Genomic DNA, 55,459 nt, shown 5'->3' on the forward strand with positions numbered 1-55,459 from the left:
TTCCGAAGGAATTCATCCCCGCGATCGAAAAGGGCATGCGCGAACAGGCGGCCAGCGGCTTCCTGGTGGGCTTCCCGATCATCGATTTCGACGTCACTCTGTATGACGGTGCGTATCACGACGTCGACTCGTCGGCGATCGCGTTCGAAATCGCCGGTCGCGGTGCGATGCGCGAAGTTGCCAGCAAGGCCGGCATCAAGCTGCTCGAACCGATCATGAAAGTGGAAGTCGTGACGCCGGACGAATATCTCGGCGACGTCATCGGCGATCTCAACTCGCGTCGTGGCCAGATTCAGGGCACCGACACCCGCGGCAACGCCCAGGCTGTCGAAGCCAATGTGCCGCTGGCGAACATGTTCGGTTACGTGAACGAACTGCGTTCTTTCACGCAGGGCCGTGCGCAATACAGCATGCAGTTCTCGCACTATGATGAAGTGCCGGCGAATGTCGCTGCTGAAGTCAAGGAGAAGCTTGCCTAAAGGCGAGCGACCGTTTAGGGGCGGCGCCTGATTCACCGGGTGCCGCTTTTCTCCCGTGGAATTCTAAGTTCTAGGAATAGAGGTTAAGAGACAATGGCGAAGGAAAAATTTGAGCGGAACAAGCCGCACTGCAACATCGGCACCATCGGTCACGTCGACCACGGCAAGACCACGCTGACCGCGGCCATCACCAAGGTCATGGGTGCTCCCGTCGATTTCGCAAACATCGACAAGGCTCCGGAAGAGCGCGAGCGCGGCATCACGATCTCGACCGCTCACGTGGAATACGAAACCGACGCGCGCCACTACGCGCACGTCGACTGCCCGGGCCACGCCGACTACGTGAAGAACATGATCACCGGTGCCGCCCAGATGGACGGCGCGATCCTGGTGGTGAACGCTGCTGACGGCCCGATGCCGCAGACCCGCGAACACATCCTGCTCGCCCGCCAGGTCGGCGTGCCGGCTCTGGTCGTGTACATGAACAAGGTCGATCAGGTCGACGACGAAGAAATTCTCGAACTGGTTGAACTCGAAGTTCGCGAACTGCTTTCGAGCTACGATTTCCCGGGCGACGATATTCCGATCGTCAAGGGTTCGGCTCTGGCCGCTCTCGAAGGCCGTGACGAAGCGATCGGTGAAAACTCCATCAAGGAACTGATGGCTGCCGTCGACTCGTACATCCCGCAGCCGGAACGCCCGGTTGACAAGCCGTTCCTGATGCCGATCGAAGACGTGTTCTCGATCTCGGGTCGCGGTACGGTTGTGACCGGCCGTATCGAAACCGGCATTGTGAACGTGGGTGACGAAGTCGAAATCGTCGGCATCAAGGACACGCAGAAGACGACCGTTACGGGCGTTGAAATGTTCCGCAAGCTGCTCGATCGCGGTGAAGCCGGTGACAACGTCGGTGCCCTGATCCGTGGTATCGCTCGTGAAGCGGTTGAGCGCGGCCAGGTTCTCGCGAAGCCGGGTTCGGTTACGCCGCACACCGAATTCAGCGCCGAAGTCTACGTTCTGTCGAAGGACGAAGGTGGCCGTCACACGCCGTTCTTCGCCAACTACCGTCCGCAGTTCTACTTCCGCACGACCGACGTGACCGGTGAAGTGATCCTTCCCGAAGGCACCGAAATGGTCATGCCGGGCGACAACGTGACGATCGGCGTGAAGCTGATCGCTCCGATCGCGATGGATGAAGGTCTGCGCTTCGCAATCCGCGAAGGTGGCCGCACCGTCGGTTCGGGGGTTGTCAGCTCGATCACGAAGTAATATAGGCGCCGCTCCGGCCGGGTCCTGACGGATTCGGCCGGTCGGAATTCTGGGGGTCGCCCCGTTCCCGTGAACCTTCCTTGAAGGTCCGGTGATGTGGGGCGGTCTTCATTTTTATTTGGGGGTGGCCGATCGATGGTCGTTCCCTTGGCTCTTTCGCATCGGTAAGTGGACATGGAAGCTCAGAACATCCGCATTCGCCTCAAGGCGTTCGATCATCGCGTGCTCGACCAGGCAACTGGCGAAATTGCGGAAACCGCCCGCCGCACCGGCGCTCTTATTCGTGGGCCCATTCCGCTGCCGACGCGCATCGAGAAGTTCACCGTGAACCGCGGTCCGCACATCGACAAGAAGTCGCGCGAGCAGTTCGAGGTCCGCACCTACAAGCGGCTGCTGGATATCGTGCAGCCCAACGCCCAGACGGTCGATGCGCTGATGAAGCTGGATCTCGCCGCGGGCGTGAACGTCGAAATTAAGCTGGCCTAATCGCCGGTTTGCCCCTAAGGGCGGCAGCGACTCCCGCACGTCGTTAAAAGCGCGGGTTGGGTGGGCGAAATCGCCATCCGTGAAATCAGGGATACCTCCGGCCGAACCTGCGGGTTTCTGCCGGGCAAGCGTCCCCCGTCTCGCGACCTCTTTTTGGGGAAGCGGTGTTTCAGCCCGGACGGGGCTCGCTTCACATTTTGGGCTGAACACGCCTTCGCGGGATGGGCCCGCGTAGGCCTCTGTAGGAGTATGGATCATGCGCACTGGCGTGATCGCTAAGAAAGTCGGGATGACCCGCCTGTTCCAGGAGGATGGCCGCCACGTACCGGTCACCGTTCTGGCGCTGGAGGATTGTCAGGTCGTATCCGTTCGTACCGACGAGAAGGACGGTTACACCGCCCTCCAGGTTGGTTCGGGCGAGGCCAAGCAGAAGAACGTCAACAAGCCGCAGCGTGAGCACTTCGCCAAGGCGAGCGTGCCGCTCAAGCGCAAGGTTGCGGAATTCCGCGTCGCTGAAGATGCGGTTGTCGAAGTCGGTTCGACCATTGCGGCATCGCACTTCGTTGCCGGCCAGCTGGTCGACATCACCGGTCACACGCAGGGCAAGGGCTTTGCGGGCGCCATGAAGCGCTGGGGCTTCGGGGGTATGCGTGCGTCGCACGGCGTCTCCATCAGTCACCGTGCGCACGGTTCGACCGGTCAGCGCCAGGATCCGGGCCGCGTCTTCAAGAACAAGAAGATGGCCGGTCACATGGGTGATCGTCAGCGCACGCAGCAGAACCTCGAAGTCGTTCGCACGGACGATGAGCGTGGCCTGATCTTCGTGAAGGGTTCTGTCCCCGGTTCGAAGAACGGCTGGCTGCTCGTTCGCGATGCGGTGAAGGTCGCGCGTCACGCCGAAGCGCCGTACCCCGCTGGCCTCAAGGGCCTGAACAGCAATGATGCGGCGCCTGCCGACACGCCTGCCGATGCGGCACCGGCGGTCGAGGCGGCCGAAGGCCAGGAGGGCTAAGTCGTGAAGGTCAAGGTACAGACCCTGGAAGGCGGCAAGGCCTCCGGCGACATCGAACTTTCGGATGCCGTGTTCGGTCTCGAACCGCGCGCCGACATCCTGCACCGGGTTGTCACCTGGCAGCTCGAAAACCGTCGCGGTACGGCTCGTCCGACCCGCGAGCGTTCGGACGTTGCCCGCACCGGCAAGAAGTGGGGTCGCCAGAAGGGCGGCGGCACGGCTCGTCATGGCGACCGCAAGGCTCCGATCTTCATCGGCGGTGGTAAGGCTCACGGCGCCCGCGCTCGTGATTTCGGCCAGTCGCTGAACAAGAAGGTGCGCGCGCTGGGCCTCAAGATGGCTCTCTCGGCTCGCGCCAAGGAAGGTCTCGTCATCGTCGACAGCCTCGAGCTGAAGGATGCCAAGACCAAGGCGCTCGCCGGTCAGCTCGCCAATGCGGGCTGGGGCAAGAAGGTGCTGGTGATCGACGGTGAAGCGGTGAACGAAGGTTTCGCCCGCGCCGCCGGCAACCTGCCGAACATCAATGTGCTCCCGGCTGTCGGCGCGAATGTCTACGACATCCTGAAGCATGACACGCTGGTGCTGACCCGCGCGGCGGTCGAAAAACTGGAGGCGCGGTTCAATGGCTAAGAAGCAGGACGTGGATGTGCGTCACTACGACGTGATCCTTTCGCCCCACATCACCGAGAAGGCCACGCTGTTGTCGGAAAACAACGCGGTTGTCTTCAAGGTCGCCGATAGCGCCACCAAGCCGCAGATCAAGGAAGCGGTCGAGGCTCTGTTCGACGTGAAGGTCAAGGGTGTGAACACTCTTGTCCAGAAGGGCAAGACGAAGCGCTGGAAGGGCAAGCCCTACAAGCGCTCCGATGTGAAGAAGGCGGTTGTGACGCTGGCCGAAGGCCAGTCGATCGACGTCACCAGCGGTATCTGAGGCGCGGATCATGGCACTGAAGAACTACAAACCGACGAGCCCCGCGCGCCGCGGACTGGTCCTCGTCGACAAGTCCGGCCTGTGGAAGGGCAAGCCGGTCAAGGCGCTTACCGAAGGTAAGACCAAGACCGGTGGCCGTAACAACAAGGGCCACGTGACCTCGCGCGGTATCGCTGGCGGTCACAAGCAGAAGTATCGTTTCATCGACTTCAAGCGCCGCAAGTGGGACGTTCCTGCTACGGTTGAGCGTCTGGAATACGACCCCAACCGCACGGCGTTCATCGCGCTGATCAAGTACGAAGACGGGGAACTGGCTTACATCATCGCTCCGCAGCGCCTCGGCGTTGGTGATACGGTGGTGGCCGGCGAACGCGTCGACGTGAAGCCGGGCAATGCGATGCTCCTGTCGCAGATGCCGGTCGGCACGATCTGCCACAACGTTGAAATGAAGCCGGGCAAGGGCGGCCAGATCGCTCGCTCTGCCGGTGCGTACATCCAGATCGTTGGCCGTGACCGCGGCCTGGTGATCGTTCGCCTGAACTCGGGCGAACAGCGTTACCTGCGTGGCGATTGCATGGGTACGGTTGGCGCGGTGTCGAACCCCGACAACTCGAACCAGACGCTGGCGAAGGCCGGTCGTCGCCGCTGGATGGGCCGTCGTCCGCTGACGCGCGGTGTTGCGAAGAACCCGGTCGATCACCCGCACGGCGGTGGTGAAGGCCGCACCTCGGGTGGCCGTCATCCGGTGACCCCGTGGGGCAAGCCGACCAAGGGCGCCCGGACCCGCAACAACAAGCAGACGGACAAGATGATCATCCGTTCGCGTCACGCGAAGAAGAAGAGGTAAGCGATAATGGCTCGTTCCGTCTGGAAAGGTCCGTTTGTCGACCTGCACCTGCTGAAAAAAGCAGAAGACGCCCAGGAATCGGGTGGCCGTGCGCCGATCAAGACCTGGTCGCGTCGTTCCACCATCCTGCCGCAGTTCGTTGGTCTGACGTTCAGCGTCTACAATGGCCAGAAGTTCGTTCCCGTTGCGGTGAATGAGGAAATGGTCGGTCACAAGCTTGGTGAATTTGCGCCGACGCGCAATTTCCCCGGCCACGCCGCCGACAAGAAGGGTAAGCGCTGATGAGCAAGCAGAAAGCTCCCCGCCGCGTCGCCGATAACGAGGCGCTGGCTGTCGGCACGACCATTCGCGGTTCGGCTCAGAAGCTGAATCTGGTCGCTGGCCTGATCCGTGGCAAGAAGGCCGAGGATGCGTTGAACATCCTCACTTTCTCGAAGCGGGCGATGGCGCAGGATGCCAAGAAGGTTCTCGCTTCGGCGATCGCCAACGCGGAAAACAACCACAATCTGGATGTCGACTCGCTCGTCGTTGCGGAAGCAAGCGTCGGCAAGTCGGTCACCATGAAGCGTTTCCACACGCGGGGCCGTGGCAAGTCCACGCGCATCCTCAAGCCGTTCAGCCGGCTGCGCATTGTGGTCCGCGAAGTCGAGGAGGCCTGATCCATGGGTCAGAAGAGCAATCCGATCGGCCTGCGCCTGCAGATCAATCGCACCTGGGACAGCCGTTGGTACGCCGAAGGGCGTGACTATAGCCAGCTGCTCAAGGAAGATCTCGAAATCCGCAAGTTCATCGTCGAAAACCTGCCCCAGGCAGCGATTTCGAAGGTGGTGATCGAGCGCCCGGCCAAGCTGTGCCGCGTGTCGATCTATGCGGCCCGTCCCGGTGTCATCATCGGCAAGAAGGGCGCGGACATCGAGAAGCTGCGCGCCAAGCTGTCGAAGATGACCGCCAGCGAAGTGAAGCTGAACATCGTTGAAATCCGCAAGCCGGAAATCGATGCCAAGCTCGTCGCCCAGGGCGTCGCCGATCAGCTCATTCGCCGTGTGGCTTTCCGCCGCGCGATGAAGCGGGCCGTGCAGTCCGCTCTCCGCCTCGGCGCGGAAGGGATCAAGATCACGTGCGGCGGCCGTCTCGGCGGTGCTGAAATCGCTCGTGTGGAATGGTACCGCGAAGGCCGCGTGCCGCTGCACACGCTGCGCGCCAATGTCGATTATGCCGAAGCCGAAGCGCTGACCGCATACGGCATCATCGGGATCAAGTGCTGGATCTTCAAGGGTGAGATCCTCGGCCACGATCCGATGGCGCAGGACCGGTTGATGATGGAGGCCCAGACCTCCGGCGTGCGTCCGGCACGTGATGACCGCAGGAACTAAGAGTCATGCTGCAACCTAAGAAAACCAAGTTCCGCAAGGCATTCAAGGGCCGTATCCACGGTGATGCCAAGGGCGGTACGTCGCTGAACTTCGGCTCCTACGGTCTCAAGGCGCTTGAGCCCGAACGGATCACCGCTCGCCAGATCGAAGCGGCTCGCCGTGCGATCACGCGTCACATCAAGCGTCAGGGCCGTCTCTGGATCCGCGTTTTCCCCGACGTGCCGGTTTCGAAGAAGCCTGCCGAAGTCCGTCAGGGTAAGGGCAAGGGTTCGATCGAATACTGGGCAGCACGGGTGAAGCCGGGCCGCATCCTGTTCGAACTCGATGGCGTTCCGGGCCCGCTCGCCGCAGTGGCGTTCCAGCGCGCTGCGATGAAGCTGCCGATCAAGACCAAGGTCGTTGCCCGACTGGGCGACACGTCGCACCTGGGAGCTGAATGATGGCCAAGACTGAAGACTTCCGCGCGAAGACCGACGATCAGCTCACCGCTGATCTGGGCGAATTGAAGCGCGAGCAGTTCAATCTGCGCTTCCAGGCAGCGACCAACCAGATCGAGCGTCCCGCTCGCATCAAGGAAGTGCGCCGCCAGATCGCGCGTATCAAGACGCTGCAGGGCGAGCGCGCCCGCGCTGCGAAGGCTTAAGGAGCACACGATGCCGAAGCGTATCCTGATCGGGACCGTGGTCTCCGACAAGACCGACAAGACTGTGACGGTGCTTGTCGAGCGTAAGGTGAAGCACCCGCTGTACGGGAAGATCATCCGCCGCTCGAAGAAGTACCATGCCCATGACGCGGACAACGCCTACAAGACTGGCGAAACCGTCCGCATCGAGGAAACCCGTCCGATCTCCAAGACCAAGACCTGGCAGGTGATCGAGCGCGTTCAGGCGGGCAAGGGCCAGGCTGTCGAAGCCAACCTCGACGTTGAGGCCTGAGGCAGCAACAGACGTTTTTTGGAACTGCCGGACTGGTTCCGGCAAGCCGAGTGAGAAGGAACCGGATCTATGATCCAGATGCAATCCAATCTCGACGTCGCGGACAACAGCGGCGCGAAGCGCGTCCAGTGCATCAAGGTGCTGGGCGGGTCTAAGCGCCGTACCGCTGGCGTCGGCGACGTGATCGTCGTCTCCGTGAAGGAGGCGCAGCCGCGCGCCCGCGTAAAGAAGGGCGACGTTCATCGCGCCGTGATCGTGCGCACCAAGAAGGACGTTCGCCGTCCCGATGGCAGCGTGATCCGCTTCGACAGCAATGCCGCGGTGCTCGTGAACAAGAACGAGGAGCCGATCGGCACCCGTATCTTCGGCCCGGTGGTGCGCGAACTGCGCGGCCGCGGCTTCATGAAGATCATTTCGCTCGCTCCGGAGGTGTTGTAATGTCCGCTGCGAAGATCAAGAAGGGTGATAGCGTCGTTGTCCGTTCGGGCAAGGACAAGGGCCGCACCGGCACTGTCCTCCAGGTCATGCCGCAGGACGGCAAGGTCCTGGTGCAGGGCGTGAACATCGCTGCTCGCCACCGCAAGCCGACCCAGACGAACCCGCAGGGCGGCATCGACCGCCGCGAGGCGCCGCTGGCGATCTCGAAAGTTGCGCTCGCCGATCCGAAGGACGGCAAGCCGACCCGCGTTCGCTTCGAAGTCAAGGACGGCAAGAAGGTCCGCGTTGCCGTGAAGTCCGGGGAGACCATCGATGGCTGACAAGTACACCCCGCGTCTCCGCCAGCGTTACGACGCTGAAATCGTCAAGGCGATGACGGAGAAATTCGGCTACGAAAACCCGATGCAGGTGCCGAAGCTCGAAAAGATCACGCTCAACATGGGCGTGGGCGAAGCGAGCCAGGACAAGAAGAAGGTCCAGACGGCCGCTGAGGAAATGGAACTGATCGCCGGCCAGAAGCCGGTTATCACCAAGGCGAAGAAATCGATCGCGCAGTTCAAGCTGCGTGAAGGCATGCCGATCGGTTGCAAGGTCACCTTGCGCCGCGAACGCATGTACGAATTCCTCGACCGTCTGGTGACGATCGCCATGCCGCGTATCCGCGACTTCCGCGGGCTCAACCCGAAGAGCTTCGACGGGCGGGGCAATTACGCCATGGGCGTGAAGGAACAGATCATCTTCCCCGAGATCAGCTATGATCGGATCGAAAAGGTCCGGGGTCTGGATATCATCGTCACCACCACCGCGAAGACCGACGAAGAAGCACGCGAACTGCTGCGTCTGTTCGGTTTCCCGTTCCCGGCTGACGCCGAACAGAAGGAAGCGGCGTGAGCCGCCGCTGAGGAAGAGAGCTTAAGTCCATGGCGAAACTGAGTTCCGTGAACAAGAATGAGCGTCGCAAGAAGCTCGTTCAGAAGTATGCGGCGAAATATGCCAAGCTGAAGGCGATTGCCGACGACCAGTCGGCAGACGAAACCGATCGGCTGATGGCCCGTCTGAAAATGGCGGAAATCCCGCGTAATGCTAACCCGACCCGCGTGCGCAACCGTTGCGCAACCACGGGCCGTCCTCGCGGTTATTACCGCAAGTTCGGTCTCTGCCGCATCGAACTGCGGAATCTGGGCAACAAGGGCCTGATTCCCGGTATGACGAAGTCGAGCTGGTAAGGATCATCACATGGCATTGACCGATCCCCTGGGTGATATGCTCACCCGTATCCGCAACGGCCAGCGGGCGAAGAAGGACTCCGTCCTTTCGCCGGCTTCCAACCTGCGTGCGCGTGTTCTCGAAGTTCTTCAGCGCGAAGGCTACATCCGTGGCTTCAGCGAAGACGAAACCGGCAAGCACAAGCAGCTGCGGATCGAACTGAAGTATTTCGAGGGCGAACCCGCGATCAAGCACGTCGCCCGCGTGTCCAAGCCGGGCCGCCGGATCTATTCGGGCAGCAAGGAGCTGCCGATTGTCCGCAACGGTCTCGGCATCACCATCGTCTCGACGCCGCGCGGCGTGCTTTCGGATGCCGAAGCGCGCGCCCACAACGTCGGCGGCGAAGTGCTGGCGGAGGTGTTCTGATGAGCCGCATTGGCAAGAAGCCGGTTGCGATTCCGGGCGGCGTGACCGCCAATATCGCGGACGGCGTTCTCACTGTGAAGGGGCCGAAGGGCACTCTCACGCTGACGCTCGCTGACGAAGTCACCTATGCGCTCGAAGATGGCAGCATCTCGGTGCAGCCGGCGAACGATTCGAAGCGCGCCCGCTCTTTCTGGGGCATGCAGCGCACGCTGGTGTCGAACCTGGTGGAAGGCGTTACGGAAGGCTTTTCCAAGACGCTCACCATCACCGGTGTCGGCTATCGTGCGAACGCACAGGGCAAGAAGCTGAAGCTTCAGCTCGGCTACAGCCATGACGTCGATCTCGACGTGCCGGAAGGTCTGGACGTGAAGACGCCCGACCAGACGACCGTCGAAATCAGCGGCGTCGACAAGCAGCAGGTGGGGCAGTTCGCTGCTGAAATCCGTCGCTGGCGCAAGCCCGAACCCTACAAGGGCAAGGGTATCAAGTACCGCGGCGAGTTTATCTTCCGCAAGGAAGGGAAGAAGAAGTAAGATGGCCAAGCTTTCTCTTTTCGACCGTCGCCGCCGCCGCGTGCGGACGGCGCTCAAGGCCCGCGCTGGCGGTCGCCCGCGGCTGTCGGTGCATCGTTCGGGCAAGCACATCTATGCCCAGATCATCGATGACGCCGCTGGCCGCACGCTGGCTGCTGCTTCGACTCTCGGCGGCAAGGGCGGCAACATCGATGCCGCCGCCAAGGTCGGCGCGGACATCGCTGCCGCTGCCAAGCAGGCGGGCGTGACCACTGTCGTGTTCGATCGCGGTGGCTTCCTGTTCCATGGCCGCGTCAAGGCGCTGGCCGACGCTGCGCGCGAAGGCGGGCTGGAGTTCTGATGATGGCTGACGAGAACAACAACCAAGAAACCCCCGTGGTCGAAACCGCTGCTCCCGAAGCGGCGGCAGGCGAACAGGGCGGTCAGCAGCGCGAAGGTCGCGGCCGTGGCCGTGGCCGTGGCGGCGAACGTGGTGAAGGCCGCGGGCGTGGCCGTGGGCGCGACGATCGCCGTGGCGGCCGCAACCAGGAAGAAGAAGGCGAAGAGCTGATCGAAAAGCTCGTGCACATCAACCGCGTCTCGAAGACGGTGAAGGGCGGCAAGCGCTTCGGCTTCGCGGCTCTGGTTGTGGTGGGCGACGGCTCGGGCCGCGTCGGTTTCGGTCATGGCAAGGCGCGCGAAGTGCCGGAAGCCATCACCAAGGCGACCGCTTCCGCCAAGAAGAAGATGATCCGCGTTCCGCTCAAGGAAGGCCGCACGCTCCACCATGACGGCAAGGGCCGTTACGGCGCGGGCAAGGTCAATGTCCGCTCGGCTCCGGCCGGTACGGGCATCATCGCCGGCGGTCCGATGCGCGCCGTCTTCGAAAGCCTGGGCGTTGCCGACGTGGTGACCAAGTCGGTCGGTACGTCGAACCCCTACAACATGATCCGCGCCACGTTCGATGCGCTCGTCAACCAGACTTCGCCGAAGTCGGTGGCGCAGCGTCGCGGCAAGAAGGTCGCCGACCTTCTCGGCCGTGGTGGTGCGAACGAGGCCGAGGCGGAAGCCGAAGCCGCGGCCATCGTGGAGTAAGCGAACATGGCGAAGATCAAGATCAAGCAGATCGGTTCGCCGATCCGTCGTCCGGAAAATCAGAAGAAGATTCTGATCGGCCTGGGCCTGGGCAAGATGCACAGGGTCGTCGAGGTCGAGGATACCCCGGAAGTGCGTGGTGCGATCGCCAAGCTGCCGCACATGGTGGCTGTGGTCGACTGAACCGGCTTACAGTTGACGGAGGGGGCCCGGGCGAGTACCGGGCCTTCTCTATTTTTGGCGCGAACAAAGCGAAAGCGAGTGCAGAATCATGAAACTCAACGAACTCCGTGACAACAATGGCGCCCGCAAGGGGCGTATGCGCATCGGCCGTGGTATCGGTTCGGGCAAGGGCAAGACCGGCGGTCGTGGCCAGAAGGGTGCCAAGGCGCGCTCGGGCGTTTCGATCAACGGCTTCGAAGGCGGCCAGATGCCGCTGCACATGCGCATTCCGAAGCGCGGCTTCAACAACCCCTTCGCCAAGGACTATGCCGAAGTGAACCTGGGCATGATCCAGAAGTTCATCGACGCGGGCAAGCTCGACGCCAAGCAGGTCGTCGATCATGCGGCGCTGCAGGCGGCGGGTCTCGCCCGTGGCGGCAAGGACGGCGTGCGTCTGCTGGGCAAGGGCGAACTGACCGTCAAGGTCCAGTTCAAGGTTGCCGGCGCCTCGAAGGGCGCGGTTGCGGCGGTCGAAAAGGCGGGCGGTTCGGTGGAAGTCACCGCTCCGGCCAAAGCCAAGGCCGAAGCTTCCGAATAATTCGGATAATTGCGGCGGGCGGGGGTTATGAAATCTCCGCTCGCTCGCTATATGGGCGGCCACACCAGACAGGTCGTTTCCGCGCACAGGCGCGGCCCGGATAAGGTACAGTCACTCCATGGCATCACGCGCCGATAATCTCGCGAGCAACCTCAGCCTCGCCAATTTCTCCAAAGCCACGGAACTCAAGAAGCGGATTTGGTTCACGGTCGGTGCGCTGATCGTTTTCCGGTTTCTCAGCTTCGTGCCGCTGCCGGGCGTGAATCCGCTGATCCTGCAGGACCTCTACGCGCAGACGCGCGGGGGCATTCTCGACATTTTCAACACATTTTCGGGCGGCAGCCTTGAGCGCATGAGTCTTATCGCGCTCGGCGTCATGCCCTACATCACGGCCTCGATCGTGGTGCAGCTTGCCGCATCGCTCCATCCCGCGCTGATGGCGCTGAAGAAGGAAGGCGAAAGCGGCCGCAAGAAGCTCAACCAGTACACCCGGTACGGCGCGGTGCTGCTGACGGTGATTCAGGGCTGGTTCGTCGCCACCGGGCTCGAAGCCTACGGCGCGCAGAGCGGGCTCCAAGCGGTGGTCGATCCCGGCTATATGTTCCGCGTCGGCGCGGTGATCAGCCTTGTCGGCGGGACGATGTTCCTGCTGTGGCTGGGCGAACAGATCACCAGCCGCGGCATCGGCAACGGCGTGTCGCTGATCATCATGGCCGGCATCGTCGCCCAGTTCCCGACGTTCACTTCGAACCTCATGGGGCAGTACAGCTCGGGCTCGACCAGCAGCTTCACCATCGTGGCGATGATCCTGATGATCGTCGGCCTGATCATGATCATCTCGTTCATGGAACGCGCGCAGCGCCGGCTGCTGATCCAGTACCCCAAGCGGGCCAGCCAGCGCGGCATGATGCAGGCGGATCGTTCGCACCTGCCGCTCAAGCTCAACACCGCGGGTGTGATTCCGCCGATTTTCGCAAGCTCGCTGTTGCTGCTGCCGCTGACGATCAGCCAGTTCGCCGGGCAGTCGGTTTCGCCCGACACCACGATGGGCAGCATCATCGTGACGATGAACCAGTATCTCCAGCACGGGCAGCCGCTCTATATGACGCTCTACGCGCTGGGCATCGTGTTCTTCACCTTCTTCTATACCGCGGTGGTCTTCAATCCGGAGGAAACGGCGGAAAACCTGAAGAAGAATGGCGGCTTCATTCCGGGCATCCGTCCGGGCAAGAACACCGCCAGCTATCTCGATTATGTGCTCACGCGGATCACGGTCATCGGGGCGATCTATCTGACGCTGGTCTGCGTCGCGCCGGAATTCCTGCTGGCCGAAACGGGCGTTGCCCTGTTCTTCGGCGGCACCAGCCTGTTGATCGTGGTGAACGTCACGGTCGACACCATCACCCAGATCCAGTCGCATCTGCTCGCGCACCAATATGGCGATCTGATCAAGAAAGCCAAATTGAAAGGCCGGCTGCGCTGAGCGGCCCGGGGCGCTTTAGAACAACAGGGAGAGCAGCGTGAATATCATTCTTCTCGGGCCGCCAGGTGCGGGGAAGGGCACCCAGGCGCAACGTCTGGTCGAGCGTTTCGGCATGCGCCAGCTTTCGACCGGCGACATGTTGCGCGCCGCGGTGAAGGCCGGGACGCCGGTGGGCCTCAAAGCGAAAGCCGTGATGGAAGCGGGCGAACTGGTTTCGGACGATATCGTGTCCGCGCTGATTTCGGACGAACTGGCCGCGATGGGCCCGGAAACGGGCGCGATCTTCGACGGCTACCCCCGGACCGAAGCCCAGGCGGAATCGCTCGATGGTATTCTCGCCAGCCACGATCGCCAACTCGATCATGTCATCGAACTGGATGTGGACGAGGATGCGCTGGTCGAGCGGATCACCGGCCGCTTCACCTGCGCGCAGTGCGGGAAGGGCTATCATGACACGTTCGAACAGCCCAAGGTTGCCGGCGTGTGCGACAAGTGCGGTTCGACCGAGTTCAAGCGGCGGCCCGACGACAACGAGGAAACCGTGCGCACGCGCATGGCCGAATATCGCGCCAAGACCGCGCCGATCCTGCCGTTCTATGAGAAGCGCGGCATTGTCGCGCGGGTCGACGGCATGGCGCAGATGGACGATGTGACCGCTGCGATCGAAGCGATTCTCAAAGGCTGAACCCATCCGCTTTTGACGGATAGCCATGGGTTTGTTATAAATGGCCGTCGCTACCGCGTGAACAACGCGCGGTAGCGCTGCCGCATGGGAAGTCGCCTGTTGACCTCGGGCGCGAATCGCCCTAAGCGCCCCTTTCACTCGAAAGTTCGGATGAGTCCGGTCGGCTTCGCTATGGCAAGCTATCCGGGCTTTTTGCCATCCTGGCCGTCCGGAGATTGTCGCAGTGGCTTTAGCGTTGAGATAGAAGGCTGCGGCGTATCCGCTACCTTCTGTGGAGCAGGAGAATTAAGTGGCTCGTATTGCCGGGGTAAACATCCCCACCAACAAGCGCGTGATTATCGCGCTCACCTACATTCACGGTATCGGTCCCAAGGCCGCCAAGGATATCGCTGACAAGCTGGGCATTGATCATGCCCGCCGCGTGCAGGATCTGTCGGACGCCGAAGTGCTCCAGATCCGCGAAGCGATTGACGCCGAATACACCGTGGAAGGTGACCTTCGTCGCGAAACCGCGATGAACATCAAGCGCCTGATGGATCTCGCCTGCTATCGTGGCCTGCGCCATCGCAAGGGCCTGCCCGTTCGCGGTCAGCGCACTCACACCAACGCCCGCACCCGCAAGGGCAAGGCCAAGCCGATCGCTGGCAAGAAGAAGTAAGCACGGGCCGGGCAACCGGAACCGCTTTTCTTCCCTACTGAGGACAGGACACGAACTATGGCACGCGAACCCCAGCGCATTCGGCGCCGCGAGCGTAAGAACATCACCAGCGGCGTCGCGCACGTGAACGCCAGCTTCAACAACACCATGATCACCATCACCGATGCCCAGGGCAATGCGATCAGCTGGTCCAGCGCCGGTATGATGGGCTTCAAGGGCAGCCGCAAGTCGACCCCCTATGCCGCGCAGGTCGCTGCGGACGACGCCGGCAAGAAGGCGGCCGAACACGGCGTGCGTACCCTGGAAGTGGAAGTGAAGGGCCCGGGTTCGGGTCGCGAAAGCGCTCTGCGCGCGCTGCAGGCGGTGGGCTTCACCATCACCTCGATCCGCGATGTGACCCCGATCCCGCACAATGGTGTCAGGCCTTCGAAGCGCCGCCGCGTCTGATTTGAACCTGCCTGGCGGCCTGACGAGGCCGCCATCCTTCGGATCGGCCGCGAGCGCTCACAAAGCGCCCAGCGGCCGTTCCCGCCAGATAAAACCCTAGGGGAATTACATGTCCGTCAATATCAAGAACTGGCAGGAACTGAAGAAGCCCAACAGCCTTGACATCAAGCCCGGCGGTGACGGCAAGCGCAAGGCGACTTTCGTCGCGGAGCCTCTCGAACGTGGTTTTGGTCTGACGCTCGGCAATGCGCTGCGCCGTGTGCTGCTCTCGTCGCTCCAGGGTGCGGCGATCACCTCGGTCAAGATCGAAAACGTGCTGCACGAGTTCTCGTCGCTCGCGGGCGTGCGTGAAGACGTGACCGACATCGTGCTCAATATCAAACAGATCGCGCTGAAGATGGAAGGCGAAGGCGCCAAGCGTCTCCAGCTGTCCGCCACGGGGCCGGCCGAAGTGAAGGCCGGCGATATTGCCGTTTCGGGCGATATCGAAGTGATGAACAAGGATCTCGTGATCTGCCGCCTCGACGAAGGCGCGACGCTGAACATGGAACTGACCGCCGACACCGGCAAGGGCTACGTTCCGGCGGTGCAGAACCGCCCGGCCGATGCGCCGGTCGGCCTGATCCCGGTCGATTCGCTCTATTCGCCGGTTCGCCAGGTCAGCTACAAGGTCGAGAACGCCCGCGTCGGCCAGGAACTGGACTACGACAAGCTTTCGCTGACCGTGGAAACCGACGGCACCGTGACGCCGGAAGATGCGGTGGCCTATGCCGCGCGCATCCTGCAGGACCAGCTCGCGCTGTTCGTACATTTCGAAGACGCGATCCCGCAGGGCCCGACTGCCGTCATCGGCGGCGTGGCCGTTGCTCCGGAAGAAAGCGACGCCAATCAGCTCAACCGTTACCTGCTCAAGAAGGTGGACGAACTGGAACTGTCGGTGCGTTCGGCCAACTGCCTCAAGAACGACAACATCATCTACATCGGCGATCTGGTCCAGAAGACCGAAGCCGAGATGCTGCGCACGCCGAACTTCGGCCGCAAGTCGCTCAACGAGATCAAGGAAGTCCTTTCCTCGATGGGGCTGCGCCTCGGCATGGATATCCCTGGCTGGCCGCCGGAAAACATCGAAGAAATGGCCAAGAAGCTCGAACAGGAACTTCTCGGCTAAGCAGAGACAAGAAGCAGCCCCGGTTTCGGCCGGGGCGCTTTTTCAGGGGAAGCGGGCTGACCCCGAAAACAGCCGGTACCGGGCTACCTGACACGGGCCCCTTACGAACGAAGGAAGTGAAACATGCGTCATAAACTCGCTGGCCGTAAGCTGCAGCGCCGTTCCGGCCACCGCGCCGCTCTGCTGCGCAACCTGGCCGCTTCGCTGATCAAGCACGAGCAGATCCTGACCACCACGCCGAAGGCGAAGGAACTGCGTCCCTACGTCGAAAAGCTGATCACGCTCGCCAAGCATGGCGGCCTGTCGAACCGCCGTCTGGCGCACAGCCGCCTGATGGACGAGGCGCAGGAAAAGAAGCTCTTCGAAGTGCTCGCGGAACGCTACAAGGGCCGCGACGGCGGTTACACCCGCGTGATCAAGGCCGGTATCCGCGCTTCGGACGCCGCGCCGATCGCGATCATCGAACTGGTCGACCGTGACGTTGATGCCAAGGGCCAGGACAGCGGCCCGGTGGCCAATGAGGAAGAACTGGCCGACGCATAAGCGGTCTTTTCCTTTCCAACCCATTGTAAGGGCGGTCGCGGATGCTAGCTTCGCGGCCGCCCTTTGCTTTTGGGGTGTTGTTTGGAGGAGGTTGATCGCTTGAAAGACAGCGGCGAGAAAACACGATGCCTCTTCTTCGTCATGCTGAACTTGTTTCAGCATCCATTTCTCCCCATGCACAGTTTCTCAATCCTGAGAAATGAACCCTGAAACAAGTTCAGGGTGACGGTTGTGTATCTGAGAGGCTCGCTATTTCATGCTGTCTTTGCGAACTATATGGCCTCTCCGCTTTTCCGTCGTCGTTCGTTGGAGCCTGTCATGCGGTCATTCGCGCACCTGATATCCGGTGCAGCCCTCGTTGCCCTGCTTGCCGCCGCATCGCCGGGCCATGCCGAAACGGCGCAGCCCGCCGCCGTCATAACGGCCACCCCCCAGACCGGAAGTGCCATGCCTCTGTCCTATCCCGAAACGCGCCGCGACACCGTGACCGAAACCCATTTCGGGGAAACCATAGCCGATCCCTACCGCTGGCTGGAGGAGGACGTGCGCAACGCGCCGGAGGTGGCCGACTGGGTGGCCCGGCAGAACGCGTTGACTCATTCCGAACTGGCCAAATTGCCGGGCCGCGCGTGGTTTGCCGCCAAGATCGGCGACCTGATGGATTTCGAACGCTTTTCCATCCCGGTGAAAGCGGGAGGGCAATATTTCTACGAACGCAACGCCGGGCTTCAGAATCAGCCGCAACTGTTCGTCCGCAAGGGCCTGAATGGCAAACCGCGCCTGCTGCTCGATCCGGCGGCATGGTCGAAAGGCGGCACGACGGCGCTTGATACCTGGAAGCCGTCGCCCGATGCCCGGTACGTGCTGTACAGCGTGCAGGAGGACGGCAGCGACTGGCGGCGGCTCGAAGTGCTGGACGTGCGCACCGGCAAGCGCCTGCCCGATACCGTCCGCTGGGCCAAGTTCACCAGCCTCGCCTGGGTGGGGGAGGAAGGTTTCCTCTATTCGCGCTTCGCCGAGCCTGCCGCCGGGCAGGATTTTCAGGCGCTGAACTACAATCAGGCGATCTATTATCACCGCCTCGGCACGGATCAGAGCGCGGATGAACTGGTCTATGCCACCCCCGATCATCCGGAGCGGGGGCATGTCGCCGATGTCACCTATGACGGGCGCTGGGCGGTCATCACCAGTTCGGTCGGCACCGATTCGCGGTATGAGATCCATGCCATCGATCTGGCCAAGCGGGCACGGGAGGGCTGGTTCGCCCGGCCGCTCATCACCGGGTTCGACAACGCGTGGAATCTGATCGAAGGCACGGGTGGAGTGCTGTGGTTCACGACCAACGAGGATGCGCCCCGGTTCCGCGTGGTGGCGATAGATCTCGATGCCGCCGCGCCGCGCTGGTACGAAGTGGTGAAGCAGGCGAACGAGACGATCAACGCCGCTTCGCTGGTCGGCAATCGCCTGATCGTGTCCTATCTCAAGGATGCCGCGTCGCGCGCGCTGATTTTCGAACTGGGCGGTACGCGGGTGGACGAGATCAGCCTGAACGGCCTCGGCACCGCCAACGGCTTCACCGGCAAGCCGGGCGATCCTGAAACCTTCTACAGCTTCGCCAGTTTCAACCGCCCCGCGGGGATTTACCGGATGGAGCTGTCCACCGGGAAAATGCAGCCGTTCGCGCTGCCGAAGCTGACGTTCGATCCCAATGCCTATGTTGTGGAACAACGCTTCTACACGTCCAAGGACGGGACCCGCGTGCCGATGTTCCTGGTGCGCAAGCGCGCCGTGGCCGAAGCGGGCCGGGCCGTGCCCACGATGCTCTATGGCTATGGCGGGTTCGATATTGCGCTGACGCCCGGATTTTCGGCGGTGCGTATGGCGTGGCTGGAGGCGGGCGGGGCCTTCGCGCTCGCCAATGTGCGCGGCGGCGGGGAGTACGGCAAATCGTGGCACGACGCCGGGCGCCTGGGCAACAAGCAGAACGTGTTCGACGATTTCATCGCAGCGGGGGAATATCTCAAGGGCGAAGGGATCACGACGCCGCACGGCCTGTCGATCGAGGGCCGCTCCAACGGCGGGCTGCTGATGGGCGCGGTGACCAATCAGCGCCCCGATCTGTTCGACGCCGTTCATGCCGCGGTGGGGGTGATGGACATGCTGCGGTTCGATCGCTGGACGGCCGGGCGCTATTGGGTGGACGATTACGGACGCCCGGACAAGGAAGCCGATTTCCGCGTCCTGCGGTCCTATTCGCCCTATCACAACATCCGTTCGGGCGCGGATTATCCGGCAATACTCGTGACCACCGCCGATACCGACGATCGCGTGGTGCCGGGGCACAGTTTCAAATATGCCGCCGCGCTGCAAGCGGCTTCCATCGGTGACAAGCCGCATCTGATCCGCATCGAAACCGGGGCAGGGCACGGTTCGGGCAAGCCGACCGACAAGCAGATCGCCGAAGGGGCGGACGTGCTGGCGTTCCTCGCCCGCTGGACGGGGCTGGAGATCCCGCAAGAGTAGTGAATGCCGTGTTCAGATAAAATGGTGGTTTTATGAATGGATGCTGTCGCGCAAGTTCAGCATCATCTCATCGCCGGGGGGCTAGACCGTTTCCATTGTCGGGCAGTGTGCCGCGACCCGCAGTGAGGATAAAGCAATGATGTCTGTTTCGAAGGCTCTGATTGGAACCGTTGCCGCCGGAGCGATGGCGGTGACGTCCGCTTCCCCGGCCATAGCGCGTGACCGTGACGATGGCATCGGCGCGGGCGAGATTATCGCCGGTGCGCTGGTGATCGGCGGGATCGCGGCGATTGCTTCGGCCGCGTCCAACGATCGCGGATATGATCGTGGATACGATCGCTATGGCTATGACGACGCCTATGCGCGTTACGGCTATCGCGACCGCAACGATTACAACCGCCGTGGCAATCCGCGCAGCGCGGTGGAAATGTGCGTCCGCGCCGCCGAACGCGATGCGAGCCGCTATTCCTATGGCCGGGCGAAAGTCACCGATATTCGCGATATCGACCGCAAGAACGGCGGCTACACCGTCAAAGGCCGGATCGCAGTGAACAACATGGGCCGTGGCTGGCGCAATGGCGACAGCATCTACGGCCGTGGCTGGGGCGGCGACTATCGCGGTTGGGACCGGCGCTACCGCGGCTACGATTCCGGCAGCTTCACCTGCAAGGTGCGCTATGGCCGGGTTGTGGATATCGATTACAAGAATATCCGTGGGCTGTAATAATTCGGCCAATGCATGATGATGTCCGGGATTGCAGGCGATCCCGGACATTTTTTCTGCCGTTATTCAGCCTGTCGCAAGTCTTCCGCATGTAATTGTCATATTGCCTCGCAGTCGATATTCCGTCGACTCGTGTGAAAGGGTTCGAAAATGAGCCGTTTTGCCTTTCGTTCTTCTCTCGCCCTTGCTCTGGCCGCCACTGCTTCGATGGTGGCGAGCCCGGTTTTTGCGGCGCAGCTTTCCCTTCCCGCCGCTCCGGCGGCCCCTGTCGCGCACAGCGCCACTGGGGATGACGGGGCGGTGCTGAATCACAGCCGCGGCCGCTATCCCGGCTATGGCCGCTATCACCGCCACAATCGCGGCGGGATCAGCGGCGGCGATGTGCTGGCGGGCGTTCTGGTGCTGGGCGGCATTGCCGCGATTGCCAGCGCGGCGAGCAACGCGAAGCGCGACCGCGACACCTATCGTGACCGCGATTACCCCTACCGCGATGACGATTACCGCTATCGCGACAATCGCCAGGACGAGCGTTATCGCGATGGCTACGATCAGGGTTATCGCGATGGCCGGGATGCGGGTGACGGCTATTACGACGGCGCATCGAGCCGCGATTCGCAGTGGAACGATGACGATTACGCCCGCGCCCGCGAAGCGCAGGGCGGCTACTGAGTAACGCCGCCGGTCCTGGCTGGAGGGAGGGGCGCAGGCTCTCTCCCTCCCGTCCTTTCTCGTCATGCTGAACTTGGTTCAGCATCCATCTCTCCCCATGCACGGTTATCCGATCCGGAGAAATGGACCCTGAAACGAGTTCAGGGTGACGGGCGGATGAGGGCGCACACCGCATTTCCTCCACCCGCGCACCCCTGAAACGAAAAACCGGAGGCGATCGGCAAGGATCGCCTCCGGTTCCGTATGGGCTTCCGGCAAAGCCGGGCGGTGTCACATATGGATCGGCTTGCCGCGCACGGCCATGGCCGCTTCCTTGATCGCTTCCGAATGCGTCGGGTGTGCGTGGCAGGTGTAGGCGATATCTTCCGACAGAGCGCCGAATTCCATCGCCTGCGCCACCTGCGCGATCATCGTGCCCGCGACGGAGGCGATGACCCAGGTGCCGAGCACGCGATCGGTCTTCGCGTCGGCGATCACTTTCACGAAGCCATCGGGTTCGTGGTTGGTCTTGGCGCGCGAATTGGCGAGCATCGGGAACTTGCCGACTTTGACTTCGTACCCGGCTTCCTTTGCCGCTTCCTCGGTCAGGCCCACGCCCGCGATTTCCGGCGCGGTATAGACCACGCTGGGGATCACGGCGTGATTCACGATGCCGATCTGCCCGGCGATGTTCTCAGCCACGGCGATGCCTTCGTCCTCGGCCTTGTGCGCCAGCATCGGGCCGGGGATCACGTCGCCGATGGCCCACACGCCGTCCGCCTTGGTGCGGAAATCGTGGTCGGTCTCGATCTGGCCGCGCTGGTTGGTGGTAAGGCCGGCGGCTTCGAGATTGAGCCCGTCGGTGTTCGGGCGGCGGCCGATGGACACCAGCACAACATCGGCTTCGATCACTTCGGCATCGCCGCCGGCGGCGGGCTCGACCGTGACCTGCGCGCTCTTGCCGGTGACGGTCACGCCGGTGACCTTGGTGCCGAGCTTCAGCGTCATGCCCTGTTTCTTGAAGATCTTGCCGGCTTCCTTGCGCACGTCCATGTCCATGCCGGGCAGGAGCTGATCGAGGAATTCGACCACCGTCACCTCCGCGCCGAGGCGGCGCCAGACGGAGCCGAGTTCGAGGCCGATCACGCCGCCGCCGATCACCACCATCTTCCGCGGCACGGCTGCCAGTTCGAGCGCGCCGGTGCTGTCCACCACCACGCCGCCGGCGTTGTCGATTTCGACGCCGGGGAGCGGCGTGACCGAGGAGCCGGTGGCGATGACCACGTTCTTCGCTGTCACCGTCTTGCCCGCGACATCGACGGTGTGCGCGTCCTTGAACGCGGCGTAGCCTTTCAGCCAGTCGACCTTGTTCTTCTTGAACAGGAATTCGATCCCGCCGGTCAGGCCTTTCACCGCGTCCTTGCGCTGGCCCTGCATGGTGTCGAGATCGAGTTCGGGGGTGACCTTGATGCCCATCGCCGCCATCGCGCCGCCCTTGGCCGCTTCGAAATATTCCGAAGCGTGCAGCAGCGCCTTGCTGGGGATGCAGCCGACGTTGAGGCAGGTGCCGCCCAGCGTTTCGCGCCCTTCGGCGCAGGCGGTTTTCAGGCCGAGCTGCGCGGCGCGGATCGCGGCGACATAGCCCCCCGGTCCAGCACCGATGACGAGAACATCGTAGTCGTATTCAGCCATGTGTGGCCTCCGTGCGCTCATGCATCCGACAAATTCGGCACGAGCGGAAAATAGTCAATTCAACTCTGATGCGAAAACCCCGCCCGGCCCATGTTTTCCGGGGGGCGGGCGGGGCTTGTCAGGCTCAAAGGTCGATCAGGATGCGGGTCGGGTCCTCGATCGCTTCCTTGATGGTCTTGAGCGCGGTCACCGCTTCGCGGCCATCGATGATCCGGTGATCGTAGGACAGCGCGATGTACATCATCGGACGGATCACGATTTCGCCGTTGCGAACGACCGGGCGATCTTCGATCCGGTGCAGGCCGAGCACGGCCGACTGCGGCGGGTTGATGATCGGGGTCGACATCAGGCCGCCGAACACGCCGCCGTTGGAAATCGTGAATGTGCCGCCTTTCATGTCTTCCATGGTCAGCGTGCCGTCCTTGGCCTTCTTGCCATATTCGGCGATGGCCTTCTCGATCCCGGCGAAGCCCAGCTTGTCGCAATCGCGCACCACGGGGACGACGAGGCCGTTCGGGGCCGAAACCGCGATCGAGATATCGACATAGTCGTGATAGACGATTTCATCGCCATCGACCTGCGCGTTGACCGCCGGGATATCCTTGAGCGCCAGCACCGAAGCCTTGGCGAAGAACGACATGAAGCCCAGCTTGATACCGTGCTTCTTCTGGAACACGTCCTTGTATTTCTCACGCGCTTCGATGACCGCCGACATGTCGACGTCGTTGAACGTGGTGAGCAGGGCGGCGGTGTCCTGTGCGCTCTTGAGGCGCTTGGCGATAGTCTGGCGCAGGCGCGTCATCTTGACGCGTTCCTCGTTGCGGCCCGCACCGGCAGGGGCTGCGGCCGGGGCCGCATCGCTGGCAGTTGCAGGCGCCGCCGGGGCGCTGTCCTTCGCCTTGGCGGCGGCGAGCACGTCTTCCTTGGTCAGGCGGCCATCCTTGCCCGAACCCTTGATCGTCGACGGATCGACGCCGTGTTCGAGCACCGCGCGGCGCACGGCGGGGGAGAGCGTCTGCGCGCCATCGCTATCCTGCGCGGCGGCGGGGGCCGCTGCCGGTGCGCTGGCGGAGGGGGCAGGGGCGGCCTTCGCGGCGGGGGCCACGCCCGCGCCGTCGGCGGAAAGCAGCGCGATCACCGCACCCACTTCCACCGTATCGCCCACGGCGACCATGTGCTGCGCCAGCACGCCATCGCTCGGCGCGGGGACTTCCACCGCGACCTTATCGGTTTCGAGGCTGACGATGGGCTCATCCGCTTTCACCGCGTCGCCCGGCTGCTTCAGCCATTCGCCCACGGTGGCTTCGGTAACCGATTCACCCAAAACGGGGACTTTGACTTCGATCGTCATCTTTGTGTTCCCTGTCCGACTAGGACTTTAAATGACTGTTACTGGCTGGCGGGCTTGCCGGCACTGGCGGGTTCGAGCGCACTGGGCAGGCCATATTGCGGTTGATCGCCGCCCGGCAGGCCGAGCGCCCGGTTGACCAGTGCTTCCTGCTGCGCGGCGTGGCGTTTGGCCAGCCCGGTTGCGGGCGAAGCCGATGCATCGCGCCCGGCGTAGGACGGACGCATGCCCTTCTTGCCAGCGGCGGTGAGAGCCGCTTCGAGCTGGCTTTCGACGAAGAACCACGCACCGTTGTTCTTCGGTTCTTCCTGGCACCAGATCACGTCTTCGAGATTGTCCATCTTCGCGAAGCGTTCGGTCAGCGGTTCGCCGGGGAAGGGATAGAGCTGTTCGATGCGCACGATCGATACGTCTTCCAGCCCTTCGGCATCGCGCTTCTCAAGCAGATCGTAAGCGACTTTGCCCGAGCACAGCACGAGGCGGCGAACCTTGTCGTCGGCAATCGCGGTCGTGTCGCTGACGATGCGGCGGAAGTGGCTGTCGCCGGTGAATTCCGCTGCCGTGCTCTTGGCCAGCGGATGGCGCAGCAGCGATTTCGGCGCCATGATGATCAGCGGCTTGCGGAACGGCCGCAGCATTTGCCGGCGCAGGACGTGGAAGTAGTTCGCCGGAATCGTGATGTTGCAGACCTGGATATTGTCGTCCGCGCAAAGCTGGAGGAAGCGTTCCAGGCGCGCGGAACTGTGCTCCGGCCCCTGGCCTTCGTAGCCGTGCGGCAGCAGCATGACGAGGCCGTTGGCGCGCAGCCATTTCGCTTCGCTGGCGGCGACATACTGATCGATCACGATCTGCGCGCCGTTGGCGAAATCGCCGAACTGCGCTTCCCACAGCACCAGAGTCTTCGGATCGGCGGAGGCGAAGCCGTATTCGAAGCCGAGCACGCCGTATTCGGAAAGCGTGCTGTCATAGACTTCGAACTTGCCGTGCGGCAGCGTCGCCAGCGGCACGTACTTGTGTTCGTCCTTCTGGTCGATCCAGATCGCGTGGCGCTGGCTGAATGTGCCGCGGCCCGAATCCTGGCCGGACAGGCGCACGCCGAATCCTTCCATCGTCAGGCTGCCGAACGCCAGCGCTTCCGCCGTCGCCCAGTCGAAGCCTTCGCCCTCGGCGAACATCTTGCGCTTGGCATCGATCACGCGGCCCAGCGTCTTGTGGATCGTCAGATCGTCCGGCACCGTGGTCAGCGTGCGGCCGAGGCTTTCGAGCAGCTTGGGCTCGATCGCGGTGGCCACGTTGCGGCGCGCGGTTTCCGGATCGGCGGGCTTGTTGAGCCCGGCCCAGCGCCCACCGAACCAGTCGGCCTCGTTGGGCTTGTAGGTCTTGCCGGCTTCGAATTCCTCATCGAGCAGCTTCACGAAATCGTCGGTCGTCTGCTGGACGAAGCTGTCGTCGATGACGCCTTCTTCCTTCAACCGTTCGGCGTAGATCGCGCTGATCGGCGGATGCTGGCGAATCCGTTCGTACATCAGCGGCTGCGTGAAGCCGGGCTCGTCACCCTCGTTGTGGCCGAAGCGGCGATAGCACCACATGTCGATCACCACGTCGCGCTTGAAGCGCTGGCGGTATTCCATCGCCAGCTTGCAGGCGAATGTCACCGCTTCCGGATCGTCGCCGTTCACGTGCAGGATCGGCGCCTGGACGCCTTTCGCCACATCCGAGGGATAGGGTGAATTGCGGGCGAATTTGGGGCTGGTGGTGAAGCCGATCTGGTTGTTGATGATGAAATGGATGCAGCCGCCGGTGGAATAGCCGCGCACGCCCGAAAGGCCGAAGCATTCCCACACGATGCCCTGTCCGGCAAAGGCCGCGTCGCCGTGGATCAGCACGGGCAGGACCTGCTCGTGGCTGTCGAGATCGTCACGCAGGGCCTGCTGCGCGCGGACTTTGCCCAGCACCACCGGGTCCACCGTTTCGAGGTGGCTGGGGTTGGGGACCAGCGACATGTGCACGCTCACGCCGTCGAATTCGCGGTCGGTGCTGGTGCCGAGGTGATATTTCACGTCGCCCGAGCCGCCGACATCTTCCGGGTTGGCGCTGCCGCCCGAGAATTCGTGGAAGATCACGCGATAAGGCTTGGCCATCACGTTGGCGAGCACGTTCAGGCGGCCACGGTGGGCCATGCCGTAGACGATGTCGCGCACGCCGTACTGGCCGCCGTATTTGATCACCGCTTCGAGCGCGGGGATCATCGATTCACCGCCATCGAGGCCGAAGCGCTTGGTGCCGACGTATTTCTTGCCGAGGAACTTTTCGTACTGTTCCCCGCGAATGACAGCGGCGAGAATGGCCTGCTTGCCGAGAATGGTGAAATCGATCGACTTGTCGGCGCCTTCCATCCGCTCCTGGAGGAAACGGCGTTCCTCGACATCGGCGATATGCATGTATTCGAGGCCGACCTTGCCGCAATAATTGGTGCGCAGGATTTGCACCAGTTCGCGCGGGGTCGTCCATTCGAGGCCGAGATTGCCGCCGACATAGACCGGGCGATCGAGCGCTTCGCCGGTGAAGCCGTAGTATTCGGGCGTCAGTTCGGCGGGCGTTTCGCGCACCGAAAGGCCGAGCGGATCGAGATCGGCGGCGAGATGGCCGCGCACGCGATAGATGCGGATCAGCAACATGGCGCGGATCGATTCGTCCGCCGCCCGCACGATGGCGCTTTCGTCCATCGGCTTGCCGGATTTCGCGGCGGCCTGCTTGACCGCCACCTGCATTGCGGTGGGGTCGAGCCCCTGGGTCAGATCGTCTTCCGCTTCGCCGCCGACCAGCGGCCAGCGGGCGTTCTGCCATGACGGTCCTTGTTGCGGGCCATCAGGGATGAAATCGTGGCTTTCGTTGCCCATTAGGGTCACCTCTGGTCGCCAGGCTGTCTATCGAGCCTTGCCAATGCAATGTCCCAACCGCGTTACACTCCTCGCACGGCAGGGGACGGCCGCGAGGAGGGAGGGGCCCCGCGCGAAGGCAGGGCCCGATCCGTGCTTATACGAGTTCCTTGAGGAGCCCATCCAGCGTTTCGCCGAGCAGCGACGGCGAGGGGGAGACGCGGATGCCCGCTTCTTCCATGGCCGCGATCTTGTCTTCGGCGCCGCCCTGGCCGCCCGAGACGATAGCGCCGGCGTGGCCCATGCGGCGGCCCGGAGGCGCCGTGCGGCCCGCGATGAAGCCGACCATCGGCTTCTTGCGGCCGCGCTTGGCTTCGTCCTTGAGGAACTGCGCGGCTTCTTCTTCGGCGCTGCCGCCGATTTCGCCGATCATGATGATCGACTTGGTTTCGTCGTCGGCCAGGAACAGTTCCAGCACGTCGATGAAGTTGGTGCCGTTGACCGGATCGCCGCCGATGCCGACCGCGGTGGTCTGGCCGAGGCCGATGTTGGTGGTCTGGAACACGGCTTCATAGGTGAGCGTGCCTGAGCGGCTGACCACGCCGACCGAACCCTTCTTGAAGATCGAACCGGGCATGATGCCGATCTTGCATTCGTTGGGGGTGAGGACACCGGGGCAGTTCGGGCCGATCAGGCGCGACTTCGAACCCTGCAGGGCGCGCTTCACGCGGACCATGTCCAGCACCGGGATGCCTTCGGTGATCGCCACGATCAGTTCCATTTCGGCGTCGATCGCTTCGAGGATCGAGTCGGCCGCGAACGGCGGCGGAACGTAGATGCACGAAGCGGTGGCGCCGGTGACGGCCTTAGCTTCGGCAACGGTGTTGAAATTGGGCAGGCCGATGTGGGTCGTGCCGCCCTTGCCCGGGGTCACGCCGCCGACCATCTGCGTGCCGTATGCCAGCGCCTGTTCGGTGTGGAAAGTGCCGGTGGCGCCGGTCATCCCCTGGGTGATGACCTTGGTGTTCTTGTCAATGAGAATGGACATGAAAAACTCCTGGGGAGACGAAAGGGATCAGGCCAGCGAGCTGTCGATGCCCTTGCAGGCATCAAGCAGTTCCTTGACCGCGTCGACCGAGACCTGGAAGTTGGTTTTGGCTTCGGTGTCGAGTGCGATTTCGACGACCTTTTCCACGCCGCCCGCACCGATCTGCACCGGCACGCCGACATAGAGACCGTCAACGCCGTACTGGCCGTCGACATAGGCGGCGCAGGGCAGAATGCGCTTCTGGTCGTTGAGATAGGCTTCCGCCATGGCGATGCCCGAAGCGGCCGGGGCGTAGAACGCCGAACCGGTCTTGAGCAGGCCGACGATTTCGCCGCCGCCCGAACGGGTGCGCTGCACGATGGCGTCGATGCGTTCCTGCGTGGACAGGCCCATCTTGACGAGATCGGGAACGGGGATGCCGTTGACGGTCGAATATTCGACCACCGGCACCATGGTGTCGCCGTGGCCGCCGAGCACGAAAGTGTTCACGTCCCGGATCGAAACGCCGAATTCCCAGGCGAGGAACGTGCTGAAACGCGCCGAATCGAGCACGCCGGCCATGCCGACGACCATGTTGTGCGGCAGGCCCGAGAATTCGCGCAGCGCCCAGACCATCGCATCGAGCGGGTTGGTGATGCAGATCACGAAAGCGTTGGGGGCGTGGTTCTTGATGCCTTCGCCGACCGACTTCATGACGTTGAGATTGATGCCGAGAAGATCGTCGCGGCTCATGCCCGGCTTGCGGGCGACACCGGCGGTGACGATGATCACGTCCGCGCCCGCGATATCGGCATAGTCGTTGGTGCCGGTGATCTTGGCGTCGAACCCTTCGACCGGGCCGCACTGCGACAGGTCGAGCGCCTTGCCCTGCGGCACGCCTTCGACGACGTCGAACAGAACGATGTCGCCCAGTTCCTTCTGGGCGGCGAGGTGAGCGAGAGTGCCGCCGATATTACCGGCGCCGATGAGGGCGATCTTCTTGCGAGCCATGATGAGTGGATTTCCTTCCCGTCTGGAGGACATTTCTGGCATTTGGGCAAGCCACACCACAGGCGGCGGCGCCCGGCTAAAACTCGGCCTGCCCTAGGCTCGTCCGTTTCCTATTGCAACCGCCAAAAACCGGGCTTGCCCAACTATTTCCGATATTGGTTCGCAAGAGCAATAGAAGGATGCTCAGCGCGCTGAAATGGGAGTGGGCCAAGCCATTCCAAGACCTTGGCGCGGTACGCACGGGTCGGACGGGGCAAGCCGTGCGATAAGGGCCGTAAGCTGCGTGAAAGGGGGTGTTATGGGGATGGGAAAGGCGATTGGGGCGTTGGAATGGCCGTTCATTCACCTGAGCCAATCCTACCCCCGCTCAGCCTGAGCGGGGGGCATTTCGAACGGGATTGGTGTGGGGGGACAGGATTGGCGCCGGGGCAGTTCAGATCCGCCACGCGCCCCCTACCGAAAAGCGCAGCGGCGAGTCGCCCGGACGAGGGGTGGTCAGAGCGCGTGCCGCATGTGCGGGTCGATATCGCGTTCGCGGGCGAGCAGCATCATGGCCAGATAATCGGGCACCGCGCGGCTGAAATAGTAACCCTGGCCGAGATTGCACCCGGCGTTGCGCACCGCCGTCACCTGTTCGACCGTTTCGAGACCTTCGGCGACGATATCCATTTCCAGCGTCGCACCCATTTCGGCGACGGCGCGGATGATCGCTTCGCTCTTGCGGCCGACATTGGGGCCGGACACGAAGCTGCGGTCGACCTTGATCTTCTTGAACGGGAACTTGTTGATGTAGCCGAGCGAGGAGAAGCCGGTGCCGAAATCGTCGAGCGCGAAGCGCACGCCCATGGCGCAGAGTTCGTCGAGGAAGCGGCCGGTGTTTTCATCGTCGCCGAGGAACAGGCTTTCGGTCACTTCCAGTTCCAGCCGCGCGGGATCGAGGCCCGCTTCGCGCAGCGCGTTCTTGATCCCCAGCGCCGCGCCGGGCGCCCGGATCTGCACCGGCGAAAGATTGACCGCCACGGTGACATCCTCGGGCCATTGCGCGCAGGCCTTGGCCGCTTGCGCGGTGATCCAGTTGCCCAGCGTGATGATGACTCCGGTTTCTTCCGCCACCGGGATGAATTCGTCGGGCCGCAGTTCGCCCTTTTCGGGGTGGAACCAGCGGACGAGCGCTTCGAACGTCTTGATCCGCCCGGTTTCGAGATCGACGATCGGCTGGAAGAAGATCGACAGTTCGTCGCGCTGGATCGCGGCGCGCAGTTCGGCCTCGATCTCGCGCCGGCGGACGAGATCGCGCGTCATCGAGGCGTCGAAGAAGCTGATCCGGTTCCCGCCCGCGACTTTGGCGTGATAGAGCGCGAGATCCGCGCTCTGCATCAGCGTGGCGGTGTCGTGGCTGTCATCGGGCAGCAGCGCGACGCCGAGCGAACCGCCGACTGTCAGCCGTTCGTTGTCGATCCGATAGGGCCGCGCGATCTGGTCGAGCACATCGCGCGCGATCCGTTCGGCATCGGAACGGGTGGAAAGGCGGCAGGCGATGATGAATTCATCCCCGCCGAAGCGGGCCACCGCGGCATGGCCGGGCAACTGCGCGATCAGCCGCCGGGCGATTTCCTTCAGCACTTTGTCGCCCACCGGATGGCCGAGCGTGTCGTTCACTTCCTTGAATCGATCGAGATCGATCCACAGCAGCATCAGTTTCTGCCCGGCGGGAAGATCGGTAATCATCCCGTCAAGCTTGTGATCGAGCCCGGCGCGGTTGGCGATGCCCGTGACCACGTCGGTATGGGCGAGAAGCTGCATCCGTTCGGCCAGTTCGGCATTGGTCTGCGCTTCGATGATCGACTGGCGCAATGTGCGGAAGACGTTCAGCGATATCGACATCATCGCCGGAAGCAGCAGCGCCACCGCCAGCGCGAGCACGAGATAGGCCAGCGATCCGATATGGACCAGGCCGATGATGACCGGGAACAGCGAGAGGAACAGTTGCCCGGCGACGATATTCGGGCGCCCGGCGTTGCGGGCGGAAATGCCGGTCCCGTAACACAGCGCCACGGCCACGGTCATCACCTGCACATGCGCGTTGACTTCGTGCCAGATGCTCAACCCCGCGACGAGGCCGATCATGAACGCATAGCTGAACGCGCCGACTTCGTAGGCGATTTCCCATTTCCGGGCGTTTTCGGGCCGAAGCTGCCGCACGCACAGGATGGCCATGCCGATGCGGATCACGGCGATCAGCGTGATCGCCGCCGCCGCCCGGGCCATGAAGCCGTGGCCGGTGACATGGGCCGCGATCAGGCTGGAAGCGACACCGTTGATCGCGCCGATGGCGAGGCTGGTGGGCTGGTTGTACAAAGTGCCGAGCAGAAGCGCGCGCACGCGGTCATCGACCGCGTTATCGCCCGTTCCGAATCGCATCAGCAATGTACGCAACCGTGAAATGAGGCCGCTCCTTTCGCGTCCAGTTGCCATGGCGTTAACCGAAAACCATAACCGAGTGGTTAAGATGCACGGGGCCGGCGATGAGGTGGGCGCGCGAAGAGTTAAGGATCAGGATGGGCGGAATCCCGCAAGCGAAGGCGGCAGTGGCGGGGCGATCAGCGCAGATCGTCGATCAGGCCGGCGATCCCTTCGGGCCCCAGATCCTGCGCCAGTTGCTTGTCGAGCAGGCGGCAGATTTCGCGCCACCAGTCGTAGGATTTGCGGTCGCCGCCGAAAAACGCGGCTCTGGCCCGTTCCCGGGCTTCATGCGGGGCGCCGAGGCCGAATTCGGAGAAGTGGCGTAGCGCGGCCCGAAGCAGCAGGTCGTGGTTTTCCCCGGTGCCGTTGTCGTTGCATGCCGCGGGCGTATCCGGGCGTTGCAGCGCCCGCGCCACGGGCGATTTCGCAGCGTCGCGGGCAGCGGCAAAATGGATGGTCATGAAAGGCCTCGCGGGAAAGAACGGAGGCCGTTTCTAGGCGATTAGCCCTAAAATAATCTTCGCAGGTATGGTTGATGCGCCGTTAACCATTTTCCGCAGAGAAGGTATAGACCGTTGAAAAACGGGGGATTCAGTGCGGCGTTGCGATCCATTCGCCGCTGCGGGCGTATTCGCTCTTAACGCTGCCGCTCTCGGGCAGGCGGGAGGCGCTGTAGAGCGTGTCGCCCCCGCGCGCTTCGATCGCGGGCGTGTAATCGGGGCGGGGCAGGGCCACCGGCGGCGGAGCGAGCGGCGCGCCCGGGGCGGGCGTGGCGGCGGTGCGCTGCAGGCTCGCTTCGTAAGCCCGGGCAAGGCCGAGCGGATCGAGCCCCGCCGTCGGATCGACCATCGTGCGTGCATGGGGCGCTGCCACCGGTTCGTTGCCGAGATAGCGGTTGGTGAACGCCGCCGGGCGGCCCGCCGCGCCGCGCCAGCTATAGAAGATATGCGCGCCGATGGTGGTCAGGCGGTTGAGACTGGGCGCCCAGTAGGGATTGACCTGGATCGTGTGGTAATGCGTCGCCAGCCCGACCGGGGCATAGACCGAACCGGCCAGCGCGGCCCGCGCCACGGCGCGGGCGCGGTCCCATGCGAAGCGGGATGGCTGGCGCGCCAGCGATCCGTCGCACGTGAACGTGAACTGGCAGCCGGTGCGGCGTTCCGATCCCTGATAGACCACGCCGCACACCGTGTTGGGGTAGGCCGGGTGGGACACGCGGTTCAGCACCACCTGCGCCACCGCGCGCTGCCCGGCATCGGATTCGCTGGCCGCTTCGTAATAGATTGCCTGAGTCAGGCAGGTGAGCGCGCGCGTTTCATCGGTCGGCGTGCCGGCGGCGAACACCGGCCGCGCCATGGCGCCGATCACGGGGCGCGGATATTCGCTGTCCCAGTGGGCGCCGGGATCGAGCGGTTGCCCGCCTGCGTCCGCCACGGCCAGTTGATCGTCAGCCAGATAATAGAAAGCGGAACCGGGGAAGCTTTCGCCCGGCGTTTCGAAGCCCATCGGCCGCGGCGCGGCGGGTTCCGCCCGGTCCAGCAGAGCGGGCAGATTCCAGCCAGAAGGCGCGGCGAAAGCGGGCACCGCCATCGCCGCCGCCAGCATCGCAAAGCGTTGTCCGCCGATGCCGGACAAGCGTCCGCGCCGCCCGGCCAGCCCGCGCGCACGGCGCCCGAAGCGGCCGCGAAAATCGCTGGGCCGGTCTTCGGTGAAGGCGGGCGATAGGATCAACGATGAGCCTTTCATGCGGCGGGGCGTAAGCGCGCTGCGGCGCGTAGCGGCAATCCGGGCAAAAGACACCCCCCGGCTGCGTAACGTCCCGTAGCGGCACAAGGTAACCAAATCGTTACCATGCCCGCAGGTAGAGATTTGCGCGGTTTCATCCGGCCTGCTTGCGTAATGGTGCGTTGCGGCATAAGGGGCGCTCACGTCATGGGTTGCCCGGGGTGCGTTTCGCGCTCCGAGCCGAAGAGGGAAGCCGGTGCGAATCCGGCGCTGCCCCCGCAACTGTGACCGGGGAATGCCCCTTCCATTTTGCCACTGGCCATCCGTGCGAGCGGGGCCGGGAAGGCGAAAGGGGTGTGACGATCCGGGAGTCAGGAGACCTGCCCATGAAGTCGTTCAGCCAACGGGCGGGGTGGACCCTAGGCGGCGATCGGGGCGGCAATGACGCATGACCTCTCGCTACGGACGGCATTCGTTCGTTGGAGTAGGTTTGATGCATAAGTATTTGTTGTTTCTGGGAACCAGCCTTGCCGTGGCGCAGCCCGCACTGGCCGATGATGGCGAAATCGTCGTCACCGCCACCGGCCTTGCCCAGCCCGCCGAAAGCGCGCCGCAATCGATCACCGTCATCACCCGCAAGGAAATCGAGCAGGTGCAGGGCGCCGATGTCACCCGTGTGCTGACCCGCCTGCCGGGCACCACGTTCACGCGCACCGGCCCGATGGGCGGGGTAACGCTGATCGGCGTGCGCGGCGCGCCGGCTGGGCAGACACTGGTGCTGATCGATGGCGTGCCGTCCGGCGATCCGTCCACCACGGGCGGCGAATTCGATCTGGCGCAGCTTGCCACCGGCACTATCGACAGCATCGAATTGCTGCGCGGGCCCAATTCGGTGGTCTGGGGATCGCAGGCGATGGGCGGGGTGATGAACATCACCACCCGGATCGAAAACGGGGTGAGCGGCAGTGTGGAATACGGCGGCGCCGACCGGGTGACCGCGACAGCCGCCGCCGGGCTCAAAGGCGAACGGTTCGAAGCCGGGGTTTCCGGCAGCTTCGTCGATACCGATGGCTATTCCGCCGCCGCCAACGGCACGGAGAAGGACGGTTATCGCCAGTACAATATCGCGGGCCGCGCGCGTTACCGGGTGACGGATGCGCTCTCGCTCACCGCCAATGCCCGCTACAGCCAGGGCAAGGCCGATCTCGATGGCTACCCGGCGCCGACTTATACGTTTGCCGACACCGACGCGACCGAGAAGCTGCGCGTCTGGTCGGGCCGCATCGGCGCGGTTTATGAAACGGAAGGCCTGCAGCTCAACGCGGGCTATGCGATCACCGATAGCCGGAGAGAAGGCCGCGATCCCGAAGACCCATGGGGTAATTACACGTTCAAGGGCCGGTCGGAACGGGCCGAATTGTTCGGCCGCGTGGCTTTGCCCGCGCGGTTCGCGCTCAATTTCGGGGGCGCTTACGACTGGAGCGAATTCCGCAACGGGTTCGAGGAAGGCAAGGCCGAAAACGGCAGCATCCACGCGCTGCTCGGCTATTATGGTGATCGGTTGGTGGTGACGGGCGGCGTGCGCTACGACCATCACACCGATTTCGGCGGCGAATGGACGGTGGGCGCCAACGCCTCCTACGAAGTGGTGCGCGATCTGCGCCTGCGCGCGGCCTATGGCGAAGGGTTCAAGGCGCCGACGCTGTATCAACTGCTGTCGCAGTACGGCAATCCCGCTCTCAGCCCCGAACGCAGCAAGAGCTACGAAGTGGGCTTGAGCTATGCCGAACGCGGTGCGCCGGTCTATGCCGCGATCACCGCGTATCGCCGCGACGCCAGCGACCTGATCGACTTCTTCAGTTGCTGGACGGGCAACGCGCCGCTGTGCGCCACGCGGCCCGATGGCTTCTACTACAATGTCGGCAAGGGCCGCGCGCAGGGGCTGGAAATGGAAGTCGCTCTGCAATGGACCCCGACGCTCACCAGCAATGTGGTCTATAGCTACGTCCACACCGAAAACCGCACGGCCGGCGACCCCAATCGGGGTAACCGCTTCGCCCGCCGCCCGGCGCATATGATCACCGGTTCGCTCGACTGGGAAACCCCCATCGGCCTTGCGCTCGGGTTCGATCTGCGGGTGGTCGGCAGTGCATGGGACGATGCGGCCAACACCACCCGGCTGGACAGCTATGCCCTGGGCGATCTGCGCGCCAGCTATCGGGTCAACGACACGGTGGAACTGTTCGGCCGGGTCGAAAATATCTGGGATCAGCGCTACACCATCGCGGGCGGATATGGCACCCAAGGGCGCGCGGCCTATATCGGCGTGCGGCTGAGGAAGTGATCCGATGAAGCAGGGGGCGTTTCTCGCGCTGGCATGCCTCGCTTTTGCGGGGTGGGCCATGGCGGGATGCGCCCCTGCGGCTGCGCCGGGTGAAAGCAGCCGCGGGCCGATGATCGTCTCGCTCAATCCGTGCAGCGATGCGGTGCTGGCCGAAGTGGCCGATCCGGCCCAGATTCTGGCGATTTCGCATTATAGCCACGATCCGCGCGCCAGTTCGATGCCGCCGGATCAGGCGCGGCGCTTCCGCAGCACCGGCGGAACGGTGGAGGAAGTGATCGCGCTGAAACCCGATGTGGTGATCGCGGGCGCATTCCTACCCCCTGCCACGCGCGCCGCGTTCGGGCGGCTGGGTATCCGCGTGGAAAGTTTCGATATCGAACATACCGTGCCCGAAAGCCTGGCGCGCGTACGCCGGATCGCCGCGATTGCCGGGCATGCGGATCGGGGCGAAGCGCTGGTCCGCCGGATCGGGCGGGCGCTGGCCGCCGCCGCGCCGCCGCCGGGCGAACCGCCGCTGCGCACGATCCTGTGGCAATCGGCGGGGATCGTGCCGGGAGAGGATGCGCTGGTCAGCGACATGTTGCGGCGCACCGGCTTTGCCAGCCAGTCGGCCGCGCGCGGGCTGCGCCAGGCGGATTACCTGCCGCTGGAAGAAGTGCTGATCGACCCGCCGCACCTGATCCTGACCGCCGCGACCCCCGGCGACGGGGAGGACCGGATGCTGAGCCACCCGGCGCTGAGGGCGCTGGCGGGCACGCGGCGGGCGCATTTCGATGCCGGGCTGCTCTATTGCGGCGGGCCGACGCTGATCCGCGCGGCGGACCGGCTGGCGGCGATCCGCCGGGAAGCGGGCGCATGACGCTCAACCGCGCCAGTGTGGTTCTCGCATTGCTGCTGCTGGCGGCGGTGCCTTTGTCGTTGCTCGCCGGGCGGGTGTGGATCGACCCGTGGACCACGCCCAACGCGGCGGTGGTGCTGATGGAACTGCGCCTGCCGCGCGCGGTGCTGGCGGTGGTGATCGGGGCCGGGCTGGGCACGGCGGGCGCGGCGATGCAGGGCTATCTGCGCAATCCTCTGGCCGATCCGGGCCTGTTCGGGATTGCGCCGGGTGCGGCGCTGGGCGCGGTTCTGGCGATTTTCCTCGGGCTGACGGGGCCGTGGTTCCTGCCGCTGTTCGCGCTGGCAGGCGCGGCTTCGGCCATGGCGCTGCTGGCGCTGATCGCCGGGCGCAGCGGCGGCATCGCGCTGTTCACGCTGGCGGGCATGATGCTGGCGAGCCTGACCGGCGCGCTGACTTCGCTGCTGATCAGTTTCGCGCCCAACGCGTTCGCGGTGGCGGAAATCGTCACCTGGCTGATGGGCGCGCTGACCGACCGGAGCTGGCCCGATGTCTGGCTGGCCGCCCCGCTGACACTCGCGGGGATCGTGTGCTTCGCCATGGCCGGGCGCGGGCTCGACGCGCTGACTCTGGGGGAGGCGGCGGCCCGTTCGCTGGGGATGGAACCCGCGCGGTTGCAGGCCTGGCTGATCGCGGGCGTCGGGCTGGCGATCGGATCGGGCGTGGCGGTGGCCGGGGTCGTCAGCTTTGTCGGGCTGGTGGTGCCGCATCTGGTGCGCCCGTTGACCGACCGGCGGCCTTCCTCGCTCCTGCTTCCCAGCGCCCTGGCGGGTGCGCTGCTGGTGCTGGTGGCCGATTGCCTGTGCCGCATCCTGCCGCTGGTCACCGAACTGCGGCTGGGTATTGCGCTCAGCCTGCTGGGGGCGCCGTTCTTCCTCGTGCTGCTGCTGCGGATGCGGCGGGGGCTGGTGTGATGCTGGCGGCGCAGGACATCACGGTGACGCGCGGCGGCCATCCGGCGCTGCACGGCGTTACGGCGGCACTGCGGCCGGGCATGGTCACCGCGATCTGCGGGCCCAACGGGGCGGGTAAGTCGACACTGCTGGCAACGCTCGCCGGGCTGCTGAAACCGCAGGGTGGCACAGTCACGCTGGATGGCGCGCCGCTGGCCGCGCTGCCCCCGCGTGCCCGCGCGCGGGCGATCGGGTTCCTGCCGCAGGCGGGCGAAGTGGCGTGGGACATGGCGGTGGCGCAACTCGTCGCGCTGGGCCGTCTGCCGCATGGCGATGCCCAGGGGGCCGGGCGGGCGCGGATCGACGCGGCGTTGGCGGCGATGGCGCTGGAACCGCTGGCCGCGCGGCCGGTGTCGCGCCTGTCGGGCGGCGAACGGGCGCGGGTGCTGCTGGCGCGGGTGCTGGCGGGCGATCCGCGCTGGATTCTGGCGGACGAGCCGTTGGCCGCGCTCGATCTCGCGCATCAGATTGCCTTACTGGCCCGCCTGCGCCAAGCGGCGCGGGACGGTGCGGGCGTGGTGCTGGTGGTGCACGATCTGGCGCTGGCGATGAACCATGCCGACCGGGTGCTGGTGCTTGATCGCGGGCGGCTGGCGGCCGACGGCCCGGCGGGCGAAGCGCTGGCGGAGGAGGTGATCGCCCGCGTCTGGGGCGTGGATGTGCGCTGGCTGGGCGAACCGGGCGCACGGGCGCTGGTGACCGGGTAGCGGGTTCGTCTGCTGAACCGGGCTGGCGGGAACAGGGGATGTTCTCGCCTCGGGACGCAATTCCCTCTTTCCCCGGCACCACCCCCGCTCGGCCTGAGCGGGGCAAGGGTAATATGGCGAGGAGGTGGTGCGAGAGGGGGGGCAGTGCTTTGGCTAGCCCCGCCACCCACACCCTCGCTCATTTCTTCCCGTCGTCCGCGTGGAGCCCGCGTGCTTCGACCATGGCATCGATACGCGGGTCGCGCCCGGCGTAGGCGCGATAGAGTTCGGCATAGTCCATGGTGTTGCCCCGGCTGAGCACTTTGGCGCGGAACGTGTCCCCCGCCGCGCGCGTCAGCCCGCCGCCGTCGTTCATCAGATAGGCGAAGGCATCGTGGGCGATCATTTCTGTCCACAGGTAGGAGTAATAGCCCCCCGCATAGCCGTTGTCCCAGATATGGCGGAAATAGGTGCTGTGATAGCGCGGCGGGACCAGATTGGTGCGCAGCGCCAGGCTGTCGAGCGCGCGTTTCTCGAACGCCTGGGCATCGGGCACCGTCTGGCCCGCTTTGAGCATATGCCAGTTCATGTCGAGCAGCGCGGCGGCGACCACTTCGCCCAGGGCATAGCCCTGATTGAAATTCTTCGCTTTGGCGATCTTGTCCATTAGCGCGGGCGGGATGGTTTCGCCGGTCTGGTAATGCTTCGCATAGTGCGCCAGCACCACGGGCTGCGTGGCGAAATTCTCGTTGAACTGGCTGGGGAACTCCACGAAATCGCGCGCGGTGTTGGTGCCCGAAAGCGAGGGATATTCCTGATCCGCGAACAGGCCGTGGAGGCCGTGGCCGAATTCGTGGAACATGGTGATGACATCGTCCCAGCTCACCAGTTGCGGCTCGCCGTCCTTGGCCTTGGGGATGTTGAGCACGTTGTAGATCACCGGCCTGGTGCCCATCAGCCGCGACTGTTCGACGAAATTGCCCATCCATGCGCCGCCCTGCTTGTTGGGCCGGGCGAAGGGATCGAAATAGAACAGGCCGAGATCGCCGCCATCCTTGTCGCGCACGGTGTAGACCGTCACATCCGGGTGATAGACGGGCAGATCGGTGCGCTTCTCGAACGAGAGGCCATACATCAGGTTGGCGGCGTAGAAGACCCCGTCTTCCAGCACGCGGGTGACTTCGAAATAGGGCTTCACCTGCGCCTGATCGAGATCGTATTTCGCCTTGCGGACTTTCTCCGAATAGAAATCCCAGTCCCACGGGCGGACGCTGAAATCGCCGCCCGCATCGGCAATCGCCTGATCCAGTTCGTTGGCTTCCACCAGTTGCTTGTCGGCCAGCGGGGTGACGAGCCGGGCCATGAAATCGAGCGCTTCGGCCGGGGTCTTCACCATCCGGTCATACATCACCGAAGTGGCATAATCGGGATAGCCGAGCAGCGCGGCCTTGGTGGCGCGCAGTTCGGCCATTTTGGCGATGATCGCGCGAGTGTCGTTCGCATCCCCGCGCGAGGTGCGGTTGACGCTTGCCTCATAGAGCCGCCGCCGCGTTTCGCGGTTGGTCAGGCTGGCAAGCTGCGGCTGCTGCGTGGTGTTGACCAGCGTCAGCACGTATTTGCCGGGCAGCTTGCGGTCGCGCGCGTCGGCCGCGGCGGCGGCGATTTCCGCTTCGCTCAACCCGTCCAGTTCCTCGCGCGTGTCCACCACCAGCGCGGCGTCTTTGGAGGCCTGCGTCAGCTTCTGCGAAAATTCGGTGCCGAGCGAGGAAAGCTGCTCGTTCAGCGATTTGAGCGTCGCCTTGTCGGCATCGTTCAATTGCGCCCCGGCATTGACGAACCGTTCGTATGTGGTTTCGAGCAGGCGGGCCTGTTCGCCCGTCAGCCCGAGAGCGGCGCGATTGTCGTAAAGCGCTTTCACCCGGCCGAACAGTGCGGTGTTGAGATAGATTTCATCGGTGTGCGCGGCCAGCTTGGGCGAAACCGCCTTTTCCACCGCGTCCAGCGTGTCGTTGGTGTTGGCCCCGACCACGGCGAAGAACGCCGACAGCGCGCGGCTGAGCAACTGGCCCGACCGTTCCATCGCCACCAGCGTGTTGTCGACCGTCGGCGCGGCGGGATTGTTGGCGATCGCGGCGATTTCCGCCTGATGCGCGGCCATGCCTGCCGCAATGGCCGGTTCATAATCGCTATCCCTGATTTTCGAGAAGTCCGGCGCCTCGAACGGCAGAGGGGACTTTTCGGCGAAGGGGCCGGTGTAGGGCGCGGCTTTCGCCGGTGTCAGCTTGGCGGCCTTGGTGACGGCTTTCGCGGCGGGCTTTTCGGCGGCGATGGACATGGCAGGAACACTCGCAATGGCAAGAGCGGAGGTGGCTGCAAGCAGCATCTGACGGAATGACACGGAACGATTTCTCCTGTTCGCTCAGTCTGATGGAATGTGGGAGGTTTGCCGCAAGCTGCAAGGTTTGAACAGGGGCGAAGGTGATGGTTATCCCGGCTTAGGTGGCGGGCGTCCTTCGACAGGCTCAGGACGAGCGGGTCCTGGTATGATTGGCCCCGGCAAGGGATCAGGCACAAGGTCCGTTCGTCCTGAGCCTGTCGAAGGACGCGCACCCACGCCCGCCCCCAAAAAATCAGGCGATATTGTGCATGAAAGCGCGCACCTGGGTGCGGGCGCAAATGCGCCAGCCTTCCGCCGTGCGGGTCAGTTCGTCCTCGTAGAACAGACCGGCGAAAGTGGTGTGCTCGCCATCGTCGGGCGTGGCGGCGGTCAGCGGGACGATGGCGGCGGAGCGCGCCTGCGCCGTGTCGCCGTCCAGATCGATGATGACGGTGGTCGAAACGTGTTCCGACGTCTTGAGGCTTTCGAGCGTGGGGCGCAGGTGCGCCTCGACATCGGCAACGCTGCCGACCGGGCCGCCGAACGCGGCGAAATCCATTTTCGCATCGGGGGTGAACAGCGCGCGATAGGCGGGCCAGTCCTGCCGGTCGAGCGCGTGGCAATAGCGGGCGAGCAGTTCGTTGATCTCCATCCGGTCGGAGATCTCGCGCAGATCCATGGGGCAATCCTCTCTGATATGTTTTTACGGGTTATCGGTGCGTACACCCTATGCGCGCTCGCGGCCCGTTCGCACAGGGGAAATGCCGTGTGTGGGGAAACTCCCTCGTCATTCCCGCCTGCGCGGGAATGACGATTAGGAGAGAGGTGGGGCAATCCGCCCGAGCGTCAGTAGCCCGCTTCGCAGCGCGCGCGGTCGCCTCGCCGGCAGGCTTTGACTGCTTCTTCCCAGCGCGCCATGGCGGCGGCGTGATCGGCGGCGGCCTTGGCGGCGGCGGCTTCCTGCTGCTGGATGATCGCTTCGCGTTCGCGCACCGCTTCGTCGTGGGCCTGCTGGCTCGCCGCGTTGGCTTCGAGCTGCGATTGCGCGGCGGCGGCCTGTTCCCGATTCAGCCGTTCGCGGGCCTGTGCATCGGGATCGGGCGCATCCGCCATGGCCTCGGCCAGCGATCCGTCCTGCGGGGCCGCGTCTTGCGCGGATGCGAGAGCGGGCAGGCCGAACAGCGCGCAGGCGGCGCCAAGCAGGAGAGCCTTGTGGGGCAATGCGATTTTCATGCGATACTCCAGTCGATGACAGGCGGCGAACATGGGGCAAAGCGCCGCGCCATGCAATCGGGCACGCGCGGCCGTTGCCTGCGCGGGGGCGGGCGGGCCGCCAGAACGGCGGTGGAGCGCGCCTTTGCGCGGGGTTCCGCACGCTCTTGACCTGCGCGAACATTTGAGGAACAAGTTGCGCGCCGGAGATGCGATGCGCGCGCCTCTGGACTCCTGACCTCAGAGACCCCAGATCGCATCCCATGGCACTTACCACCATTTCCGTCCGCGGCGCCCGTGAACACAATCTCAAGGGCGTGAACATCGATCTGCCGCGCGACAAGCTGATCGTCATCACCGGCCTGTCGGGCTCCGGCAAATCGAGCCTCGCGTTCGACACGATCTATGCCGAAGGGCAGCGCCGCTACGTCGAATCGCTCAGCGCCTATGCGCGCCAGTTCCTCGAAATGATGCAGAAGCCCGATGTCGAACATATCGACGGGCTTTCCCCGGCGATTTCCATCGAGCAGAAGACGACCAGCCGCAATCCGCGCTCCACCGTCGCCACGGTCACCGAAATCTACGATTACATGCGCCTGCTGTGGGCGCGGGTGGGGGTGCCCTATTCGCCCGCCACCGGCCTGCCGATCGAAGCGCAGACCGTTTCCAACATGGTCGACCGGGTGATGGAACTGCCCGAAGGGACGCGGCTCTACCTGCTCGCCCCGGTGGTGCGCGCCCGCAAGGGCGAATACCGCAAGGAACTGGCCGAATGGCAGAAAGCGGGCTTCACCCGCGTGCGGATCGACGGCGAAATGTTCGAGATCGAAAACGCCCCCGCGCTCGACAAGAAATACAAGCACGATATCGAAGTGGTGGTGGACCGCCTCGCCGTGCGCGAAGGGATCGAAACGCGGCTGGCCGACAGTTTCGAAACCGCGCTCAAGCTGGCCGAAGGGCTCGCCTATGTCGATCTGGCGGATGGGACTGTGGCAGACGTCGGTGCGCGTCCTTCGACAAGCTCAGGACGAGCGGATGGGGGTAAGGGATCAGGCACAAAGTCCGCTCAGCCTGAGCCTGTCGAAGGCCACGCGCCATCGGCAGCCCAATCGCTGACCGCCGGGATCAAAGGCGCGGGCATTCCGGCCAACCGCATCGTGTTCAGCGAAAAATTCGCCTGTCCGGTCAGCGGTTTCACCATCGAGGAAGTGGAACCGCGCCTGTTCAGCTTCAACGCGCCGCAGGGGGCCTGCCCGGCCTGCGACGGGCTGGGCGAAAAGCTGCTGTTCGATCCGCAACTGGTGGTGCCGAACGAGAATCTGACGTTGAAACAGGGGGCCGTCGTCCCCTGGGCCAAGAGCAATCCGCCGTCGCCCTATTACATGCAGGTGCTGTCCAGCCTCGCGCGGGCCTACCAGTTCGACCTGACGACGCCGTGGAACGAACTGGCGCCGGACCAGCGCACGATCATCCTCCACGGCACCGGCGGGATGCCGGTGGAACTGACGTTCAAGGACGGCAAGAAGGAATACACCGTCGCCAAGCCGTTCGAAGGGGTGATCGGCAATCTCAACCGCCGCATGCTGCAAACCGACAGCGCCTGGATGCGCGAGGAACTGGCCAAGTACCAGACCGCGCAACCGTGCGAGACCTGCGGCGGCAAGCGGCTGAACGAGAAAGCGCTGGCGGTGAAAGTCGCCGGGCAGGATATCGCCGGGCCGACCCAGCTTTCGGTGTCCGATGCGCTCGCCTGGTTCGGTGGGCTGGAACAGCAGCTCACGCCCCAGCAGCAGCAGATCGCCCGCGCGATTCTGAAAGAGATCAACGAGCGGCTGGGCTTTCTCAACAATGTCGGGCTCGACTATCTCAATCTCGACCGGACGAGCGGCACGCTCTCGGGCGGGGAAAGCCAGCGCATCCGCCTCGCCAGCCAGATCGGCAGCGGGCTTTCGGGCGTGCTCTACGTGCTCGACGAGCCGAGCATCGGCCTCCACCAGCGCGACAACGACATGCTGCTGGAAACGCTGAAGCGCCTGCGCGATCTCGGCAACACGGTGATCGTGGTGGAGCATGACGAAGACGCCATCCGCGCCGCCGATTACATCGTCGATCTCGGCCCCGGTGCGGGCGTGCACGGCGGCGAAGTGGTGGCCGAAGGCACTTTGAAGCAGGTGCTCAAAAGCAAGGCCAGCCTCACCGCCGCCTATCTGAACGGCACCCGCGAAATCGCCGTGCCCAAGACCCGGCGCAAGGGCAACGGCCACAAGCTGACGGTGCACGGCGCGCGGGCGAACAATCTCAAAGGCGTCACCGCCGCGATCCCGCTCGGCACGTTCACCTGTATCACCGGCGTGTCCGGCTCGGGCAAGTCCAGCTTCACTATCGACACGCTCCATGCTGGGGCGGCGCGTGCGCTCAACGGCGCGCGGGTGATCGCCGGGCCGCATGACAAGATCACCGGGCTCGAACATTGCGACAAGGTGATCGAGATCGACCAGTCGCCCATCGGCCGTACCCCGCGTTCCAACCCGGCGACCTACACCGGCGCGTTCACCCAGATCCGCGACTGGTTCGCTGGCCTGCCCGAAAGCGAGGCGCGCGGCTACAAGCCGGGGCGGTTCAGCTTCAACGTCAAAGGCGGCCGGTGCGAGGCGTGCCAGGGCGACGGGCTGATCAAGATCGAAATGCACTTCCTCCCCGATGTCTACGTCACCTGCGAGGAATGCCACGGCAAGCGCTACAACCGCGAAACGCTGGAAGTGAAATTCAAGGGCATGAGCATCGCCGATGTGCTCGACATGACGATCGAGGACGCGGAGGAATTCTTCAAGGCCGTGCCCCCGATCCGCGACAAGATGCACATGCTGAACGAAGTCGGCCTCGGCTATGTCAAAGTCGGCCAGCAGGCGACGACGCTTTCGGGCGGGGAGGCGCAGCGGGTCAAGCTGGCCAAGGAACTCAGCCGCCGCTCCACCGGGCAGACGCTCTACATTCTCGACGAGCCGACCACCGGCCTGCATTTCGAGGATGTGCGCAAGCTGCTCGAAGTGCTGCAACGGCTGGTCGACCAGGGCAACAGCGTGGTGGTGATCGAACACAATCTCGATGTCATCAAAGTGGCCGACTGGATCGTCGACCTCGGCCCCGAAGGCGGCGTGCGCGGCGGCGAAATCGTCGCGGAAGGCACGCCCGAAACAGTGGTGAAGGAGAAGCGCAGCTACACCGGGCAGTATCTGGCGCCGTTGCTGGGCAAAGTGCGGGAAGCGGCGGAATAGCGGCGAACATCAGGTCTGCCGCTCGTCTACCATCGTGCTGCTTATGCGCGGGTTCTTTTAAGGCGCGCGCGTCCTTCGACAGGCTCAGGACGGGCGGGTGTGGGGAGAGTCACTTGAGTGAGCCGGTCCTGTATGAAGGAGACTTTCGAGAGCCCGCCATAAGGATCGGGCACAAAGTCCGCTCGTCCTGAGCCTGTCGAAGGACGCGCGCATACCATAAGTTCCTATTTTGTTCTTTCCTACAGCCCCCCATCCGGCATATCTGATGTGATTTTCTTCCCATGATGGAGGCAGATCATGTCCGACAGCGTTTCGCAGACCCCCGCCGCGCCGGTGCTCACCGGGCCGGGCGGGCAACCGTTACAGTACTGGAAGGGGTGGGCGTTCTTCTACGACGATCAGGGCGGGCTCGTCCGCGTGCGGGAGGCGGACCGGCCCGAGGAATACCACACCAGCGCGGAGCAGCCGGAAGGCGAAGCGGCAGGTGCGGCCCAGGGCGACAGCCCGGCGTGCACGGCAACGGGCGATCTCATGGCCTCACCCCACGCCTGTCTCGACGCGCCGGACCGCGATGGAGACGGCACGGAGGACGAGGATTGCCTGTTCGCGGAGGATGCGCCGGACGACGAGGACGCATGGGCCGAAGGCGAATGGGATGAAGACGGGGACTGGCCGCTCTCCGAAGAGGCGGAATGGGATGAACCGGCGGCCGACGCGGGCGAAAGCGACCTCGTGTTCGCCCGGTTGCCCTATGCCGCCACCCAGGCCGTGGCTCTGCCGCTCGGTCCGCATGGTTTCACGCCGGAGCGGCGGGTGCTGTTTGCCGAGGAACTGGCGGCGAGCGGCAATGTCCGGCGGGCCTGCGCGGTGGCGGGGGTTTCCCGGAACACCGCCTACAAGGCGCGGCGGCGCGATCCGGTGCTGGCGCAGGCGTGGGATGCGGCGCTGACGCTGGCCGCGCGCCATGTCGGGGAAGTGCTGGCCGAACGCGCGCTCGACGGGGTGGAGGAACCGGTGTTCTGGCATGGCGAAGTGGTCGGCACGCGCCGCCGCTATGACACGCGCCTGCTGCTGGCCCATGTCGCCCGGCTGGATATGCTGGCGAGCCGCCGCCCGGCCGCACTGGCCGCCGGGCGGTTCGACGAGTTGCTTGCCCGGTTGGGCGGGATGGAGTCCGCGCCCGAACTGACCGCCCCGCTGCCGTCATCCGTCGGGGATTGCCCGGAGATCGATTCCTCGCGGCGTGTGCCGGGGCTCGCTCTCCCGCGCGGGGAATGGTGTGCCCATGCGGTGCGCCATGCCGAAGACGCAGCAATGGCGCAGGCCGATGCGGAAGGCTGGAGCGAGGCGATGTGGGAGGACCGCAGCCCCGCGCTCCACCATGCCGCCAGCGTGGATGCGGAAGCGCGCTGGGATGCGCACCGCGCGGCGGCCTGCGCTTATGTCGACAGGCTGGAAGCAGCGGCGCGGGATGGACGCGAAGCCCCGATGGAATATAAGTCGCTGCACGGGCTGGCGGGTGGGGAGGCGGATTGCCTCTGGCCGGAGGAGGCGGAAAAACGGGCGCCGGACTGTGTCACCCCTGTCACCCCCTCACGCCTTGCGCCGGGGGGCGGTGAACCGTCAGCGGTCGAGCAGAGCCAGTTTGACCGGGCCGTGCCCGGCGGCGACGAGGCCGATCTGGCGGGCGGCGGCTTCGGATACGTCGATCAGGCGGCCACGGGTGAAAGGGCCGCGATCGTTGATCCGCACTACCACCGATTTGCCGCTTTTCGGGTTGGTCACGCGGACTTTGCTGCCGAAAGGCAGCGTGCGGTGGGCGGCGGTCAGTTCGTCGGGATTGAAGCGTTCGCCGCTCGCCGTGCGGCGCCCGGCCAGTTCATCCCCGTAATAGCTGGCCATACCGGTGCCCAGTTCGGTCGCTTCGGGATCGGCCGGCTGGGCTTCGACGAGCGGGGCGCTGGCCAGCGTATCGAGCTGCGGGCCGCTGCCGGCGTTTTCGGTGAGAGGGGCGGGGGCCTGGATATCGGCGAGGCCGAGCGTGCGGTGATCTTCGGCTTGGGCTGAAGCGGTCAGCCCGGCGGTGGCCAGAACGAGTGTTCCGACAAGGGGCAGCAGGCGCGCGACGCGTCCTGTCCGATGCATTGCCATGTCCCTTCCGTCCGTTGAACCCGGCAGCGGCGTATAGCAGTGCGGCGCGCGCGATGGGCCCCCCGCGGGCTCGCTTCACCCCGTCCGGGCAGCGGTTCATCGGGAATCCATCGGCGGATTTCGGCCGCGAAATGCTCTCGCGGCCGCGAATCGATCTGGTGAGGGGGGCGATTCTCCTTTCCCCACCGGGGCCCGCGGGTGTATGTTTTGGCACGGAAACCCGGCTGCGGAATGCAGCGAAAACAGGAAGAAGGAGTGCGTGATGACAAAGGCGGTATGGCTGCTCGGCGGCCTGGTGGCGGCGGCGCTGACCACGGCCCCGGCGCTGGCGGCGGAAGTGAAGCTGGCGGCCACTCTTAACGGCGCAGCGCAGACCGGCGGCGGCGATACGGATGGCTCGGGCGCGTTCGCGGGCGAGATCGATCCGGACAGCGGCGATCTGTGCTACACGCTCACCGTCAAGGATATCGCCGCGCCGACCATGGCCCATATCCACAAGGGCGCGGCGGGCAGCGACGGCAGCGTGGTGGTCACGCTCAACATCACGGGCAACGATGGCGACGAATGCAGCGCCCTCCAGCGCGACTTGGCCAAAGCCATCGTGGCGGCTCCGGGGGATTACTACGTCAATGTCCACAACGCCGAATTCCCCAAGGGCGCCATTCGCGGCCAACTGGCCGTGGCGGCGCCGTAACGGAACGGCGGGCAGGCGAGGCTGCGGGCGACGCGCGCTCTCAGCCTCGCCGATCCGGGGGCTCTCCTTTGAGGCGTTGCCGTCGGGCTGAACGGATGAGGGCGTGGTGCAGGCCCGGCCGCCCCGCTCAACGCGATTGGTGATTTAAACAGGTGTTTCGTCATTCCCGCGCAGGCGGGAATGCAGTTCTGCCGTCGCCTCTGGCTTCCATCTGCGCGGGAATGACGGGAGGAGGGGATGTCCTCACCTTGCGGCACAATTCCCTCATACCCCGGCACCCACCCCGCTCAGCCTGAGCGGAAGTGGTTCGTTCAAGGGCCCTTCCGCCGGATTGAGAATTGCGCGTGGGGCAGGATGGATGCTGAACCAAGTTCAGCATGACGAGGAAGGAAGATGGGAAGGAGAACAACGAAAAGCAGTGCCCAGCCACGATACCATGAACGCGCTTTTCCCAGACGCGTCGATAAGCACCCGATTGGCCGGGCAGCGAAGCAGGGCTGCCTGTCCGGTGCCGTTCGCGACCGAAGCCAAGGCATGAAGGAATATCCGGGGCCGGCGATTACCGGACAAACTTATGATTAAGTGGCGACGCCCTGCGCCCGTACCTCATGCATTGAGGGAGGACATGTGGGCAAATATTGCGGGAAAGGATGAGGGAGAGACCGCCGAGGCCGAGCGAGACCGGACAGGTTCACGGTGGAGTGGTAATGCCGAGGAACGCCTTGCATCTGAACGGGTGGCTGCGAACATTGCGGCGTCATCGGGAGCCGGGCAGGCAAGCAGTCGCGGGATGCGAGAAGGAACGCCGAGGCTGATGGCAGAGCGGCAATGCCAGGGGGAGTGTACCACCACCCGAACGTAGCAGCGTCACCGGAAGCCGGAGAGGAGGACGGCGGTATGGCGAGAGAGCGAAGGCATGGGACCACTATTGCGCAAACCCGCTGTCGCACGCCAATCCGCGCCCCATACGGCAAATGGGGTCAGCGCGGACGCTGGCCCCATTACCACCGGTTGCGCACCGGCGTCTGGTTCGAGGGAACCTATCAGCCCGGCGCTCGCGCCGGCACCGGTCCCGTCAGGCGGGCTGGATTGATCCGGGGATCTTTCCTTTTCCGCCTGGCGGTTCCGTAACCGGTTATCTCAACTGGTGCTTCACCTGGTTTTGAACGTGCCCGAAGGCTGCTCATCTCCATCCGCGCCGGTTGTGATGTCCCGGTTTGTCAACGACCGGCCAACTCGCTCTCTTCGGTTCGCCACTGCCTCAGCCCATAGGCGTCAGAAAGGCGTGTTTTCCAAAAGCGCGGGGCCATGCCGCCGCATCGTTACGGTTCCGAACTTTCCTTACCCTTCAATCCCTTGCGGGGTTTCCGGGAGGGGGTTCTTCCCGTCTCGACAAGTAGAAGGTGCACCCAAAGAGTGAGTCGTTCAAGCGAAAAACGCGCTTATTTATCCACTTTCCCGCAATATGCCAGTGGACAAGCGTGGATAACTCAACGACTCACCGCAAAAGGCGCGATTGCCTTAGCGGTCGCGCTTGGCGAGCAGGCGCAAACGCAGGGCGTTGAGCTTGATGAAGCCTTCCGCGTCCTTCTGGTCGTATGCGCCCGCGTCGTCCTCGAACGTGACGTGGCGTTCGGAGTAGAGGCTGTTCGGGCTCTTCCGGCCGACCACGCTGGCCATCCCCTTGTAGAGCTTGAGCCGGACGGTGCCGGAGACCTTTTCCTGGCTGGTGTCGATCGCGGCCTGCAGCATTTCGCGCTCCGGCGCGAACCAGAAGCCGTTGTAGATCAGTTCGGCATACTTCGGCATCAGCTCATCCTTGAGATGCGCTGCGCCGCGATCGAGCGTGATCTGCTCGATCCCACGATGGGCCCGGGCGTAGATTTCGCCGCCCGGCGTTTCGTACATGCCGCGGCTCTTCATGCCGACGAAGCGGTTCTCGACCAGATCGAGCCGGCCGATGCCATGCTTGCGGCCCAGTTCGTTGAGCGCGGTCAGCAGTGTGGCCGGGCTCATCGCCTCGCCGTTCAGCGCCACGCCGTCGCCCTTCTCGAAATCGATGGTGATGTATTCCGGCTGGTCCGGCGCGTCTTCCGGATTGACCGTGCGCGAATAGACGTAGTCCGGGGTTTCTTCCCACGGGTCTTCCAGCACTTTGCCTTCGGAGGAGGTGTGCAGGAGATTGGCGTCTGTGGAGAAGGGGCTTTCGCCGCGCTTGTCCTTCGGCACCGGAATCTGGTGCTGTTCGGCCCAGGCGATCAGCGCGGTGCGGCTGGTGAGATCCCATTCGCGCCACGGCGCGATCACTTTGATATCCGGATCGAGCGCATAGCACGACAGTTCGAAGCGCACCTGATCGTTGCCCTTGCCGGTCGCGCCGTGAGCCACTGCGTCGGCCCCGGTTTCCCTGGCGATTTCGATCAGCCGCTTGGAAATCAGCGGGCGGGCGATCGAGGTGCCGAGCAGGTAATCGCCTTCATAGCGGGCGTTGGCGCGCATCATCGGGAAAACGAAATCGCGCACGAATTCCTCGCGCAGATCGTCGATATAGATATGCTCGGGCTTGATCCCCATCAGTTCGGCTTTCTTGCGCGCCGGTTCAAGCTCTTCACCCTGGCCGAGATCGGCGGTGAACGTGACCACCTCGCAGTTGTAGGTCACCTGCAGCCATTTGAGGATCACGCTGGTGTCGAGGCCGCCGGAGTATGCAAGGACGACGCGCTTGATATCGGAATTCTTCGCCATTTGGGGCTGCGCTCCACTAGAGAAATCGGGGCGCGCCTATCAGGGGATTGGGTTTCCCGCAACCGGACTCGGCGCGAGCAGCGCCTTCTCCGCATCGGCGAGGTAATCGCGCGTGATCGGCAGGGCGTGGCGATTGCGGATGTACTGCACCTGATAGTTGCACATGCCGCCGGTTTCGAACGCCGCGGTGGAGCCGGAAAGATAGAATGTCCACATCCGGAAGAACCGCTCGTCATACATCTTTTCGATGGCCGCGCGGTTGGCGTGGCAATTGTCGTACCAGGTGCGCAGCGTCTTGGCGTAGTGCAGCCGCAGAGTTTCGATATCGGCCGGAATCAGGCGGAACTTCTCGCTCGACCCGATGATTTCGCTGAGCGCCGGGATATAGCCGCCGGGGAAGATGTAACGGTCGGTGAACTTGTCCGTCCGGCTCGGCTGGCCCATCCGGCCGATCGTGTGCAGCAGCATCACGCCATCGTCGGCCAGCAGGTCGGACACCGCTTCGAAGAAGGTGTCGAACTGCGGGCGGCCGACATGTTCGAACATGCCGACCGAAACGATCCGGTCGAACCGCTCGCCCGATCTGGCCAGCTTGCGATAGTCGATCAGTTCGAACCGCACGCGCCCGGCGACGCCGGCCTCCTCCGCCCGTTCGCGGGCGAGAGCGAGCTGTTCGGTGCTGAGAGTGATTCCCGTGACGCTGCAGTCGAGATGGCGGGCGAGGTAGATCGCCATGCCGCCCCAGCCGCAGCCGATGTCGAGCACTTTGTTGCCCGGTGTGATGGCGAGCTTGGCGGCGATATGCGCGAGCTTGGCCTCCTGCGCCTGGTTCAGTGTCATCCCGTTACGCGGCCAGTAGGCGCAGCTGTATTGCATATGATCGGGATCGAGCATCAGGCGGTATAGATCGTTGCCGATATCGTAGTGATGCGAGATGTTGGAGCGGGCGCGGGCGAGGCGGTTGCTTTCGCGCAGCCGGGCGTTGATCGCGTTACGGCCGCGCTTGAGCAGCCCGGCGCGGCCCTTGCGCCGCCGTTCGAACGGATTGTTGGCCCCGATCAGCGTCACCAGCCCCATGACATCGCCGCGCTCGATGATGAGCCGCCCGTCCATATAGGCTTCGCCCGCGCCGAGCGACTGGTCGGTGACGACTTCGCGGGCAACCTGCTTGTCCGTCAGCCGGATGCGCACTTCGGGATAGCCGGGTTCGGGCGAGCCGACGCGGGTTTCGCGCCCATCGGCGTGCACGATTTCCAGCACGCCTTTTCTGATTCCCTTGCGCAGTGCGCTGTCCAGCAGCCGTTCGAACATGGACCCTCCGTCTGGCCAGAGCATCGCGCGGACAAGCGGCACCCGCTTTTCCGCGTCGGCAATGCGATAGCAGCCTGCATCGCGCGGAAGGGGAACCGTTCTCCGCATCAACGATGCGATAACAACAACCTGAAGCGAACGGTCCGGTTCCAGCCACCACACCGTTCGCTTCGGACGGCACGATGCAGGCTCGCATTCGCTTAGGCAAGGGTCTGATTCATAAAGGCCCATGAATGCGACGAAGCGATGGCCATGACGATATGCGGGGCGATGGTCAGCCTTGCAGACCTTCGCGTTCGAGATAGATCACATCGCGCGACTGGGCGAGCAGATGCTGGCCCGAATCGACGAACAGCATCTCCCCGCTGGCCAGCGCGCCCGAAGCGAGAAACAGCGTCGCATCGGCGATTTCCTCGGGCCCGGTGCGGCGGCCGAGCAGATTGAGCAGATGCGAACGGTCCGCTTCCTCACGTGTCTGGTCATGGCTGGCGAGAATCGCCCCGGGGCACAGGCCGTAGACCGCATCATTGGGGCGGGGCAGGGCCATCGCCATCATCGGGATGGTGCTGGCGAGCGCATGCTTGCTCATCGTGTACGAGAAGAAATCGGGATTGGGATTGTCGAGCTTCTGATCGAGAACCGCGATGGCGCGGCGCCCCTGCGCGGCCCGCGAATGTTCGAAGAAAGCCTGCGTCATCCGGGCCGGGCTGCCGGCATTGATCTGCATGGCCCCATCGAACGTGCGCGGATCGAGACCCAGCGCCGAATCGTTCTCGAACACCGAGGCGTTGTTCACCAGCACGCGGAAATCCGGGTGCTGCAACGCGATGGCCTCGACCATGGCGTTGCCGTCCTCCCAATCGCCCAGATCGGCCTGATGGACCTGCGCCGAAGGCAGCGATGCGGCGAGCGTTTCCGCTTCGGCACGCGACTGGCCGAAATGGATCACGACATGCCATCCGGCGGCGGCGAATGCGCGGCATATGGCGGAGCCGATCCGCTTGGCCCCGCCGGTGACGAGAACGACAGGCGCGGTCATGCCGGATGAAGCCCGCATTCGCGTGGGGGGTGACAGGGGTGACACAGTTCAAAAGCCATCGGAAGAGGGCCGGGGCCGAAGCAGGCGATGGCCGGCACGGGGGCGCTGGCGCGGCGGAGGCGTGAGAGGAGAAACGGGCGGCTGGTCATGCCGCCAATGGAGCATATTTGCCCGAAGTAGGAAAGCGCGGCCGGTGAGGGCCGCGCTTCCTGGTGCTGTTGCCAGCAGGTTGCTGCCTGCCTGCCATTCCCGGGATTGCTGGAGCGGGAGGCAGGATCAGGCAGCGATGAGCGAGGTCCGCTGTTCCTCGCTTAAGGTACCGGGGCTTAAGGCGCAGGGCCTAAAGCGCCGGGTCTACCGGCACTTCAGATCGCCGCGGTCGATCGACCGGCCGAGCAGGCCGCCGCCGACTGCGCCGATGACAGCGCCCAGCGTCTTGTCGCCGCGGCCAGCGATTTCGTGGCCCGCGAGACCGCCCACGGCGGCACCGATCACAAGGCCGGTGGTGCCGTTGTCGCGGCGGCAGTGATAGCGCCCGTCCCTGCCGCGCCAGACGCGGTCATTGCGGCTGAGGCGGCGCGGGTTGCGATAGCGCCCGTCGCGATCATACCGGTCATAGCGGCCGTGGCGATCATACCGGTCGCGATCGTTGCGATAGCGTTCGCGGTATTCCTGCGACGTGTTCAGCGCCGAAAGGACGCTGGCTTCCGCTGCCGGAGCCGACGGCGTGAAAGCGAGAGCCGGGGCGGCGGGGATGGCGAGTGCGGCAAGCACACCTGCAAGAATAAACTTGCGCATAATCTGGGTCCTTTCGCGTTTTGCGTTGGAAGGACTCGAATTTGGCGTTTCAATCCAGAACGTTCGCTGAACAGCTTGTTGGGATTCTCGTTCCACGATCAACCGCGCCTGTGGCGCGATGAAGCGATTTCGACTCAGCCCAGCGCGGCTTCCTTTTCGGCATAGAGCCGATCCAGTTCGGCGCGGCTTTTCTTCTCCGCCGCGGTCTTGAGCTGGCCGCAGGCGGCATCGATATCGCGCCCGCGCGGCGTGCGGACCGGGGCGGAAATGCCCGCTTCGAAAACGATGTCCGAAAAGCGCCGGATCCGTTCCGGCGTGGAGCATTCGTAAGGCGCGCCGGGCCAGGGATTGAACGGGATCAGATTGACTTTGGCGGGCAGCTTGTAGTGGCGGATCAGCCGCACCAGTTCGCGCGCGTGCTCGTCGCTGTCGTTCTTGTCCTTCAGCATCACGTATTCGAACGTAATCCGGCGGGCGTTGGACGCGCCGGGATAGGCGGCGCAGGCGGCCAGCAGTTCCTCGATGCCGTACTTCTTATTGATCGGCACGATCTCGTCGCGGATATCCTTGGTCACCGCGTGGAGGCTGACGGCCAGATTGACGCCGATCTCTTCCCCGCAGCGTTCCATCATCGGCACCACGCCGCTGGTGGACAGAGTGATCCGGCGCTTGGACAGGGCCAGCCCATCGCCATCCATCACCAGCTTGAGCGCATCGCGCACATTGTCGAAATTGTAGAGCGGTTCGCCCATGCCCATCATCACGATGTTGGTCAGCAGGCGGCCGTCAGCCGTGTATTCGGATTCATCCCCATCGTCGGTGCCGAGGTCGCCGTTGAAATCCATCCGCCCCTTGGGCCATTCACCCAGCGCGTCGCGGGCGAGCATGACCTGGCCGACGATTTCGCCCGGCGTCAGATTACGGACCAGCCGCATCGTTCCCGTGTGGCAGAACCGGCAGTTGAGCGTGCAGCCGACCTGGCTGGAAACGCACAGCGTGCCGCGATCCGCATCGGGGATGAAGACCATTTCGAAATCGTGCTTGTCCGCCGTGCGCAGCAGCCATTTGCGCGTGCCGTCGGTCGAATGCTGGGCTTCGATCACTTCGGGGCGGCCGATCACGAAGCGTTCGGTCAGCCACGGGCGCATGGTCTTGGCGATATCGGTCATCGCTTCGAATTCGGTGGCGCCGCGATGATAAAGCCAGTGATACACCTGCTTGGCGCGCAGTTTCGCCTGCTTGGCATCGAGCCCGGCGGCGGCGAACAGTTCGGCGATGCGCGCCTTGGGCAATCCGATCAGATCGACGCGGCCATCTTCGCGCGGAGTCACGTCGCGCGGGACGGGCACCGGGTCCGTATGGCCCGGGATCGGCATGAGAGGAGTATGGGACATTGCGCGCCGCATATAAGGCGCGGAGCGGCGGAACGCAAAGACGGAGTGAAAAAGGCGCCGAATCGCCTCGGGCAGGGCTTCGGCGCGGCGCGGGCGCGGTTCGCCGCAACGGTTTTGCGGGCATTATAATGCTTCCCGCGCGCATACGCACAATTACCTAGAAGGTTCCCGCCTTTCATCCCGCCGATGACTCTGTTCGTCGCATTGCTGTTGCTCAAAAACATCAGTAAAAACCGTGTCTTGCAAAGTGGGAAACCGATTTTGTCATCATCCATTCAGGAGGCGTCGGCCATCAGGGCCGCGTCTGAAGAGAGTTAATGAGGACATTATGATGAAGAAGTTTCTTGCAATCGCAGCCGCCGGATCGGCCATTGCTGTTGCAACCCCGGCGCTTGCGCAGGACAGCGGCGATGCCGTCTTCACCGGCCCGCGCGTGGAAGCCATTATCGGTTATGACAAGACCAAGGCCGGCAGCTCGATCGACGATATCTACGATCGCAACAACTCGATGGACGGCCTGCTTTACGGTGTCGGCATCGGCTATGACGTCGATCTCGGCGGCCTTGTCGTGGGTGCCGAAGCCGAACTGTCGGATTCGACCGCCAAGACCCGCTTCCGCCACGGTGAAATGGAAAACTTCGGCTATGGCCGCGTGAAGGCCGGCCGCGACATCTACGTCGGCGCGCGCGTCGGCGGCAAGGTGGCCCCGAGCACGCTGCTGTATGTCAAGGGCGGTTACACCAACGCCAAGCTGAAAGCCGATGCCCGGTACGACGATCTCGACTATGG

56 protein-coding genes and 1 riboswitch (2 of these 57 only partly in view) are annotated in these 55,459 nt (G+C 64.1%); of the genes, 39 read left to right on the top strand and 17 right to left on the bottom strand.

Features of this window, described 5'->3' with window-relative positions; genetic code table 11:
- From fusA to K5X80_RS08300, 32 genes are all read left to right on the top strand, one after another.
- On the top strand, window positions 1-479 hold the final stretch of the coding sequence (gene fusA / locus K5X80_RS08145; RefSeq protein ID WP_222557256.1) for an elongation factor G. The gene continues 1,615 nt to the left of window position 1, outside the view; the window shows 479 of its 2,094 coding nt (coding positions 1,616-2,094); its start codon lies beyond the left edge, outside the window; the stop codon is at window positions 477-479.
- A 93-nt stretch (window positions 480-572) separates the two neighbouring features.
- Complete coding sequence (tuf, locus tag K5X80_RS08150) at window positions 573-1,748, top strand: elongation factor Tu (protein WP_222557257.1); 1,176 nt, start codon at window positions 573-575, stop codon at window positions 1,746-1,748.
- A 174-nt stretch (window positions 1,749-1,922) separates the two neighbouring features.
- Entirely contained in the window at window positions 1,923-2,234 is a 312-nt protein-coding gene (rpsJ, locus tag K5X80_RS08155) for a 30S ribosomal protein S10 (RefSeq protein WP_040715017.1), read from the top strand.
- 256 nt (window positions 2,235-2,490) lie between these two features.
- Window positions 2,491-3,246 (top strand): 50S ribosomal protein L3, encoded by a 756-nt coding sequence (gene rplC / locus K5X80_RS08160; RefSeq protein WP_222557258.1) that lies wholly within the window; start codon window positions 2,491-2,493, stop codon window positions 3,244-3,246.
- Window positions 3,247-3,249: 3 nt separating this feature from the next.
- The gene (gene rplD, locus K5X80_RS08165) at window positions 3,250-3,876 is read left to right on the top strand and encodes a 50S ribosomal protein L4 (RefSeq protein ID WP_222557259.1); all 627 of its coding nucleotides are present in this window, start codon (window positions 3,250-3,252) and stop codon (window positions 3,874-3,876) included.
- Window positions 3,869-4,177, top strand: coding sequence for a 50S ribosomal protein L23 (locus K5X80_RS08170; RefSeq protein WP_222557260.1), 309 nt, complete (start codon window positions 3,869-3,871; stop codon window positions 4,175-4,177). The genes rplD and K5X80_RS08170 overlap by 8 nt, the downstream gene beginning before the upstream one ends.
- 10 nt (window positions 4,178-4,187) lie before the next feature.
- The gene (gene rplB, locus K5X80_RS08175; protein ID WP_222557261.1) at window positions 4,188-5,024 is read left to right on the top strand and encodes a 50S ribosomal protein L2; all 837 of its coding nucleotides are present in this window, start codon (window positions 4,188-4,190) and stop codon (window positions 5,022-5,024) included.
- 6 nt (window positions 5,025-5,030) lie between these two features.
- Complete coding sequence (gene rpsS / locus K5X80_RS08180; RefSeq protein WP_222557262.1) at window positions 5,031-5,306, top strand: 30S ribosomal protein S19; 276 nt, start codon at window positions 5,031-5,033, stop codon at window positions 5,304-5,306.
- Entirely contained in the window at window positions 5,306-5,683 is a 378-nt protein-coding gene (gene rplV, locus K5X80_RS08185) for a 50S ribosomal protein L22 (protein ID WP_222557263.1), read from the top strand. Before rpsS ends, rplV begins: the two co-directional genes overlap by 1 nt.
- Before the next feature lie 3 nt (window positions 5,684-5,686).
- On the top strand, window positions 5,687-6,397 hold the full coding sequence (gene rpsC, locus K5X80_RS08190) for a 30S ribosomal protein S3 (RefSeq protein ID WP_021689139.1): 711 nt from the start codon (window positions 5,687-5,689) through the stop codon (window positions 6,395-6,397).
- A 5-nt stretch (window positions 6,398-6,402) separates the two neighbouring features.
- Window positions 6,403-6,837, top strand: coding sequence for a 50S ribosomal protein L16 (gene rplP / locus K5X80_RS08195; protein WP_222557264.1), 435 nt, complete (start codon window positions 6,403-6,405; stop codon window positions 6,835-6,837).
- Window positions 6,834-7,040 carry a 50S ribosomal protein L29 gene (gene rpmC / locus K5X80_RS08200; RefSeq protein WP_283249134.1) on the top strand — a complete coding sequence of 69 codons (207 nt, stop codon included), beginning with the start codon at window positions 6,834-6,836 and terminating at the stop codon, window positions 7,038-7,040. Before rplP ends, rpmC begins: the two co-directional genes overlap by 4 nt.
- Before the next feature lie 10 nt (window positions 7,041-7,050).
- Complete coding sequence (gene rpsQ / locus K5X80_RS08205; RefSeq protein WP_222557266.1) at window positions 7,051-7,332, top strand: 30S ribosomal protein S17; 282 nt, start codon at window positions 7,051-7,053, stop codon at window positions 7,330-7,332.
- 69 nt (window positions 7,333-7,401) lie between these two features.
- Window positions 7,402-7,770, top strand: coding sequence for a 50S ribosomal protein L14 (rplN, locus tag K5X80_RS08210; protein WP_222557267.1), 369 nt, complete (start codon window positions 7,402-7,404; stop codon window positions 7,768-7,770).
- On the top strand, window positions 7,770-8,090 hold the full coding sequence (rplX, locus tag K5X80_RS08215; RefSeq protein WP_222557268.1) for a 50S ribosomal protein L24: 321 nt from the start codon (window positions 7,770-7,772) through the stop codon (window positions 8,088-8,090). Before rplN ends, rplX begins: the two co-directional genes overlap by 1 nt.
- Window positions 8,083-8,661 (top strand): 50S ribosomal protein L5, encoded by a 579-nt coding sequence (gene rplE / locus K5X80_RS08220; RefSeq protein WP_222557269.1) that lies wholly within the window; start codon window positions 8,083-8,085, stop codon window positions 8,659-8,661. Before rplX ends, rplE begins: the two co-directional genes overlap by 8 nt.
- A 29-nt stretch (window positions 8,662-8,690) precedes the next feature.
- Entirely contained in the window at window positions 8,691-8,996 is a 306-nt protein-coding gene (gene rpsN, locus K5X80_RS08225; RefSeq protein ID WP_222557270.1) for a 30S ribosomal protein S14, read from the top strand.
- 10 nt (window positions 8,997-9,006) lie between these two features.
- A complete protein-coding gene (gene rpsH, locus K5X80_RS08230; protein ID WP_222557271.1) occupies window positions 9,007-9,402 on the top strand; it encodes a 30S ribosomal protein S8 in 396 nt (131 codons plus the stop codon).
- Window positions 9,402-9,935, top strand: a complete 534-nt coding sequence (gene rplF, locus K5X80_RS08235; protein ID WP_222557272.1) for a 50S ribosomal protein L6 — start codon at window positions 9,402-9,404, stop codon at window positions 9,933-9,935. The genes rpsH and rplF overlap by 1 nt, the downstream gene beginning before the upstream one ends.
- 1 nt (window position 9,936) lies before the next feature.
- A complete protein-coding gene (gene rplR / locus K5X80_RS08240) occupies window positions 9,937-10,275 on the top strand; it encodes a 50S ribosomal protein L18 (protein WP_222557273.1) in 339 nt (112 codons plus the stop codon).
- 2 nt (window positions 10,276-10,277) lie between these two features.
- Complete coding sequence (rpsE, locus tag K5X80_RS08245) at window positions 10,278-11,009, top strand: 30S ribosomal protein S5 (RefSeq protein ID WP_222560411.1); 732 nt, start codon at window positions 10,278-10,280, stop codon at window positions 11,007-11,009.
- 6 nt (window positions 11,010-11,015) lie between these two features.
- On the top strand, window positions 11,016-11,192 hold the full coding sequence (rpmD, locus tag K5X80_RS08250) for a 50S ribosomal protein L30 (protein WP_222557274.1): 177 nt from the start codon (window positions 11,016-11,018) through the stop codon (window positions 11,190-11,192).
- An 88-nt stretch (window positions 11,193-11,280) separates the two neighbouring features.
- Entirely contained in the window at window positions 11,281-11,769 is a 489-nt protein-coding gene (gene rplO, locus K5X80_RS08255; RefSeq protein ID WP_222557275.1) for a 50S ribosomal protein L15, read from the top strand.
- Between the two features lie 118 nt (window positions 11,770-11,887).
- Window positions 11,888-13,252: a preprotein translocase subunit SecY gene (gene secY / locus K5X80_RS08260; protein ID WP_222557276.1), complete on the top strand. Its 1,365-nt coding sequence runs from the start codon at window positions 11,888-11,890 to the stop codon at window positions 13,250-13,252.
- A 37-nt stretch (window positions 13,253-13,289) separates the two neighbouring features.
- Window positions 13,290-13,937: an adenylate kinase gene (locus K5X80_RS08265; protein ID WP_222557277.1), complete on the top strand. Its 648-nt coding sequence runs from the start codon at window positions 13,290-13,292 to the stop codon at window positions 13,935-13,937.
- A 289-nt stretch (window positions 13,938-14,226) separates the two neighbouring features.
- Window positions 14,227-14,595 (top strand): 30S ribosomal protein S13, encoded by a 369-nt coding sequence (gene rpsM, locus K5X80_RS08270; protein ID WP_222557278.1) that lies wholly within the window; start codon window positions 14,227-14,229, stop codon window positions 14,593-14,595.
- A 57-nt stretch (window positions 14,596-14,652) separates the two neighbouring features.
- A complete protein-coding gene (gene rpsK / locus K5X80_RS08275) occupies window positions 14,653-15,042 on the top strand; it encodes a 30S ribosomal protein S11 (RefSeq protein WP_021689122.1) in 390 nt (129 codons plus the stop codon).
- 109 nt (window positions 15,043-15,151) lie between these two features.
- Window positions 15,152-16,210 (top strand): DNA-directed RNA polymerase subunit alpha, encoded by a 1,059-nt coding sequence (locus tag K5X80_RS08280; RefSeq protein ID WP_222557279.1) that lies wholly within the window; start codon window positions 15,152-15,154, stop codon window positions 16,208-16,210.
- A 123-nt stretch (window positions 16,211-16,333) separates the two neighbouring features.
- Entirely contained in the window at window positions 16,334-16,753 is a 420-nt protein-coding gene (gene rplQ / locus K5X80_RS08285; protein ID WP_222557280.1) for a 50S ribosomal protein L17, read from the top strand.
- 318 nt (window positions 16,754-17,071) lie between these two features.
- Window positions 17,072-19,276, top strand: coding sequence for a prolyl oligopeptidase family serine peptidase (locus tag K5X80_RS08290; RefSeq protein WP_261390478.1), 2,205 nt, complete (start codon window positions 17,072-17,074; stop codon window positions 19,274-19,276).
- A gap of 136 nt (window positions 19,277-19,412) precedes the next feature.
- Window positions 19,413-20,000 (top strand): hypothetical protein, encoded by a 588-nt coding sequence (locus K5X80_RS08295; protein WP_222557281.1) that lies wholly within the window; start codon window positions 19,413-19,415, stop codon window positions 19,998-20,000.
- Window positions 20,001-20,150: 150 nt separating this feature from the next.
- The gene (locus tag K5X80_RS08300) at window positions 20,151-20,669 is read left to right on the top strand and encodes a hypothetical protein (RefSeq protein ID WP_222557282.1); all 519 of its coding nucleotides are present in this window, start codon (window positions 20,151-20,153) and stop codon (window positions 20,667-20,669) included.
- Window positions 20,670-20,939: 270 nt separating this feature from the next.
- Here K5X80_RS08300 and lpdA read toward each other — a convergent pair whose 3' ends face one another.
- The 8 genes from lpdA to K5X80_RS08340 all read right to left on the bottom strand — a co-directional run bounded on the left by lpdA (window position 20,940) and on the right by K5X80_RS08340 (window position 32,814).
- Entirely contained in the window at window positions 20,940-22,340 is a 1,401-nt protein-coding gene (lpdA, locus tag K5X80_RS08305; protein WP_222557283.1) for a dihydrolipoyl dehydrogenase, read from the bottom strand.
- Window positions 22,341-22,464: 124 nt separating this feature from the next.
- Window positions 22,465-23,691 (bottom strand): 2-oxoglutarate dehydrogenase complex dihydrolipoyllysine-residue succinyltransferase, encoded by a 1,227-nt coding sequence (gene odhB, locus K5X80_RS08310; RefSeq protein WP_222557284.1) that lies wholly within the window; start codon window positions 23,689-23,691, stop codon window positions 22,465-22,467.
- 38 nt (window positions 23,692-23,729) lie between these two features.
- On the bottom strand, window positions 23,730-26,588 hold the full coding sequence (locus K5X80_RS08315) for a 2-oxoglutarate dehydrogenase E1 component (protein WP_222557285.1): 2,859 nt from the start codon (window positions 26,586-26,588) through the stop codon (window positions 23,730-23,732).
- 136 nt (window positions 26,589-26,724) lie between these two features.
- On the bottom strand, window positions 26,725-27,615 hold the full coding sequence (sucD, locus tag K5X80_RS08320; protein WP_021689112.1) for a succinate--CoA ligase subunit alpha: 891 nt from the start codon (window positions 27,613-27,615) through the stop codon (window positions 26,725-26,727).
- A 27-nt stretch (window positions 27,616-27,642) separates the two neighbouring features.
- The gene (gene mdh / locus K5X80_RS08325; RefSeq protein ID WP_222557286.1) at window positions 27,643-28,605 is read right to left on the bottom strand and encodes a malate dehydrogenase; all 963 of its coding nucleotides are present in this window, start codon (window positions 28,603-28,605) and stop codon (window positions 27,643-27,645) included.
- Window positions 28,606-29,100: 495 nt separating this feature from the next.
- The gene (locus tag K5X80_RS08330; protein ID WP_222557287.1) at window positions 29,101-31,026 is read right to left on the bottom strand and encodes a putative bifunctional diguanylate cyclase/phosphodiesterase; all 1,926 of its coding nucleotides are present in this window, start codon (window positions 31,024-31,026) and stop codon (window positions 29,101-29,103) included.
- A gap of 179 nt (window positions 31,027-31,205) precedes the next feature.
- Window positions 31,206-31,529 (bottom strand): hypothetical protein, encoded by a 324-nt coding sequence (locus tag K5X80_RS08335; protein WP_222557288.1) that lies wholly within the window; start codon window positions 31,527-31,529, stop codon window positions 31,206-31,208.
- A 130-nt stretch (window positions 31,530-31,659) separates the two neighbouring features.
- Window positions 31,660-32,814: a cell wall hydrolase gene (locus K5X80_RS08340; RefSeq protein WP_222557289.1), complete on the bottom strand. Its 1,155-nt coding sequence runs from the start codon at window positions 32,812-32,814 to the stop codon at window positions 31,660-31,662.
- Window positions 32,815-32,990: 176 nt separating this feature from the next.
- Window positions 32,991-33,195, top strand: a riboswitch (cobalamin riboswitch).
- 91 nt (window positions 33,196-33,286) lie between these two features.
- Between K5X80_RS08340 and K5X80_RS08345 the strand changes: the two genes are divergently transcribed.
- The 4 genes from K5X80_RS08345 to K5X80_RS08360 are packed head-to-tail and all read left to right on the top strand — an operon-like array spanning window position 33,287 to window position 37,695.
- A complete protein-coding gene (locus K5X80_RS08345; protein WP_222557290.1) occupies window positions 33,287-35,137 on the top strand; it encodes a TonB-dependent receptor plug domain-containing protein in 1,851 nt (616 codons plus the stop codon).
- 4 nt (window positions 35,138-35,141) lie between these two features.
- Window positions 35,142-35,996 carry an ABC transporter substrate-binding protein gene (locus K5X80_RS08350; protein WP_222557291.1) on the top strand — a complete coding sequence of 285 codons (855 nt, stop codon included), beginning with the start codon at window positions 35,142-35,144 and terminating at the stop codon, window positions 35,994-35,996.
- Window positions 35,993-36,949, top strand: coding sequence for a FecCD family ABC transporter permease (locus tag K5X80_RS08355; RefSeq protein WP_222557292.1), 957 nt, complete (start codon window positions 35,993-35,995; stop codon window positions 36,947-36,949). The genes K5X80_RS08350 and K5X80_RS08355 overlap by 4 nt, the downstream gene beginning before the upstream one ends.
- Window positions 36,949-37,695, top strand: coding sequence for an ABC transporter ATP-binding protein (locus K5X80_RS08360; protein ID WP_222557293.1), 747 nt, complete (start codon window positions 36,949-36,951; stop codon window positions 37,693-37,695). Before K5X80_RS08355 ends, K5X80_RS08360 begins: the two co-directional genes overlap by 1 nt.
- 178 nt (window positions 37,696-37,873) lie before the next feature.
- Here K5X80_RS08360 and K5X80_RS08365 read toward each other — a convergent pair whose 3' ends face one another.
- From K5X80_RS08365 to K5X80_RS08375, 3 genes are all read right to left on the bottom strand, one after another.
- Window positions 37,874-40,009 carry a M3 family metallopeptidase gene (locus tag K5X80_RS08365; RefSeq protein ID WP_222557294.1) on the bottom strand — a complete coding sequence of 712 codons (2,136 nt, stop codon included), beginning with the start codon at window positions 40,007-40,009 and terminating at the stop codon, window positions 37,874-37,876.
- A gap of 295 nt (window positions 40,010-40,304) precedes the next feature.
- The gene (locus tag K5X80_RS08370) at window positions 40,305-40,730 is read right to left on the bottom strand and encodes a nuclear transport factor 2 family protein (RefSeq protein WP_222557295.1); all 426 of its coding nucleotides are present in this window, start codon (window positions 40,728-40,730) and stop codon (window positions 40,305-40,307) included.
- Between the two features lie 167 nt (window positions 40,731-40,897).
- Window positions 40,898-41,284 (bottom strand): hypothetical protein, encoded by a 387-nt coding sequence (locus K5X80_RS08375; RefSeq protein WP_222557296.1) that lies wholly within the window; start codon window positions 41,282-41,284, stop codon window positions 40,898-40,900.
- Between the two features lie 242 nt (window positions 41,285-41,526).
- Between K5X80_RS08375 and uvrA the strand changes: the two genes are divergently transcribed.
- Entirely contained in the window at window positions 41,527-44,538 is a 3,012-nt protein-coding gene (gene uvrA / locus K5X80_RS08380; protein ID WP_222557297.1) for an excinuclease ABC subunit UvrA, read from the top strand.
- A gap of 1,623 nt (window positions 44,539-46,161) precedes the next feature.
- Here uvrA and K5X80_RS17205 read toward each other — a convergent pair.
- Window positions 46,162-46,689: a septal ring lytic transglycosylase RlpA family protein gene (locus K5X80_RS17205; RefSeq protein ID WP_283249294.1), complete on the bottom strand. Its 528-nt coding sequence runs from the start codon at window positions 46,687-46,689 to the stop codon at window positions 46,162-46,164.
- Between the two features lie 262 nt (window positions 46,690-46,951).
- Here K5X80_RS17205 and K5X80_RS08390 point away from each other — a divergent pair, with 262 nt between their 5' ends.
- Window positions 46,952-47,383 carry a CHRD domain-containing protein gene (locus tag K5X80_RS08390; protein ID WP_222557298.1) on the top strand — a complete coding sequence of 144 codons (432 nt, stop codon included), beginning with the start codon at window positions 46,952-46,954 and terminating at the stop codon, window positions 47,381-47,383.
- A 1,521-nt stretch (window positions 47,384-48,904) separates the two neighbouring features.
- Here the strand turns inward: K5X80_RS08390 and K5X80_RS08395 are convergent.
- The 5 genes from K5X80_RS08395 to rlmN form a co-directional block, all read right to left on the bottom strand.
- Window positions 48,905-50,128 carry an argininosuccinate synthase gene (locus K5X80_RS08395; protein WP_222557299.1) on the bottom strand — a complete coding sequence of 408 codons (1,224 nt, stop codon included), beginning with the start codon at window positions 50,126-50,128 and terminating at the stop codon, window positions 48,905-48,907.
- A gap of 39 nt (window positions 50,129-50,167) precedes the next feature.
- Window positions 50,168-51,439, bottom strand: coding sequence for an SAM-dependent methyltransferase (locus tag K5X80_RS08400; RefSeq protein ID WP_283249295.1), 1,272 nt, complete (start codon window positions 51,437-51,439; stop codon window positions 50,168-50,170).
- 274 nt (window positions 51,440-51,713) lie between these two features.
- Window positions 51,714-52,478 carry an SDR family oxidoreductase gene (locus tag K5X80_RS08405; protein ID WP_222557301.1) on the bottom strand — a complete coding sequence of 255 codons (765 nt, stop codon included), beginning with the start codon at window positions 52,476-52,478 and terminating at the stop codon, window positions 51,714-51,716.
- A 354-nt stretch (window positions 52,479-52,832) separates the two neighbouring features.
- Window positions 52,833-53,276 (bottom strand): glycine zipper 2TM domain-containing protein, encoded by a 444-nt coding sequence (locus tag K5X80_RS08410; RefSeq protein ID WP_222557302.1) that lies wholly within the window; start codon window positions 53,274-53,276, stop codon window positions 52,833-52,835.
- A 134-nt stretch (window positions 53,277-53,410) separates the two neighbouring features.
- The gene (rlmN, locus tag K5X80_RS08415; RefSeq protein WP_502778211.1) at window positions 53,411-54,682 is read right to left on the bottom strand and encodes a dual-specificity RNA methyltransferase RlmN; all 1,272 of its coding nucleotides are present in this window, start codon (window positions 54,680-54,682) and stop codon (window positions 53,411-53,413) included.
- Between the two features lie 319 nt (window positions 54,683-55,001).
- On the opposite strand from rlmN, the gene K5X80_RS08420 reads away from it, so the two are divergent.
- Window positions 55,002-55,459, top strand: partial view of an outer membrane protein gene (locus tag K5X80_RS08420; protein ID WP_222557303.1) — the 5' portion only. It continues 205 nt past the right edge of the window; the window shows 458 of its 663 coding nt (coding positions 1-458); the start codon lies at window positions 55,002-55,004; its stop codon lies off the right edge, out of view.

Source organism: Caenibius sp. WL (genome assembly GCF_019803445.1).
Classification (GTDB): Bacteria; Pseudomonadota; Alphaproteobacteria; order Sphingomonadales; family Sphingomonadaceae; genus Caenibius.

Excerpts from the sequence above, each read along its gene's own strand:
- rpsH (WP_222557271.1), top strand. The coding sequence starts at position 9,007 with ATGGCATTGACCGATCCCCTGGGTGATATGCTCACCCGTATCCGCAAC.
- rplO (WP_222557275.1), top strand. The coding sequence starts at position 11,281 with ATGAAACTCAACGAACTCCGTGACAACAATGGCGCCCGCAAGGGGCGT.
- K5X80_RS08335 (WP_222557288.1), bottom strand. The coding sequence starts at position 31,529 with ATGACCATCCATTTTGCCGCTGCCCGCGACGCTGCGAAATCGCCCGTG.
- K5X80_RS08290 (WP_261390478.1), top strand. The coding sequence starts at position 17,072 with ATGCGGTCATTCGCGCACCTGATATCCGGTGCAGCCCTCGTTGCCCTG.
- K5X80_RS08350 (WP_222557291.1), top strand. The coding sequence starts at position 35,142 with ATGAAGCAGGGGGCGTTTCTCGCGCTGGCATGCCTCGCTTTTGCGGGG.
- K5X80_RS08405 (WP_222557301.1), bottom strand. The coding sequence starts at position 52,478 with ATGACCGCGCCTGTCGTTCTCGTCACCGGCGGGGCCAAGCGGATCGGC.
- mdh (WP_222557286.1), bottom strand. The coding sequence starts at position 28,605 with ATGGCTCGCAAGAAGATCGCCCTCATCGGCGCCGGTAATATCGGCGGC.
- rpsS (WP_222557262.1), top strand. The coding sequence starts at position 5,031 with ATGGCTCGTTCCGTCTGGAAAGGTCCGTTTGTCGACCTGCACCTGCTG.
- rplX (WP_222557268.1), top strand. The coding sequence starts at position 7,770 with ATGTCCGCTGCGAAGATCAAGAAGGGTGATAGCGTCGTTGTCCGTTCG.
- K5X80_RS08375 (WP_222557296.1), bottom strand. The coding sequence starts at position 41,284 with ATGAAAATCGCATTGCCCCACAAGGCTCTCCTGCTTGGCGCCGCCTGC.
- K5X80_RS08330 (WP_222557287.1), bottom strand. The coding sequence starts at position 31,026 with ATGCGATTCGGAACGGGCGATAACGCGGTCGATGACCGCGTGCGCGCG.
- rpsQ (WP_222557266.1), top strand. The coding sequence starts at position 7,051 with ATGCCGAAGCGTATCCTGATCGGGACCGTGGTCTCCGACAAGACCGAC.
- rlmN (WP_502778211.1), bottom strand. The coding sequence starts at position 54,682 with ATGCGGCGCGCAATGTCCCATACTCCTCTCATGCCGATCCCGGGCCAT.
- rpsC (WP_021689139.1), top strand. The coding sequence starts at position 5,687 with ATGGGTCAGAAGAGCAATCCGATCGGCCTGCGCCTGCAGATCAATCGC.
- rpsN (WP_222557270.1), top strand. The coding sequence starts at position 8,691 with ATGGCGAAACTGAGTTCCGTGAACAAGAATGAGCGTCGCAAGAAGCTC.
- rplE (WP_222557269.1), top strand. The coding sequence starts at position 8,083 with ATGGCTGACAAGTACACCCCGCGTCTCCGCCAGCGTTACGACGCTGAA.
- K5X80_RS08315 (WP_222557285.1), bottom strand. The coding sequence starts at position 26,588 with ATGGGCAACGAAAGCCACGATTTCATCCCTGATGGCCCGCAACAAGGA.
- odhB (WP_222557284.1), bottom strand. The coding sequence starts at position 23,691 with ATGACGATCGAAGTCAAAGTCCCCGTTTTGGGTGAATCGGTTACCGAA.
- rplV (WP_222557263.1), top strand. The coding sequence starts at position 5,306 with ATGAGCAAGCAGAAAGCTCCCCGCCGCGTCGCCGATAACGAGGCGCTG.
- rpmC (WP_283249134.1), top strand. The coding sequence starts at position 6,834 with ATGATGGCCAAGACTGAAGACTTCCGCGCGAAGACCGACGATCAGCTC.
- rplP (WP_222557264.1), top strand. The coding sequence starts at position 6,403 with ATGCTGCAACCTAAGAAAACCAAGTTCCGCAAGGCATTCAAGGGCCGT.
- rplC (WP_222557258.1), top strand. The coding sequence starts at position 2,491 with ATGCGCACTGGCGTGATCGCTAAGAAAGTCGGGATGACCCGCCTGTTC.
- sucD (WP_021689112.1), bottom strand. The coding sequence starts at position 27,615 with ATGTCCATTCTCATTGACAAGAACACCAAGGTCATCACCCAGGGGATG.
- K5X80_RS08355 (WP_222557292.1), top strand. The coding sequence starts at position 35,993 with ATGACGCTCAACCGCGCCAGTGTGGTTCTCGCATTGCTGCTGCTGGCG.
- K5X80_RS08360 (WP_222557293.1), top strand. The coding sequence starts at position 36,949 with ATGCTGGCGGCGCAGGACATCACGGTGACGCGCGGCGGCCATCCGGCG.
- K5X80_RS17205 (WP_283249294.1), bottom strand. The coding sequence starts at position 46,689 with ATGGCAATGCATCGGACAGGACGCGTCGCGCGCCTGCTGCCCCTTGTC.
- K5X80_RS08340 (WP_222557289.1), bottom strand. The coding sequence starts at position 32,814 with ATGAAAGGCTCATCGTTGATCCTATCGCCCGCCTTCACCGAAGACCGG.
- K5X80_RS08390 (WP_222557298.1), top strand. The coding sequence starts at position 46,952 with ATGACAAAGGCGGTATGGCTGCTCGGCGGCCTGGTGGCGGCGGCGCTG.
- rplR (WP_222557273.1), top strand. The coding sequence starts at position 9,937 with ATGGCCAAGCTTTCTCTTTTCGACCGTCGCCGCCGCCGCGTGCGGACG.
- K5X80_RS08400 (WP_283249295.1), bottom strand. The coding sequence starts at position 51,439 with ATGTTCGAACGGCTGCTGGACAGCGCACTGCGCAAGGGAATCAGAAAA.
- lpdA (WP_222557283.1), bottom strand. The coding sequence starts at position 22,340 with ATGGCTGAATACGACTACGATGTTCTCGTCATCGGTGCTGGACCGGGG.
- rplN (WP_222557267.1), top strand. The coding sequence starts at position 7,402 with ATGATCCAGATGCAATCCAATCTCGACGTCGCGGACAACAGCGGCGCG.
- K5X80_RS08300 (WP_222557282.1), top strand. The coding sequence starts at position 20,151 with ATGAGCCGTTTTGCCTTTCGTTCTTCTCTCGCCCTTGCTCTGGCCGCC.
- K5X80_RS08410 (WP_222557302.1), bottom strand. The coding sequence starts at position 53,276 with ATGCGCAAGTTTATTCTTGCAGGTGTGCTTGCCGCACTCGCCATCCCC.
- rplF (WP_222557272.1), top strand. The coding sequence starts at position 9,402 with ATGAGCCGCATTGGCAAGAAGCCGGTTGCGATTCCGGGCGGCGTGACC.
- K5X80_RS08395 (WP_222557299.1), bottom strand. The coding sequence starts at position 50,128 with ATGGCGAAGAATTCCGATATCAAGCGCGTCGTCCTTGCATACTCCGGC.
- K5X80_RS08370 (WP_222557295.1), bottom strand. The coding sequence starts at position 40,730 with ATGGATCTGCGCGAGATCTCCGACCGGATGGAGATCAACGAACTGCTC.
- tuf (WP_222557257.1), top strand. The coding sequence starts at position 573 with ATGGCGAAGGAAAAATTTGAGCGGAACAAGCCGCACTGCAACATCGGC.
- K5X80_RS08280 (WP_222557279.1), top strand. The coding sequence starts at position 15,152 with ATGTCCGTCAATATCAAGAACTGGCAGGAACTGAAGAAGCCCAACAGC.
- rpsJ (WP_040715017.1), top strand. The coding sequence starts at position 1,923 with ATGGAAGCTCAGAACATCCGCATTCGCCTCAAGGCGTTCGATCATCGC.
- rpsE (WP_222560411.1), top strand. The coding sequence starts at position 10,278 with ATGGCTGACGAGAACAACAACCAAGAAACCCCCGTGGTCGAAACCGCT.
- secY (WP_222557276.1), top strand. The coding sequence starts at position 11,888 with ATGGCATCACGCGCCGATAATCTCGCGAGCAACCTCAGCCTCGCCAAT.
- rplQ (WP_222557280.1), top strand. The coding sequence starts at position 16,334 with ATGCGTCATAAACTCGCTGGCCGTAAGCTGCAGCGCCGTTCCGGCCAC.
- K5X80_RS08295 (WP_222557281.1), top strand. The coding sequence starts at position 19,413 with ATGATGTCTGTTTCGAAGGCTCTGATTGGAACCGTTGCCGCCGGAGCG.
- rplB (WP_222557261.1), top strand. The coding sequence starts at position 4,188 with ATGGCACTGAAGAACTACAAACCGACGAGCCCCGCGCGCCGCGGACTG.
- K5X80_RS08365 (WP_222557294.1), bottom strand. The coding sequence starts at position 40,009 with ATGTCCATCGCCGCCGAAAAGCCCGCCGCGAAAGCCGTCACCAAGGCC.
- rpmD (WP_222557274.1), top strand. The coding sequence starts at position 11,016 with ATGGCGAAGATCAAGATCAAGCAGATCGGTTCGCCGATCCGTCGTCCG.
- uvrA (WP_222557297.1), top strand. The coding sequence starts at position 41,527 with ATGGCACTTACCACCATTTCCGTCCGCGGCGCCCGTGAACACAATCTC.
- rpsK (WP_021689122.1), top strand. The coding sequence starts at position 14,653 with ATGGCACGCGAACCCCAGCGCATTCGGCGCCGCGAGCGTAAGAACATC.
- K5X80_RS08170 (WP_222557260.1), top strand. The coding sequence starts at position 3,869 with ATGGCTAAGAAGCAGGACGTGGATGTGCGTCACTACGACGTGATCCTT.
- K5X80_RS08345 (WP_222557290.1), top strand. The coding sequence starts at position 33,287 with ATGCATAAGTATTTGTTGTTTCTGGGAACCAGCCTTGCCGTGGCGCAG.